The following is a 43,159-nucleotide window of genomic DNA, read 5'->3' as shown; positions in this document are numbered from 1 at the left end:
AGATTTTCGGTAACTCAATTGCTTAAGTGAACAGCATTACGCATCGCTGCGGGCTTTTTGTTTGGTGCCCGACATTCGCCGGGCGTGCAGTGCATCGATCATCGGCAGCCATCAGCCATCAGCCATCAGCCATCAGCCATCAGCCAGCAATCAACAAACGATCGACCAATCAAGCGATCAACGACCAAGCGATCAAGCGATCAACCAAGCAACCAAGCGATCAACCAACAGACTCACTCAACCGCATGCAGAACGACTCGATCGCCCAACGCCCCACTCAACCGCCCGGGTTGAACGATAACGTGCGCCGCGTGGTCACCGGGGCAGCCACCGGTTCGAAGCGCCAGCGCTTGACCGCATTGAGCGCTTCGCGGTCGAACACGCGCGGCGGGGTGGCGCGCAGCACGCGCGAGGCGGTGATCGAGCCGTCGGTGCCGACGGTGATCTCCACCAGCACTTCGCCGGAGGTGCCGGCGCGCAGCGCTTCCGGCGGGTAACGCGGTGCCGGGGTGCTGATCGGGCGCAGCGACTGCGCGGCCGGTGCAGCTGCGGCAGTCGCCGGGGCCGGGCGCGGGGCGGCCGGAGTTGGAGCCGGCGTCGGGGTCTCGGCCTGACGGCGCGCGGCGGCCTGGCGTTCGGCCTCTGCGCTCTGCTGGCGGGCGGCTTCCTGTTGCGCGGCGATCTGCTGCGCAGCGGCCGCCTCGCGGGTCTGCTGCTCGGCCAGACGCTTCTGCTCGGCGGCCTGCTTGGCCTTGTCTTCGACCAGCTTCTTGGCCTGCTCGGCATCCTGCTCGGAGCGGCTGGCGGCGGTCTTCATGCCGGTCTCCAGGCCGCTCTTCAGGCGCGGCAGTGCCGGTGCCTTGGGGTCGACCTTTTCGATCAACGCGATCAGGCGCTGCGCTTCGGGGAATTCTTCGCGGCTGATGCCCTGTTCGGCGGCGATCAGCGTGTACGGCAGCAGATCGGTCAGCGCGCTGTTGACGGTGGCGTCCTGCGGCTGCTTTTCACGCAAGGCCAGGTAGTACTCCACCGCGTTGTCGCCGGCCGGTGCGTACATGCGATTGTCCTGCAAGGCCTTGGTGGCCGATGCGCGCAACTGGTCGGCGGCCATCGATTGCACCTGCGGCGACACTGCCGTAGCCGGCGTCGGCGCGGCGGCCGGTGCCGCAGGCGTGGCGCCGGTGGCAGGCGCGGTGGTGGCGGCCTTGTCGTCCTGCTTGGAGCAGGCGGCCAGGCCGACCAACAAAATGACCGGCGCGATCCGGCGTGCCATACGGCCCTGTGTCAGATCCAACATGCGTCCCCCTTACCCCGATTGCGAAAGATGCTGCGGCGAGGCCGGCCATTGTTCCCGCAATGGACGGCAAAGCGGCAATCTAGCATTGCTGGGGCGGTCTAAGCCAAGGGGGGCGCCTGCCGGGCGCGAAATTCATCGCACTCCGGTGACCAGTGCGGCGTCGGCCGGCAGCCGCGTGGCCGGCTCGGGCAGCGGCGGCGCAGGGCAGTAGCGGCGCAGGAAGTCCGCATGCGCAGGCAGCCGCGCCAATGCGGCATCGACCCGTGTGCGGATGGTTTCCAGGAAATGACGAAGCTCGGCATCGCCCATCAGATCGGCCACCGGGTGGTGCTGCTTCGGCGTGATGCCCTGGCCCAGCATCACCTGCACCCAGGAATTTTCTGCAAACAGCTCGTTGGCCTGGTGGAACACCCGCCCGCTCTGGCGGAACAACTCCACCCGGTGCCGCAGCGTGTCGGGGATGTCCATCGCCGCGCAATCGCGCCAGAACGGCGTGTCGCGGCGGTCGGTGGCGTGGTAGTGCAGGATCACGAAATCGCGGATATGGGTGATTTCGGCGGCGGCCTGGCGGTTGTATTCGGCGATGTCGACATCGTTGATGACCTGCGGAAAGGTCTGCATCAGCCGGATGATGCCGCGCTGGATCAGATGGATGTTGGTCGATTCCAACGGCTCCAGAAAGCCGCTGGCCAGGCCCAGCGCCACGCAGTTCTTTTCCCATACCCGATGCCGCTGATTGGGCGTGAAGCGCAGTGCGCGCGGCTGGGTCAGTGCGCGGCCGCTGAGATTGCGCTGCAGCACCTGTGCGGCGCTGTTCTGGTCCATGTAGCGGCTGGAGTACACGATGCCGTTGCCGACCCGGTGCTGCAGCGGTATGCGCCACATCCAGCCCGCCTGATCGGCGCGCGAGCGGGTGTAGGGCACCGGCGCGCCGACCGATTCGGTCTGCACCGCCAGTGCGCTGTCGGCGAACAGCCACTGCGACCAATCGTCGGTGCCCACGCCCAGCGTCTTGCCGATCAGCAGGCCGGCAAAGCCGGTGCAATCCAGGAACAGATCGCCTTCCACCCGCGTGCCGTTGTCCAGCGTCAGCGCGGTGAGATAGCCACTGTGCGCGTGGGTCTCCACGTTGCCGATGCGGCCTTCGATACGCTGCACGCCGAAGCCTTCGCTGAAGCGGCGCAGGAAGCGCGCGTACAGGCCGGCATCCAGGTGGTAGGCGTAATTCATGCCGCCATTGGGCAGATGCGCAAAGCGGCCTTCCTGCGCGGCGCGCAGTTCCAGGCAGTAGTCGCCGAAGTCGCGCGCCAGGCCACGCTGCCGGCCCTTCAACCAGAAATGCTGGAAGCCCGCGCTCCAGTGATCGGTGCCGGTGTGGCCGAAGGAATGGATGTAGTGCCGGTCCACATCGCGCCAGTGTTCGAAGCCGATGCCCAGCTTGATGGTGGCCTGCGTGGCGGCCATGAACGCGGCTTCGTCGATTTCCAGCAGGCGGTGGAAGGTGACCAGGCTGGGGATGGTGGCTTCGCCCACGCCCACGGTGCCGATCTCGTCCGATTCCACCAGTACGATCTGCAGGTGCCGGCCCAGCACTTTGGATAACGCGGCGGCGGCCATCCAGCCGGCGGTGCCGCCACCGGCGATGACGACGCGGCGTACCGGGCGCTGTTGTGGGTCGGAAGGGGCGGTGTCGGTCATGGCGTCAGATCCTCAGCGATTCAGGCGTTGCAGCAACCGCGCGCGCAGGCTGCGGGCACGGGCCTCGTCCATCGGCGCCAGGACGCCGCGTGCAGACTCCGGCATGTGTGCGGCGGTGTCCGCATCGGCATCGAACACGTAATGGTCGAACACGTCCTGCCAGATCGCGCGCTGTTCTGCTGGCAGGTCGCGGAGGGTGAGCAGCGCCAGCATCAGCGCGTTCATCGGCGAATCCATGTAGGCCGGGCTCTGCCGCCACCAGAAATTCACCAGCACGTTGAACGGCGTCAGCGCTTCGACGTGATGCCACCACATGCTCGGAATGAACAACGCATCGCCCGGTTCCAGCTCGGCCACCAGCGCGTGTTCCAGCGCCTGCGCATAGCGTGGAAAGCACTGCAGGTCCGGCGCGGCGATATCCACCAGGCTGACCGGCTGACCGGCCGGGGTGAGATCGAGCGGGCCGATATACAGATTGGCCAGTTGCTGCGGCGGAAACAGGGTAAAGCGGCGGCGCCCGGCGACCACGCAGGCCAGGTTGTCGGGCAGGTCCTGGTGGGCGGCGATGCGGGTGCGGTTGCCGATCCAGATGCTGGCCAGCGGCTCGCGCTGCGGCAGCGCGATCGGGTTATGCGCGCGCAGGCCGGGCAGGTAGGTGTCCAGCGTGGTGGAGCCGACGTAGATCGCCGGTGGCTGCGGGTTGTGCAGATCGCGCAGCAAGGTCTCCAGCACCACGCCCAGCGGCACGCGCTCGGGGCGGAAATTGAAGCCGCTCATGTCCGCGTTGTAGAAGAAGCGCCCGCCGATGTCCGGCGGGCCGACCTGTGCCACCACCGCTTCGCCGCGATCGAAACCGCGCAGGTAGGCGGCCGCCGCCTGCGCCGAGGTGGCGCCGGCCTGCGCCAGTGGCCAGTCGCGCACCAGCCCGCGCAACACCAACGGCGTGGTGGAGCGCAGCACGGCCGGGTCCAGCTGCTGCGGGTCCAGCCCGTGCCGTTCTTCAATGGCGCGCGGCTCAGCCAGCATGACGGCGCTGCATGCGGTCGAGCAGATGGCGGAACTGCGCGATCGAGGCCACCGCCATGTACAACGGTTCCAGATCGCCATGCCGGTGCAGATCGAGCAGGGCCGCATCGTCGAGTGCGCGCAGGCGTTCCTCGTGCACCGCGTAGAGCCCGGTCAGACGGCATTCCAGGCCGTTCTGCAGCGTGGCCTCGAACACGAACGCTTCGAGCAAGTCGTAGCCAAGCAAGCGTGCGACGAACGCCTGGCTCGCGGCCAGGCCATCGTGCAAGGCGCGCAGCACCTGGCTGATGTGGTCGAGAAATTCGGTGGTACCGCCGTGTTCGCGAAACAGCAGCTCGCCTTCGCTGCGGCTGATACGCGGGCTGTCCAGGTCCACGTGCACCATCGGCCCGTCCGCCTGCTCGCCGATCAAAAACGGTTGGCGCTGGATCGCCAGCGGCACGTACGGCGCATCCCAGCGCGCGCCGTCCAGGAACAGGTTCTCGCCCAGGCGTAATCCCAGCAATGCCAGCGGCTGAAAACTGCGCTCGCCGCTGCGATGGAACACGATCGGGTATTGCGCCTGCAGTTGGCGAAATTCCTGCGGAAAGGTCGCGGCCGACATCACGTCGTCGCCGTAGGCGGCGCCGTGCGCGGTGATCACGCGCAGGTCGCGGTGATCGAGGTTGTTCAACAACACGGCATTGGTCATGGTGGGGAAGACACATCACGCGGGGCGCGTGGCCCATGCTTGGACAGTTGCTTCGGCATGGCAAGTCCCGGATGCGACACATCCGGGAAACGCCACGAGAGCGCCGTGCGAAACCCTCCCGGCAGACTCGCTGCCGGGAGCGCTTAAAAGAACATCACTGCATGACCACAGCGCTCACATCACCAGAACTTGTAACGCACGCCCAGCATGTAGCGCGGGCCGGTCTGGGTGGCGTAGATGATCTGGTTCGGGTGACGGCCGTGCTGGCGCTGCACCTCGTCGGTGAGGTTGATCGCCTCCAGGCTCAGCGACAGGTTCTCGGTCCACTGGTAGCCGATGCTCAGGTCCAGCTGACCATAGGCTTCGGTGTAGACCGGGTTGGGCTGGCCGCTACCGTCGAAGCGTGCGGCCAGGAACTCGTCGCGCCAGTTGTAGGCCGCACGCACCTGCCACTTGTCCCTGTCGTAGAAGCCGACCACGTTGGCCGAGTCGCTCAGCCCTTCCAGCGCGAACTGCTCGCCGATCACGTAGTTGTCGTAGGTCAGGCCGGAGTCGACCTTGGTGTAGTTGGCCGACACGCCAAAGCCGCTGTCGCCGAACATGTGCTGCAGGTTGAATTCCCAACCGTCCAGCGAGGCCGAGCGCTGGTTGGCTGGCGCGGTGATGGCGAAATTGGCCACCGGATCGCCCGGCTGCCCACTGATCACGCCGGTGGCGTTGCCGTTGGAATCGTCCTGCCCGCGCACCACACCGGGCGCACCGCCGCGGTTGCGGAAGATGTAGTTGCGGATGCAAGTCAGGTCGGCCGAAGCGCAGCCGTTGCCCAGCGCTTCGTTCCAGTACGCACCACCCACCGGCGTGTTCAATCCCAGCGAGGCATCGTTGCGCGTGGTCACACCGATGTAGTTGTCGATGTTCTTGCGGAAGAAGCCCACCGAGGCGTAGCTGGCATCGCTGTAGTACCACTCCAGCGAGAAATCGATGTTGTGCGAGAGCAGCGGCTTGAGGCCGGGATTGCCTTCCTGGCCGGTGCCGCCTTCCAGGCGCGCGATCTGGTTGAGTGTCTGCCCGCCCTGGATATCGCCCCAGCCGGGCCGGCCGATGGTTTCGCCGTAGCTGCCGCGCAGCACCAGATCCTCGGTGAGCTTGAAGCTCAGGTCCAGGCTGGGCAGCCAGTATTCGTACTTGCCGCTGCCGCTGGCGAATGCCGAGTCGGCCAGGCGGATCGGCAACTCGTTGTTGGCGACCCAGTCGATACCCACCGCCACCGGCACCAGTGCCTGCGCCTCCACCTTGGTTTCTTCGTAACGCACACCGGCGGCCAGGCTGATCGGCACGCGCAGATCGTCCCAGCTGTTGTTCCACTGCAGGTAGGCGTTCTTGGATTTTTCGGTGACGCGGCGGTCGGTGGTGAACACCGGCGAGGTGCGGTACAGCGCATCGTCGCCGGCCACCTGCGCGGCCGCCTGGCGGGCACGTTCGAAGTCGAACAGGAACAGCTGGTTGAATTGCGCCGGGTTGCCGCTGCCGTCGATCGCATCGAAGTACTGTGCAAACGAACTGGGGATCCACAGATCATCCGGATAATCGGCCGCGGTGCCGGCACCACCCCAGGTGTCGCGCTGCACGTTGGAGAACGCCGAGCGGTTCTTGACCTCGGTGCTGCCGATGCCGAACTTCAACTGCGAATAATTTTCGAAGGTGAAGTCGCCGTTGACCTGGGCCTGGTCGATCTCCGACTTCATGTAGCTATTACGGAACGCCGAGCCGGTAACCAAGGTGCGCGACGGATCCAGCCCGGTCAGGCCGAAGCCCAGCTGCTGCTGCAGCACCGGGAAATCCTTGCTGAAATCCACCACCGAGGTGCCGCGGTAGAAGCCGGACACGCCCAGCGAATTGCTGGAACCGAACGGGCTGTCCGCACCGGCTTCGGCGGTGGAGCGGTGGATGTCGAAGTTGAGCTTGAACTGGTCGTTCACCGCCCAATCCACGTTGAAGCCCAGCGACTTGTTCTGGTTGCGGGTGGCCGCGTTGGAGCCGGCGGTGGCCAGATCGCTGGTGGCCGGATTGACGATTTCCGAATAGCTCACCGGCCCGGCGACCGGGCCATTGGTCCAGGCGCTGGCCGACGGCCAATAGTTGAACCACACCGACATCTCGTTGCGCTGCTGCTGGATCTTGTTTTCCGAGTACGTGTAATCCAGCGTGGTGGTGACGTTGTCCAGCGGCTTGTACTGCAGCGTCAACTGGCCGTTGGTGCGCTGGCGCTCCACGCCAACCACGCGGTAGTTGAGGTTCTGCGGCACCGAATAGATGTCATTCGGGCCGGGGCGGTTGACGATGTTCTCCGAGCCCGGCGCGCCCGGCTGCGGGATGGTGCCGTAGGCGGTGGAATCGCCGCGGAACGAACGCCAGCCGTTGGGCACGCCGACCTGGCTATAGCCGAAGTCGCGTTCCTGGTAGCTGCCGCTCAGCGATACGCCGAAGCGTCCATCGGCCGAGGTGTTGCTGAAGATGCCGGAGATTTCCGGTGTCAGCGCATCGCCCTGCAGGCGTCCGGGCAGATTCTCGTTGGAGCTGTCGTGCACGCCCTTGAGGCCGACGTTGGCATGCAGGCCCGGGTTGTCCAGCGGCCGGCTGGTCTTGATGTTGATGGTCGCACCGATGCCGCCGGTGGGCGTGCTGGCGCGGCTGGTCTTGAACACCTCGATGCCGGAGATCGACTCCGACGCCAGGTTGGCGAAGTCGAACGCGCGCGAGTTGGAGGCGTTGGATTCCTCGATGCTGGCGCCCGGCATCTGCCGGCCGTTCAACAGCACCAGGTTGAAGTCCGGGCCGACGCCGCGCACGGTGACGCGCGAGCCTTCGCCCAGCGAACGGTCGATCGACACGCCGCTGATACGTTGCAGCGATTCGGCCAGATTGGTATCGGGGAACTTGCCGATGTCCTCGGCCACGATGCCGTCGACGATGCCTTGCGCATCGCGCTTGACGTTCATCGACGAGGTCAGGCTGCCGCGGATACCGGTGACCTGCACCGCATCGAGCGTGGCCGGATCGGCCTGGCTTGCGCCCGGAACGGTGGACGCGGACTGCGGCGGCGGTGCGGTCTGCGCGGCCAGCGGCGTCGACAAGGCAAACAGCAGGGCAGACGTCAGACGCCGCGTGCGCGGCAGGGTGCGTGGCTCTCTCACAATGATTCTTCCCCAAGTGAAGATAAGCCGGCCCCAGGCGGGACAGGCGAAGGTCGATGAAACAGTCGTGCATTTGTGAGCGCAGCCTTAACCAAGTCAACTTGCACTGCAGCATCGGCCGCGAGCAATCGCGTCACACATCGTTCCAGTCAGCACCACGGCGAGCGCACGCGCAGGTCGCGGGCTTGGTCGTACCATCGATCGTCGAGGCGCGCGGCTGCGTGCCACCCCCCTGCCGAACTGGAGCGCACGATGATCGACCTGTACTACTGGCCCACCCCCAATGGCCACAAGGTCACCTTGTTCCTGGAAGAAGCCGGGCTGGACTACACGCTCAAGCCGGTCAACATCGGCAAGGGCGAGCAGTTCGAGCCGGCCTTCCTGCAGATTTCGCCCAACAACAAGATGCCGGCGATCGTCGACCACGCACCGGCTGACGGCGGTCCCGCGCAGAGCGTGTTCGAATCCGGCGCCATCCTGCTGTACCTGGCCGAGAAGACCAGCCGCTTCCTGCCGCGCGATGCGCGTGGCCGCATCGCCGCGCTGGAATGGTTGTTCTGGCAGATGGGCGGGCTGGGGCCGATGAGTGGCCAGATGGGCCACTTCAACGTCTACGCGCCGGAAAAGATTCCCTACGCGATCGAACGCTACAACGCCGAGGTGCGTCGCCTGCATGGCGTGCTCGACAAGCGCCTGGCCGAGCAGGCGTTCCTGGCCGGCCCGGAATACGGCATTGCCGACATGGCCAGCTATCCGTGGATCGAGGTCTATGCCGACATCCGCCCCGATTACGCCGAGTTCCCGCATCTGAAGCGCTGGCACGACGCCATCGCCGCGCGCCCGGCCACGCAACGTGCGTATGCGCTCAAGGAGCAAGTCAACCCCAACGCCGGCAAGCCGCTGAGCGAGGAAGAGCGCAAGCATCTGTTCGGCAAGCGCTGAGGGCGCAGTAGCAACAGCGCGGCACGCACAGCAGTTCCACACGGCGTCCGAGCCCCTCTCCCCCGGGAGAGGGGCTGGGGTGAGGGTATGCAAGTGGAGCCAGACCCACCGCCCCCCGTAACCTGCGCACCACGAAACGCGCATGCACCATCCGCAGCCCGCCAACTGCGACCATCAGCCCAAACGCACCTCTGCTCGCTAGAAACTGAGCGACAACAACCCAAGCACCATGCTGCAGCACACGCTCACAACCGCGCGCAGCCCTTCATCGCGCACGCGCAGCATCGCCGCGCTTCTCAAACACCCCACGCGCCCGCATCCTGTGTGCTATCTCAAGACAGGATCTTCGATGCGCGCCCTGTTCGCCGCCCTTGCCCTCATGCTCAGCACGATCACCACTGCCCACGCCGAAAAACTCACCCTCGATGCCATTACCGGACCGTTGCCGTTGTCCGGCCCGACGCTGATGAAACCCAAGGTCGCCCCCGACGGCTCGCGCGTGAGCTTCCTGCGCGGCAGGGACAGCGACCGCAATCAACTGGATCTGTGGGAGTACAACATCGCCAGCGGCCAGACCCGGCTGCTGGTCGATTCCAAGCTCGTATTGCCCGGCACCGAAACGCTCAGCGATGTCGAAAAGGCCCGCCGCGAGCGCCAACGCATCGCCGCCTTCGCCGGCATCGTCGATTACCAGTGGGCGCCGGACGCACATGCACTGCTGTTCCCGCTCGGTGGCGAGCTGTATCTGTACGATCTGCGCAAGACCGGCGCGGCGGCAGTACGCAAGCTCACCCACGGCGAAGGCTTCGCCACCGACGCCAAGCTCTCGCCCAGGGGCGGCTTCGTCAGCTTCGTGCGCGAGCGCAACCTGTGGGTGATCGATCTGGCCAGCGGCAAGCAGCTGCAGCTCACCAGCGACGGCAGCGAGACCATCGGCAACGGTGTGGCCGAGTTCGTCGCCGACGAGGAAATGGATCGCCACACCGGCTACTGGTGGGCGCCGGACGACTCGGCGATTGCCTTCGCGCGTATCGACGAATCCGGCGTGCCGGTGCAAAAGCGCCCGGAGGTCTATGCCGACCATACCGAGGTCATCAGCCAGCGCTATCCGCAGGCCGGTCAGCCCAACGTGGCCGTGCGGCTGGGTGTGATCGCGCCACGTGCCAACGCCGCTCCGCGCTGGATCGAGTTGGGCAAGAACCCCGATATCTATCTCGCACGGGTGGATTGGCGCGATGCGCAGCGGCTGACCTTCCAGCGCCAGTCGCGCGACCAGAAAACCCTCGAGTTGATCGAAACCACGCTGGCCAGCGGCAAGCAACGCGTGCTGATCACCGAGACCTCGCCGACCTGGGTGCCGCTTCACAACGAGCTGCGTTTTCTCGAGGACGGTCGCTTCATCTGGACCTCCGAGCGCAGCGGCTACGAACATCTGTATGTGGCATCCGAAGACGGCCGCACGCTCACGCCGCTGACCTCCGGCGCCTGGGTGGTCGATGCACTGCTCGCCGTCGATGAGCAAGCCGGCACGGTGTATTTTTCCGCCAGCAAGGAATCGCCGACCCAGGCCCACATCTACGCCGTGCCGCTGGCCGGCGGTGCGATCGAAAAACGTTCGACACCCCACGGCACGCACGCCGCCAGTTTCGCCAACAACGCCAGCGTGTATGTCGACAGCTGGTCCAACACCACCACGCCGCCGCAGATCGAGCTGTTCCGTGCCAATGGCGAAAAAATCGCCACATTGTTGAAGAACGATCTGGCCGATCCGCAGCACCCGTATGCCAGATACCGTGACGCGCAGCGCCCGGTGGAATTCGGCACGCTCACCGCTGCCGACGGCACCACGCCGCTGCAGTATCGCCTGATTAAACCGGACAACTTCGACCCGGCCAAGCGCTATCCGGTGATGGTGTACGTGTATGGCGGCCCCGCCGCGCAGACCGTGCTTGATGCCTGGCCAAGCCGTGGCGATGCGTTGTTTGATCAGTACCTTGCCCAGCGTGGCTATGTGGTGTTCTCGCTGGACAACCGCGGCACCCCGCGACGCGGCCGCGACTTCGGTGGCGCGCTGTACGGCAGGCAGGGCACTGTCGAGGTGGACGACCAGCTGCAAGGCGTGGCCTGGCTCAAGGCGCAGCGCTGGATCGATCCCACCCGTATCGGCGTGCAGGGCTGGTCCAACGGCGGCTACATGACGCTGATGCTGCTGGCCAAACACAGCAACGCCTACGCCTGCGGCGTAGCCGGCGCACCGGTCACCGACTGGGGCCTGTACGACACCCACTACACCGAGCGGTACATGGACCTGCCGGCCGGCAACGCTGCCGGCTACCTCGACGCACGCATCGCCACCCATCTGGACGGCCTGCGCGCCAAGCTGCTGCTGATCCACGGCATGGCCGACGACAACGTGCTGTTCACCAACTCCACCGCGCTGATGAGCGCGTTGCAGGCGCGCGGCACTGCCTTCGAATTGATGACCTATCCCGGCGCCAAGCACGGCTTGTCCGGCAGCACTGCCTTGCATCGTTACAAGACCGCGGAGGCATTTATCCAGCGCTGCCTGATGCCCTGAGCGGCCGGCAATCGGGTGCCGGGGAGACGGGACTGCAGTGGTAAACGGCCGCCGATGCCTGGCATCGGCGACATTCACAAGGCCGGTCGGGCAGCAGATGCCCATCGCAGCGTGGACCTGCACAGGGCGCGCGGTGAGGGAAGCCGGCGGCAGGTGGACGCCGGTCGCAGGCACGGGCGATGGCGCTAGCAAATGCTGATATTCGCCAGTAGATCGGCCAATTCAATCAACCTGGTAGCCGACCCGCAAACGCCGCCGCACTCCTGCCGACCATGACCTAAGACGCATTGCCGCAACCGCTGCGGATGGGTAGGGTCGCGCTACTCAACTTGCGGATCCGCCCCATGAAACCACTTGTTCTCGCCATTGCACTGGCGCTCGGTGCTTCGCTGCCATTGCAGGCACAGACCGGTAAGGCCGCGCAGGCCCAACCTGCCACGCCGGCCTGGGTGCAGACCAGCAACGGCTACGCACAGATCCTGCTGAACGCGCAGGCGCCGTTCCAGCCCGAATACGCCAGCTTCTTCGGCGTGCCCGGCTACGATGACCAGGTCATCGACCTGGGGCCAAACAATGCCGCGCGCTACCGCGATGCGATGAACAAGGCGCGTGCCGCATTGCAGGCCAAGCTGGCCACCGAGCGCGACGTCAATGTGCGCCAGGACCTGCAGATCATGATCGCTGCGGCCGAGCAGAACATCGAAGGCAGCGAACTCAACGAGCGCTACCTGCTGCCGTGGAACGATGCCCCGCAGCTGGTCTTCAGCGGCCTCAATGGATTGTTGTCCGACCAGACCGTGCCCGAGCGCCGCGCCAAGGCGCTGGATCGCCTCAAGCGTTACGTCGGCCTGGTGCCGGGCAGCACGCCGACCACCACGCTGGCCCGCCAGCGCTACGAAGAACAGCTTGGCAACACCACCTTGCTGCAGCCCACCCAGCGCGAAGTGGAGCAGGCGCTGGCGAACGTGGACACCTACGTCGCCGGCATCGGCGAGTTGTTCGCCAAGTACAAGATCGTCGGCGGTGACGAAGCGCTCAAGGCGATGTCCACCCAGTTGAAGGATTACGCCAACTGGACCCGCACCACGGTGTTGCCGAAGGCGCGCAAGGACACCCGCCTGCCCGAACCGCTGTATGCCTTCCAGCTCAAGCAGGTCGGCATCGATATCGCCCCGCAGCAGCTGATCCAGCGCGCGCAGCTGGAATTCATGGAAACCCGCTCGGCGATGCGTCAGCTCGCGCCGCTGGTGGCCAAGGCCAAGGGCGTGCAGGGCAGCGATTACGTGCAGGTGATCCGCGCGCTCAAGGGCAACAAGATCGCCGACGACCAGCTGGAAACCCACTACCGCGGCGTGATCGACCAGATCGACCCGATCATCCGTCAGCAGCGCATCGTCGATGTGCCCAATCGCCCGATGCAGATGCGCCTGGGCAGTGCCGCCGAAAGTGCTGCGCAACCGGCACCGCACTTCCTGCCGGCCCCGCTGATCGGCAATACCGGCCAGCAGGGTCAGTTCGTGCTGCCGCTGGGCAACCCGACCGCCGACGGCGCCAAGAAGGAACAGTACGACGACTTCAACTTCGGCTCGGCCGCCTGGACGCTCAGCGCGCATGAGGGTCGCCCCGGCCACGAGCTGCAGTTCACCGCCATGGTCGAACGCGGCGTGTCGCTGGCGCGCAGCCTGTTCGCGTTCAATTCGGTCAACGTCGAAGGCTGGGCGCTGTATGCCGAAGCCGAAATGGTCCCGTACGAACCGCTCGACGGCCAGCTGATCGCCCTGCAGTTCCGCCTGTTGCGCGCCGCCCGCGCCATGCTCGACCCGATGCTCAACCTCGGCCTGATCGACCGCGAACGCGCACGCCAGGTGCTCGAAGACGACGTCGGCCTGTCGCCGGCGATGACCCGCCAGGAACTGGACCGCTACACCGTCCGCGCCCCCGGCCAGGCCGGCAGCTACTTCTACGGCTACACCCGCATCCTCGAACTGCGCATGCGCACCGAGCTCGTCCTGGGCAAGAAGTTCGACCGCCTGGCGTTCAACAACTTCCTGCTCGACCAGGGCCTGCTGCCGCCGGATCAGCTGGCCAAGGCGGTGGAAACCCAGTTCATCCCGGCGCAGCTACGTAATCACAGCCAGTCAAATTGATTGACTCTGACAGCTGTATGAGGCTGGATCTGCGGCGCGGTCCCGAATGACGCGCCGATGGATCGACTCCATGTCTTCAGACTGCAGCTACATCGAACGGATGCAATGCGTTTCAAACGGCAGAAGTGATCGGCGCCTGCCGAAACTAGCCGGTCCGGTTCTTTGAGGCTGGGGACCGCAGGCAGCGATGCATCGTCTGATGCGCATGTGCCGCTTCACGACGCTTATCCAGTGCATCTGCACTCAATGGTCATGAGGAACGTTTTCAGGCGGCCTCTTGCCATTCCAACTACCTCGCTTCATCGCTTTGGGGCAGATCCTTTTGTACTGGTAATACGCATCGATTCCAGTCTGGGTCCATGGTCCGCAATACGGGCCTTTGCAGCAGACGGAAAGACTGGGTTGAACACAGTAGCCTAGCATCGGTGCTGTTGTCCCACTAATTGGATCTATCGCTATCCAATTCTTGTCGGCACCTTTGCATCCCTGTGTACAGAATACGAATGGGTCATTGTCGCGGCACACAAGCTTTTCATAAACGCTTTGCGCCTGAATCTCGGCCTGGCCTGCAAAAAACAATACCAATATCCATATCAAGTTCTTCATCGCTAGTCCTTATGTCCAGGGAGGTCAATAGATGCAATTCATCAATGATTGGCGATTTGATCATTCGCTAAGAGCACCCAATTCCTATTTGTTTGTGAGATGCGCAGGCGCTACCTGCGAACTCATCTGCCTGGGCAAGATAACGCATCCTATCTCGGGTTTCACCTTGTGGACATGCGTCCAAGCCATGAACGTCCGGACGCATGCGGGTCGGCAATCAAAGGTCGATAACGCTTTCGAAGGCAGCCATATTAGCTAACTGACTGGCCGCAAGTACGTAGCGACTGCTGTCAGCAGGAGAGGAGCAATCAGCAAGCGGTCCTAGTCTTGCGCCCCCGCCGGCACCCAGATCGCCATGCCGGCCGCACGCTTCTGTGTGGTCGGGATGCCGATGCCCAGGCCACCGCCGACCCGACCGCCGTAGCTGCCGCCGCCGACCGACAGGCCGCCGCCAGAGCGTTCGGAGCCCACGCCGACGATGACCACGCCGTTGGCGCCGAGCTTGGCGGCTTCGTGCTTGAGCCGTTGCACGGCTGCATCGGTCTGGCCCTGGGTGCCGAAACCGGCAGCGCTGGTGGATTCGAGCTGGGCGATCTCCACCGAGCCGACCGGCGCATTGGAGTACACCTGCACCTGCGCAGGGTCGATCGGCGCGCGCGCCTGGCCCAGCATCACCTTGGAATTGCTGGCGCAACCGGCCAGCAAGGCAACGGTGGCTGCCGCGATGGCGGCATTCCTGATCAGCGATTGCATGTACATGGTGGAACCCCCTGTGGGTAATGGCAACGATGATCCGGCGCCCGGACTGAATCGCTCCGGACTTTGCCGCACCCTAGCCATGCCCACGTGAGGCTACCGCCAAGCCGCCATTGGTCAGGGTGACCACCTGCCCACAGCGCCTTGGCGGGCGTGGCGCTAAGCTCGGAGCTTCTTTGAATGGCGAGGTGGCACGTGGGATTGATCAGCCTGCTGTGGGGCATTGTGGCGCTGCTGTGGATGGTGCTGGCCTTCATCCCGTTGCTGGGCTGGGGCAACTGGTTCCTGATCCCGTTTGCGGCGGTGGGCGCGCTGATCGCGGCGATCGCGCTGCTGTTCACCTCGGCCGGCAATCGCGGACGTGCCAAGACCGGTCTGCTGCTCAACGGCCTGGTGATCGTGGTCGGGGTGATCCGCCTGAGCCTGGGCGGCGGCGTGATCTAGCACGCGGCGTCGCCTTCCAGGCAGGTCACGCGAGCTCGAGGGGCTGTGCACCAACTGGCGATGGAGAAGATCGACGCGCGGCACCGCCGCCAGCCGTGCGCGTTCCCTGTGGGGTGAGCTGACCGCGTGGTCCAAGCGGATCACGCTTGCATCTGCATTGATCACAGCGTGATCCGGCCCGTTGCACCGCTGCGACACAGCGTCGCAGCGCGTTCGGCGGCGGGTCGCGGGCGTAAACTTGCGGGCTGCTGACAGGAGCCCACGATGGCCCATCCCCATTACCGTCCCCGCCGCATGCGCCACGATGCGTTTTCGCGCCGTTTGATGCGCGAAAACACGCTGACCACCGATGACCTGATCTGGCCGGTGTTCGTGCATGAGTTGTCCGGCCGCGCGCCGATCGCGTCCATGCCCGGCGTCGAGCGCCTGTCGCTGGACGAATTGCTGCGCGAAGCCGAAGCGGCCCTGGAGCTGGGCATTCCGGTGATCGACCTGTTCCCGGTGATCGACCCGGCCGGCAAGAGCCTGGACGCGGCCGAGGCCTGGAATCCGGACGGCCTGGCGCAGCGTGCGGTGCGCGCACTGAAAGCGCGGTTTCCCGAACTCGGCATCATGACCGACGTGGCGCTGGACCCGTACACCACGCACGGCCAGGACGGCATCATCAATGCCAAAGGCTATGTGCTCAACGAGATCACCGTCGAGGCGTTGGTCAGGCAGTCGCTGTCGCATGCCGAAGCCGGTGTGGACATCATCTCGCCGTCGGACATGATGGATGGCCGCATCGGTGCGATCCGCCGCGCGCTGGATGCGCAGGACCATCTCAATGTGCGCATCATGGCCTATTCGGCCAAGTACGCCTCGGCGTTCTACGGCCCGTTCCGCGATGCGGTCGGCAGCGCCGGCAATCTGGGCAAGGCCGACAAGGCCACCTATCAGATGGACCCGGCCAACAGCGACGAGGCGATGCGCGAGATCGCGCTGGACCTGGAAGAGGGCGCGGACATGGTGATGGTCAAGCCGGGCATGCCGTATCTGGATGTGGTGCGGCGGGTGAAGCAGGAATTCCGCGTGCCGACCTTCGCCTATCAGGTCAGCGGCGAGTACGCGATGCTCAAGGCCGCCGCCGCCAATGGCTGGTTGGACGAACGCAAGTGCGTGCTGGAAGCGCTGATGGCGTTCAAGCGCGCCGGCGCCGACGGCGTGTTGACCTACTTCGCACCGCAGGTGGCGCGTTGGTTGCGAGAAGGCTGAGTGCGCTGAGGCAGTGCTGTCGCGCCTTCCAGGCCGCAATTGGCGCTTGCAGGCTTGGCGCGATTCGAACATCGCAATGATCCCGCAGGCCGCGTCCTCTCGCGGCCTGCGCTGCGTGCAGCGCGCGCCATCCTTCCGGATGGGCAGGGAAGGTGTGGCGCAGGCAGCTTGGTCAATCTGCTTCCCGCGGACCAGTGGGTACCGGCGTTGCTGCAATAATCGAGTGACACAGCAGTGGCTGTCTGACGGCATTGCGTCAACGGCGCGAGCCTCCAAGACCCCACGCAAACTGCGATAACGATTCTCATCTACAATGGCGAGCCCACTGTTTGAGGCTGCGCGCGCGTGCTCAAGACCGTCCTGTTCCAATTGCACTGGCTGCTCGGCATCACGGCCGGGCTGGTGCTGTCGGTGATGGGGCTGACCGGCGCGTTGATGTCCTTCGAAAACGAGATCGTGCGGCTGGCCAATCCGGCCATCGCTCAGCTGGCACAGCGGCATGAGTCAGGCGAGCGGCCAATGCCGGTGGATGTGCTGCTGCGCCGGCTGGACCTGGATCAGCAACAGGCGGTCACCCGCATGCTGATCGATCCGACCGGCAAGCGTCCGTCAACCGCACGCCTGGCCGGCAAGGGCGGCGGCCGGGTGTATTTCGATCCGTATACCGGCGACAAGGTCGCCGCTCCGCGGCTGAGCGGCGCGTTTGCCTTTATCGAGGACCTGCATCGCCATCTGACCGCCGGCAAGCGCGGCCAGGCGGTGACCGGGGCGAGCACCCTGATCCTGCTGTTTTTCTGCGCTTCCGGCCTGTATCTGCGTTGGCCGCGACGCTGGTGGAGTCTGCGCACTTGGTGGGCAGTGGAATGGCGGCGGCAGGGGCGCAGTTTTCTGTGGAGCCTGCACGCGGTGTTCGGCACCTGGTGTCTGCTGGTGTACCTGCTGGTGGCGCTGACCGGGCTGACCTGGTCCTACAACTGGTACCGCGACGGCATGGTGGCCTTGCTCGGCACCGAGCCGGCGATGCGTGGCGACGGGCGCGATCACCGCCCGGCCACGGTGGATTTTGCAGCCGTGCAACGCACCCTGGATGCCATCCCGGCCACGCACAGCGCGGCACTGGACCTGCGTATTCCGCCGCGTGCGGGGCAACCGCTGAGCGTGCGGTTCCTGCCCGAGCATCCCGATCACGATCGCGCCTACGACAATCTGGAGATCGAGCCAGGCAGCGGTGCGTTGCTGCGTCGCCAGGACTATGCACTGCTGCCGCGCGGCCAGCAGTTGCTGGTGAGCATGTTTCCGCTGCATTCGGGCAGCTTCTTCGGGCTGCCGGGCCGCATCGTGGTGATGCTGGCCAGTGTCGGCATGTCGGTGTTCTTCGTGACCGGCTGGATGTTGTACCTGGATCGCCGCCGCAAGAAGCGCGCGCTGCGCGCTGCGCGCGATGTCCTGCACGGTGCACCGGCGGCCTCGCAGGCCGAGCCGTGGTTGATCGGGTTCGCCAGCCAGAGCGGGTTTGCCGAACGGCTGGCCTGGCAGGCGGCCGGGCATCTGCAGGCGGCCGGTCTGCCGGTGCAGGTGCGCTCGCTGGCACAGCTCACCGCGCAGCATCTGCAGGGCACCCGGCATGCCTTGTTCGTGGTCAGCACCTTTGGCGATGGCGAGCCGCCCGATACCGCACGCAGCTTCGAGCGCGAACTGTTGCGTCAGCGCATGACGCTGCCACAGCTGACCTATGCCGTGCTGGCCCTGGGCGACCGCCAGTACGCGCAGTTCTGCGGGTTTTCCCGACGCATCGAACAGTGGCTGCAGGCGCAGGGCGCGCAGCCGTTGTTTCCGGCAGTGGAAATGGACAACACCGATCCGCAGGCCCTGGCGCAATGGCATGCGCAATTGGCCCAGATTGCCGGTGCGCCGGTGGCCGTCGTGCCGCTGGCCCGCCCGACGCTGCTGCACTGGACGTTGGCAGCGCGCACGCATCTCAACCCGGGCAGCGAGGGAGCACCGATCTGGCAGATCGATCTGCTGCCACCGCCCGGCACGCAATGGCAGGCGGGCGACATCCTCGAAGTGCAGCCGGCGCACGCCTACACGCATGTCCGCGCGTGCCTGGCCGCCTGGGGACTGCCGCCCGACGCGCTGGTGCATGTCGATGCGCAATTGCTGCCGCTGCAGCAGGCCGTCGCCGAGCGCGTGCTGCCGGAGCCACCCACGCGCCCGCCCACGCCGCATCCGGATCCGCAGACCTGGCTGGACGCCTGCGCCTGGCTGCCGACCCGCGATTACTCGCTGGCCAGCGTGCCGGCCGATGGCGTTGCGACCGCGGTGGTGCGCCTGACCACAGACGCCGACGGTAGCCCCGGCCTGGGCTCGGGCTGGCTGATCTGCCACGCACCCGTCGGTGGGCAGATACGCGCACGGTTGCGCACCAATCCCGGCTTCCATCGCATCGAACAGGCGCCGATGGTGTTGATTGGCAACGGCACCGGTATCGCCGGTTTGCGCAGTCTGCTGCGCGAGGCCGAGCTGGCCGGCGTGCACGGGCATTGGCTGCTGTTCGGCGAACGGCAGGCCGCGCACGATGGTCTGTTTGCCGACGAACTTCAGGCCTGGCACGCGCGTGGCCATCTGCAGCAGCTGGACCGGGTGTTCTCGCGCGACCAGGCGCACAAGCGCTACGTGCAGCATCACTTGCGCGAGACCGGCGACACCTTGCGCCACTGGATCGATCGCGGTGCGGTGATCCATGTCTGCGGTAGCCTGGACAGCATGGCGCGTGAGGTCGATGCCACGCTGCGCGAATTGCTGGGCGACACGCGGCTGGAGTCGCTGACCGCAGCGGGACGTTATCGGCGCGATGTGTATTGAGCGCGGTCATGGCCACTGCATGGCTGCGTTGGAGCGCTAACAAAAAATCTAGCGCGCAGTCGTCAGGCGGGATTTGGAAGTTTCGGAAGAACCAAAGTAAACGACTTGGACATGCTGTTTCCGAGCATCGACCGCGCCTGCCTTGCGGTGAGCAAAGTGGTATTTGTTGGCTGCATTTTGCTGGATGCAGTTGAGAGCCTGGTTGGTCGAGGGCGCGATGCCCTCACCACCTCCGGGACACGCCGTGAATCCGTCCATGGAGGCTCCTTGGCGGCATCCATGCCGCCAAGGGTCCCGGAACCGGTAAGGACATCACGCCTGCCAAGTTGGTCGTGCGCTGATGGAACTGCAAAAAAGCGAGATGACTTAAGCGAGACGACTTAACGCAGTGGCCTGGCTGCTTGTATCCATGTGTGGATGACTATTAGCGATAGGGGGCAAACCCAATTCACCTGCTGCCCGCCTTCGACGGAAAGTTTTGGAAATCAGACCACGTCTGCCAGATCACAAGGATCATGCAACCACCGCTGCATCTGACCGCAGGCTGCCGCTCCCGCTTCTGACCATGCACACCGACCATCCCGACTGGTCCTTGCCCGCTCACCGTCGCGGGACCTTACGCGGTATGGATGCCGCGTAAGAGCCTACAAGGACGTACTTGCGGCGTGTCCTGCGATGGTGGGCGGGCAAGGGCCCTGCGACCAAGCCTCAGATCAGCAGCCATGCAGTCAGACCTCGTGCAGCCAAACAGCAGATCAGCAACCCTGCAGCGAGGACCCAGATCATCCGCTCTGCAGCAGCTTGGCGTGAAGTAGTATTCCCAGCAGCCCCTTGGCAAGGGTCTGCGCACCCACCCATCCTCAACGGCAGCTCGTATCCCCCTCCACCGCCGGCGCCTTCATCCGGTAGATGTCCAGCTGCCCCGCACGCGGTGCGCGCGCACTGCCGGTCACCAGCAACTCGCCTGGCTTGGCCGCATCCACCACCGCACCGAAGGTGCGTTCCTGCGGCCCGTTGAACGACAGCGGCACTGCCTGGCCCACGGTGTAATGGCCGTTGTTGCAGGTCGCCAGCAATAACTGGCTGGGACCATCCTGCCGGCCGCGTGCCCATACCAGCCCCCGTCCATCGCCAAGCCAGGCCGCATCCAGCTCGTCGGCAGCGCTGTTGATATCGCTCAATGGCACCGGCGCGATGAAGGCCTGCCCATCCCAGCGCGCCACGAACATGTCCATGCCGCCTGCGCCACCGTGGCCATTACTGGCGAACAGCAGGCGGGTGCCGTCCAGCGACAGTGTCGGGGAGCGCTCGTCGCCGCGGCTGTTGATCGCCGCGCCCAGCGATTGCACCGCACCGATCCGGCCCTGCGCATCCACCGGTGCGCGATACAGGTCGGCGCCGCCCGCACCGCCAGGGCGGCTGGAGGCAAACAGCAGCCAGCGGCCATCGGCACTGAACAGCGGGGAGGTCTCGTCCTGCGCGGTGTTGATCGGCAGCACTTCTGCGTTCTGCCAGCGCCCGCCATTCAACCGGGCCTGCCACAGATCCCAGCCCCCGGTGCCGCCGGCGCGGTCGCTGGCCCAGACGATGCGTTGCCCGTCCGGACTCAGCGTGGCGCGCGCTTCGTTGGCCGGCGTGGAGACCACGCCCATGCCTTCGATGCCGAATTCGGCAAGCCCCGACGCGGCCGGGACGCAGAGTAAACTTGCCGCCAGCGCGAGCAGTGTCCATCGAAGTTGCATGCGGTGTTCCTGCCTCAAGTCGCGCACAGTCTAGTCAACCAGAGAGCGTTTCATGCCCGTATCCCGTTATGCCGTGTTCGGTCACCCCGTCGCCCATTCGCTGTCGCCGGCCATCCATGCCGACTTCGGGAAGCAGACCGGCATCGCGCTGGACTACACCGCCATCGACGCACCGCCGGAGGCGTTCACTGCCGCGCTGGAGCGCTTCGCCGACGAAGGCGGCAAGGGCGCAAACGTGACCCTGCCGCTGAAGGAAGCCGCCTGTGCGTTGTCGGCCAGCCTGAGCGATCGCGCGCGTCTGGCCGGTGCGGTCAACACGCTGGTGCGCAACGACGGCCAGTGGCAGGGTGATAACACCGATGGCGCCGGTCTGGTGCGCGACCTCACCGACCGCCACGGGCTGGATCTGCGCGGTCGCCGCGTGCTGCTGCTCGGCGCCGGTGGTGCCGCGCGCGGCGTGGCGCCGGCGCTGCTGGAAGCGGGCATCACCGAGATGGTGGTGGTGAACCGCTCGCCCGAGCGCGCCGATGCCTTGTGCGATGCGCTCGGCGAGCCGGGGCGGGTGGTCTCGCGCTACATCGAAGACCTGCGCGATCTGGGCGACTTCGAGCTGATCGTCAATGCCACTGCGGCTGGACGCGATCGCGACGCCGGCGCGTTCGCCATGCCGCTGGGCCTGGTCAACAGCCTCACCGCGGCGGTCGATCTCAATTATGCCGCCACCGCCATCGCCTTCCTGGCCTGGGCACGTGCGGCGCAATGCCGCTACGCCGTCGATGGCCTGGGCATGCTGGTGGAGCAGGCCGCCGAGAGTTTCGCGCTGTGGCACGGCGTGCGCCCGGACACCGACCCGGTCTACGCCGCACTGCGCGCGCGCGAGGCCCTCCTGGTCAGTGCCGACTGAGGTGGGCAGCGTCACCGCCACCGATATCCTGCTGACCCTGGTCACCAGCCTGCTGTCGCGCGTGCCGATGCTGATCGCGTTGCTGCTCGGGCTGGTTCTGCTGTGGCGTGCCTCGCAAAGCCCTTTGCGGCGTGCCGGGCTGGCTGCGCTCTGGCTGCTGCTGGGCTGCTTGTTTGCCGAGGTTGCCTTCCAGGCGATTCCGATGCTGTTGCTGCAGCAAGGCAATGTGCGTCAGATCAGCATGGTGACCAGCATCGCCCACTTCGTGCTGATGGCGATGCAAGGCGTGGGCATCGGCGTGCTGGTGTGGACGCTGGCAGGCAGCCTGCAACGCGTGCCGCCCGCCGCCGGCCCGCGCCCATGATTCCGCTCAAAGCCATCGCGCTGGTGGTGGTGGGGCTGGTCAGTGCCGGGCAGGGCGGGTGGACGCTGCTGCATCCGCAGGCGCTGGCTGCGGTCAATCGCGGCGGCCTGCTGTATGAACGCTTCGGGCCCACTGGCGTGGGCGCCGGCATGTTGCTGATGGGCGTCGCAATGGTGGTCATCGGACTGGTCTGGGCGCGCCATGCATGGCCGTCGCGGACACAAGGCCGCTGACACAACGTGGAGCGACGCTTCCTGCTCGTTGCAGGCAGCGCAGGGTGATTGGGCCGGCATCCATTGCGCGACCCTCCGGGTCAGAACTTGCGGCCAGCGCCCGCCGGCGATGAGCGGATCCGACGCATGCAGTGGCCGTGCAGCGTGCGCACCCGGGACCAGGCTGGCGGTGGCGCCGCCCCGCGCCAGCAAACACGTTCAGCCGAGTGCCACGCCGGTCGCAGGCGCTGCGCCGGTCCGTGCGAAAATAGCGCGATGAATGAAGTCGCCCCACCGGCCGCGCCGTCGGCGCCGGTTCCCACCCAGCGTGTTCTGACCGACCCGATCAAGGCCGGCATCCGCGAGGCCTACGCCAAGCTGCAGGCCAACACGCCCGGCTTCGCCACACGGCGGGCGCAGAGCCAGATGATCGGCCTGGTCTCGCGCGCGCTGGCCACCTCCGGCGGCATCGGCATTGCCGAGGCGCCCACCGGTGTCGGCAAGAGCCTGGGCTATCTCACCGCCGGCGTGCCGATCGCCCTGGCCACCAAGAAGAAGCTGGTGATCAGCACCGGCACCGTGGCGCTGCAATCGCAGCTGGTGGAGCGCGACATCCCGGCCTTCCTCAAGGCCACCGGGCTGGAGGCCACGGTCGCGCTGGCCAAGGGCCGCACCCGCTACCTGTGCACGCGCAACGCCGCCGAGCTGCAGGGCGAAACCAGCCAGGAAGGCATGTTCGACGACGAGCAGGTGCTCTACGACCGCCCGCTCAGCCCGGCCGACGCGGATCTGGCCAAGCGCCTGGCCACGGCCTACGCCGAGCGCAGCTGGAACGGCGATCTGGACGATGCGCCCGAGCAGGTCTCGGTGCCGCTGCGGCTGCGCATCACCACGCCGGCCTCCGGCTGTGCCGGTCGCCGCTGCAGCTACGCCGCGCAATGCCCGGTGCTGAAGGCGCGCACCGACGTGCGCGAAGCGCAGATCGTGGTCACCAACCATGCATTGCTGCTGTCGTCGCTGTCGCTGGGCGATGCCGAGAATGGCCAGCCCTTGATCGCCCCGCCCGCCGACATGCTGCTGGTGCTCGACGAAGGCCATCACATCGCCGGCGTGGCGATCGACCAGGGCGCGGCCAACCTGCCATTGGACGAGATGGCCAAGCGCACCGGCCGGTTGCAGATCCTCATCGCCGCCGCCTACCGCGCGGTGGACAAGGACAAGATTGGCAACCTGCTACCCAACGAGGCCATCGAGGTGGCCGCGCGCGTGTCCAAGCTGCTCAAGGCCTTCCACGCCGAGGTCGAACGCGTGTGGAAGCCCGAGCCCGGCGAGCGCGATCCCTTGTGGCGTGCGGCCAACGGCAAGCTGCCGCCGCAATGGGGCCCGGCCATCGAAGAACTCGGCGAAGAAACCCGCGCGTTGTTCAACTGGGTGCATGCCGCGCACAGCGCGATCGCCAAGGGCAAGCAGGATGACTCGGCGCGCGAACGCCTGCAGCGCAGCCTCGGCCTGGCCCTGGAGATGGCCGAGCAGCAACACAATCTGTGGAGCGGCTGGCGGCGCGAAGACAAGGAAGGCCAGCCGCCGATGGCGCGCTGGATCACCCTCTCGCGCGACGGCGATCTGATCTGCCATTGCTCGCCGGTGTCGGCTGCGCAGGTGCTGCGCACGATGATCTGGAACGAAGTGGATTCGGTGGTGATGACCTCGGCCACACTCACCGGCGGCGGCGATTTCCAATCGTTCGCCATCGACAACGGCCTGCCCGATCACGCCGAGATGGCCTCGCTGGCCTCACCGTTCGACCTGCTCAATCAGGCCGAATTGATCGTGCCCAATTTCCCGGTCACCCCAGACGATCGCGAAGGCCACCCGAAGGAAGTTGCGCGTTACCTGGTGCGCGAACTCGACTGGACCGCCAAGGGCAGTATCGTGCTGTTCACCTCGCGCTGGAAGATGGAAAAGGTCGCCGACCTGATGCCGCTGGCGCAACGCAACCGCGTGCTGGTGCAGGGCGAGGGCAACAAGTCGCAACTGATCACCGAACACCTGCGCCGTATCGCCGCTAGCGAGGGCTCGGTGCTGTTCGGTTTGAACTCCTTCGGCGAAGGCCTGGATCTGCCCGGCGATGCCTGCACCACGGTGGTCATCACCCAGGTGCCGTTCGCGGTGCCGACCGACCCGCAGACCTCGACCCTGAGCGAATGGCTGGAAAGTCGCGGCCATAACGCCTTCAACCTGATCGCCATCCCGCACGCGCTGCGCACGCTCACGCAGTTCGCGGGCCGCTTGATCCGCAGTTCCAGCGACCACGGCCGCGTGATCATCCTCGACTCGCGCCTGCTGACACGTCGCTACGGCAAACGCATCATCGACGCGTTGCCGCCGTTCAAGCGGGTGATTGGTTAGCGGCGCCAGTCCCGTCGAGAGGATGAAATGCCCGTCTCGCAGAGTGCCGCTGTCACGCGTTTGCGGTGCATGACCGTGCCCGTCGCTGCGCGTGTGGTGTCGATGGCAGCGGTATCTTTCCCTGCCGTGCTTTATCGACGCGATGTCGTGACCTTTTCAGATCCGGGAGGATTGCGGATGAAGACAGTGATGCTCGGTGTACTGCTATGGCAGGTGACGACTGCGGGATGGGCGATTGCCGGAGCCGATCGCACTCTGCAGCAAGGTCGTCCAGGCATGAACGCCTCTTACCGCGAACAGCTGCTGGCACTGGCCGATGCCGATCAGAAGATCCGTGAGCAGATTCGTGGTGCTTTCACGGCGTAACAGCTGCAGGCCAATCAAGGCGCAGCGAAAGACATGGCAATGCGTCTGGTTGCGTCGCAACGGGAAAACCAGGCTGCGCTGTCTGCATTGATCGAGAAATTCGGCTTCCCCGATGTCGCGTCGGTTGGCGAAGACGGGGCGCATGCTGGTTTCCTGGTCGCGCAGCACTCCACTGACCGCACGTTTCGCGATGGCTTCCTGAAGAGCATCGAGGTTGCAGTGGCGCGCGGGTCTTACAGCACCGCGGACATGGCATTGTTCGTGGATCGCAACCTGATCATGTCGGGCAAGCCGCAGCGCTACGGTACCCAGCGCAAGGCGGACGGCAGCCTGTTCGAGCTGGAGGATCCTGCGCAGCTGGCACGCAGACGGGCAGACGTCGGTTTGCCTGACGAACAGGGCGGTTCTGGTGGTCTTTGAACCGTGAGCGATCCAGGTGCGAGGCGATGACTACTGTTTAACGCATGGGTCGCGCGTGCATACCTGGATCAAGAAAACGTTGCGATGTATGGGTGCCTTGGTTTCCACCAGGCAATGACACCCGGCCCTGCGCGTGTTTTTCACCGCATGCTGTTGCTGGTTCGTGAGCCTGTCGATCTGCTGCACTGCAGTATTCTTGCGGTCGCCAACGCGCTGCATGCGTCGCTGTGAATCAGCTTGGCCACCGCATCCGCGGCATAAGCGGCGTGATCTTCAACGTGCTACCGCCTTGTAACGCGATGCATATCACGCTCTGCAGTCGTCATCATGTTAGCCTATCGCAGCGATCATAACTAACGACTTCTCACGCGTCGGTCCGCTGGCCATGATTCAGCTCCCTCAAACGAGCTGACGCCATGCGCCCTGGATCCCTCATGGTGCTAGCCCTGCTAGCCCCGACGCTGATCGCCCCGCCGGTCTTCGCCCAATCCGTTCTGACCCGCGACAACGGCGCCAAGGTCGGTGATAACCAGAATTCGCAGACCGCCGGAGCCAATGGCCCGACCCTGCTGCAGGACGTACAGCTGATCCAGAAGCTGCAGCGCTTCGATCGCGAGCGCATCCCCGAGCGCGTGGTGCATGCACGCGGCACCGGCGTCAAAGGCGAGTTCACCGCCACCGCCGATCTGTCCAGCCTGACCAAGGCCAAGGTGTTCAGCGCCGGCGAAAAGACCCCGGTCTTCGTGCGCTTTTCCTCGGTGGTGCACGGCAACCACTCGCCGGAAACCTTGCGCGACCCGCACGGCTTCGCCACCAAGTTCTACACCAGCGAAGGCAACTGGGATCTGGTCGGCAACAACTTCCCGACCTTCTTCATCCGCGATGCGATCAAGTTCCCCGACATGGTCCACGCGTTCAAGCCGGATCCGCGCACCAACCTGGACGACGATTCGCGCCGTTTCGATTTCTTCTCGCACGTGCCCGAAGGCACCCGCACGCTGACCCTGCTGTACTCCAACGAAGGTACGCCGGCCGGCTATCGCTTCATGGATGGCAACGGCGTGCACGCCTACAAGCTGGTCAATGCCCAGGGCGAAGTGCATTACGTCAAGTTCCACTGGAAGACGCTGCAGGGCATCAAGAACCTCGATCCCAAGCAGGTCGCTGCCGTCCAGGCCAAGGACTACAGCCACCTGACCAACGATCTGGTCGGTGCGATCAAGAAGGGCGACTTCCCGAAATGGGACCTGTACGTGCAGGTGCTCAAGCCGGAAGACCTGGCCAAGTTCGATTTCGATCCGCTGGATGCCACCAAGATCTGGCCGGACGTGCCGGAGCAGAAGGTCGGCCAGATGGTGTTGAACAAGAACGTCGACAACTTCTTCCAGGAAACCGAGCAGGTCGCGATGGCGCCGGCCAACCTGGTGCCGGGCATCGAGCCGTCGGAAGATCGTCTGCTGCAGGGCCGCATCTTTTCCTACGCCGACACCCAGCTGTATCGCATCGGTGCCAATGGCCTGAACCTGCCGGTCAACCGTCCGCGTGTGGCCGTCAACAACGGCAACCAGGATGGCGAAGGCAATAACGGCCACACCACCAGCGGCGTGAACTACGAGCCGAGCCGGCTGGAGCCGCGTCCGCAGGATACCGCTGCGCGTTACAGCGCATTGCCGCTGTCGGGCACTACCCAGCAGGCCAAGATCACCCGCGAGCAGAACTTCAAGCAGGCCGGTGAGCTGTATCGGTCCTACAGCAAGAAGGATCGCGCCGATCTGGTGCAGAGTTTCGGCGAGTCGCTGGCCACCACCGACACCGAGAGCAAGCACCTCCTGCTGTCGTTCCTGTACAAGGCCGACCCCGAGTACGGCACTGGCGTGACACGTGTCGCCAAGGGCGACCTGGCCCGGGTCAAGCAGCTGGCCTCCAGCCTGCAGGACTGATCCACCCACGGCATCGCGGCTGTGCCGCGGTGCCGTTTCGCTATCGGGAGAGCCATATGCGCACCCTGTTGTTTCTGATGCTTGGCACCCTGTCTGCGGCTGCCAATGCTGCCTCGCCCGCGCCGATGTCCACCAGCGCCACCACTGCCGCCGCAGACCCGGCGCAGATCAAGCTGCAGTTGCGCGAGTACTTCTTCGACGCGGCACGCGAAGGGCGGCAGGACATGCTGGCCGAGTTCATCCGCTCGCACTACGACCTCAATACCCGTGACGAGAAGGGCTACACGGCGCTGATCCTGGCGGCCTACCACGGCCAGCGCCCGGCAGTGGAGCAGTTGCTCAGCGCCGGCGCCGACCCCTGTGCGCAGGACAAGCGCGGCAACACTGCTCTGATGGGCGCGATCTTCAAGGGCGAGCTGGGTATCGCCAAGCGGCTGATGCAGGCCGACTGCGCGCCGGATCAGCGCAACAACGCTGGCCAGACCGCCGCGATGTACGCAGCGCTGTTCCAGCGCACCGACGTGCTCAAGGATCTGGCCGCCAAGGGCGCGGACCTCAGCCTCAAGGACGGGCAGGGCAACGATGTGACCAAGCTGCAACGCGGCGAGTTTGCGACGTCCCCGGCGCGCTGAGCGCGCCACTCATGCGTGGCGCGCCTGGCATGCGTGACGCCAGGCGTCAGCAAGCTCGCACAGGCGCCATGCGGCCGATGCAGGTGCCAGTCCGGCCATCGATGCAGGCGAGAGCCATCGGTGATGCTTGCTGCAGCGTGCCGCACCGTTATCCACCGGCCAGCCGTCTGTAGGCCCCATCCGGGCGGGTTGCACGCCTCGCGCTCGGCCATCTTCGACGCGCTGTACGTGGTTGCGACGTCAGCTCCGTCACAGTGACCGTTGGTTAGTCGCTGATCGCCATCGCCTGAGTCCTGCACCTCGATACCCGGGGTCTCGGCGGCCTCGCTTGCAGCGCCCCATCGCGCGCGCTGACGCCACTGGTGCGTACTGGCGACTATGACCACCGACGTGGTTCGAAGGTCAGCCATCGTGCACCGAGCGCAGTGAATCGTCGCTCCCGGATCGGCTAGTGGCTCGCCGACCTGCTCAACTTGCCTCCACGACCCGCAGAAAAGTGCAGCCATCGCCCCCGCCGGTTTTCTGCCGCAGGCGCGTTGGATCTCTGGCGGTTGTGGTGATTTTTGCGCTACTGCGTCAGGAGTCTCCTGACGTGCAAACCTTTGTGCGCCAAGGGTTTGACATAAGTCTGAGCGCGCGCTGACTTGCTTGAAATTTGTTTGGAAAAACCGCAAAAAACAGTTCAAGAAAGCGCTGCGAACGCCGATGCTTCCGCTATCGCACACTGGAACCCCCGGACCATGAAGCTCGATCCCTCCATCCCTTTCCTGATGTCGCTGCTGGCCATGGTGCTGTGCACCGCCACTGCCGTGGTCGCCCTGGTGTTCGGTCAGGTGCACGTGCTGGCCACGTCGTGGAGCTTCTACACCGTGCTGGGTACCGCCCTGATCACCCTGGTCGCCTCGTACCATGCCCTCGGCAAGCCGCTGAGCGCCGAAGAGCGTGTGGGCTTCCGCAACCCGTAACTGCAGATCCTGTCCAGGCGCGGTGCACGACGCCAGCACTGGACGACATAAGCTCCGCTCGTCATTGACGATGCACCGCGTTCGCTCGACATGGGCGAACGCCCAGGCACTGCGCATCCTGCGGCGATGCCGCCCGATAACGCGCGCACCTGGCGAGCGAGGGCAACGACAGCAGCGCCACCGCGATGTTGTTCACCTCTTCCGATGGCAGAGATAGCCGCAAGTTGGCCGCCGAAGCGCGCCATCAGCGGGTTCCATCAACGCGCGCCATGCCGAAATTCGCCAGCCTGCACGGGTCGACCACCTGGCGCAGTGAATCGGCCATCGACCAGCGGGCTCCGGCAGGTCGGCCTCGCAGGCCGTCATGCCGCGCTGCGGCAGATTCATCGACACCCGTGTAAGCTGTTGATCCTGCTCCGCATTCCGATGGCTGCCCGCTGCGGCCACATGTCGATGACCGCTTCCGCCGATCGCTACGCCGCCTCCCTGCGCCTGTCCGTCGCCCCGATGATGGATTGGACCGACCGCCATTGCCGGGTCTTCCATCGCCTGCTGGCACCCTCGGCACGTCTGTACACCGAGATGGTGCACGCCAATGCGGTGATCCATGGCGATCGCACGCGGCTGATCGGGTTCGATCCGGTCGAACACCCGCTGGCGCTGCAACTGGGCGGTAGCGAGCCGGCACTGCTTGCGCAGGCGGCGGCGATCGCGCAGGAGTGGGGCTACGACGAGATCAACCTCAATTGCGGCTGCCCGTCCGATCGCGTGCAGGCCGGGCGCTTCGGTGCCTGCCTGATGCGCGAGCCGGCGCTGGTGGCCGACTGTGTTGCCGCCATGTGTGCGGCGACCACGCTGCCGATCACGGTCAAATGCCGCCTCGGCGTGGACGACGATGACGACTATGCCGTGTTCGCCAGCTTCGTCGATCAGGTGGTCGCAGCCGGTGCCGCCATGGTGGTGGTGCATGCCCGCAACGCGTGGCTCAAGGGCCTGTCGCCCAAGGAAAACCGCGAAGTGCCGCCGCTGCGTTACGACTGGGCGTATCGCCTCAAGCAGGAGCGCCCCGCGCTGCCGGTGGTGCTCAATGGCGGCATTGCGGCGGTGGAGACCGCGATGGAGCATCTGCACCAGACCGACGGCGTCATGCTCGGCCGCGCTGCCTACCACGACCCCTACGTACTGCATCGCCTGGATGCGGCCCTGACTCAGCGTACGGAACAGCCACGCGACCACTTGCTGCGTGCCTTGCGGCCCTACGTCGAGTCCCAACTGGAGCAAGGCCTGGCGCTGAAGCACATGACCCGTCACGTATTGGGGCTGTTCCATGGCCAGCCGGGCGGACGCGCGTTCCGGCAGGTACTGAGCGAGGGCGCACACCGGCCCGGCGCCGGCTGGGAGCTGGTCGAGCAGGCCTTGCAGCGGACCGACACCCAGGGCTGGCGCGTGGTGGCCTGAACTGGCCTGCGGTTTGCATTACCTGAACAGGCATCTCCGGCGTCTGCATCGGACGAGGTGTTTAACTGTCGAGCGCGACTGCGGGATCCCTGAATCAGTGACCTTCCAGGCGCCTCATGGGTTCATTTCACTGAACAGCGTTAACACAAAGCTAAAAAGTTCAGATGGGATTCACCCCGAAAAATCAAGAATTTGGCTCTATTCTCGGGCTCGACCATGCTGTCACCGGTGGCCGGTTTCACGAATTTTGAATGTTCCTGAACAACCCGCTAGGATTCATTGTGACCCAGCCGTCCTGCCGCGCTCGCTATATCGTCCTGGTTGCCCTTGGGCTAGCCATGGCAGCGCCGTCGGCGTGGGGTCAGGGATATCCGATGTCGCATGCGGGACGCGATCCGTTACCGCCCTCCGCGCGCGGCAACGGGCGCACGCTCTCGGACACCATCCGGCAGGTGCAGCGGTCCACCGGTGGACAGATCCTCAGCGCCGAACGCGTGCCGTTCGACGGTGGCAATCTCAACCGTGTCAAGTACATGAAGGACGGCCGCGTGCATACCGTGTATGAGTCGGAGCAGATGCAGGCCGCGCCGCCGCGCAGCCAGGCGCCGCCGGATGCGCCACCACGCGACGATAACCACTAGACGTAGATAGTTCTGCGTTCAGTCTTATAAATTCCCCGGCCATTGGCCGACAACGTAACTAGGGAGAGTGCATGCGTATCCTTTTGGTCGAAGACGAAGCTCCGCTGCGCGAGACCCTTGCCGCGCGCCTGAAGCGTGAGGGCTTTGCTGTCGACGCTGCACAAGACGGCGAAGAAGGCCTGTACATGGGCCGCGAAGTCCCGTTCGATGTCGGCATCATCGACCTCGGCCTGCCAAAGATGTCGGGCATGGAGCTGATCAAGGCGCTGCGCGACGAAGGCAAGAAGTTTCCGGTGCTGATCCTGACCGCGCGTTCGAGCTGGCAGGACAAGGTCGAAGGCCTCAAGCAGGGCGCCGACGATTACCTGGTCAAGCCGTTCCATGTCGAAGAACTGCTGGCGCGCGTCAATGCGCTGCTGCGGCGCGCGGCGGGCTGGAGCAAGCCGACGCTGGAATGCGGCCCGGTCGCGCTGGATCTGGCCGCGCAGACGGTCAGCGTCAATGGCGCCAACGTGGACCTGACCAGTTACGAGTACAAGGTGCTCGAGTACCTGATGATGCATGCCGGCGAACTGGTCTCCAAGGCCGATCTGACCGAGCACATCTACCAGCAGGATTTCGATCGCGATTCGAACGTGCTGGAAGTGTTCATCGGCCGCCTGCGCAAGAAGCTCGATCCCGATGGTGAGCTCAAGCCGATCGAGACCGTACGCGGTCGCGGCTACCGTTTCGCCATTCCGCGTACCGAAGGCTGAGTCCGCGCATCGGCAAACAGGAAGATCAGGTGCCGGGCCGCTCCAAGTGGTATAGACGCTGGCGGCCGCGCTCGCTGCAGGCCCGCCAGCTGCTGGCCGCCAGCCTCAGTCTGGTGGCCTTCCTGGCGCTGGCGGGTTACGCGCTGGATGTGGCGTTCGCCGACACCGCCGAAAAGAATCTGCGCGAGCGGCTGAAGAACTACGCCTCTGCGTATGCCGCCAATATCGATTTCGTCCGCGACGGCTCGTTGTACATCGGCGGCCAGCCGCCGGACCCGCGTTTCGATGTGCCCGGCGGCGGGCTATACGTGGAAGTCGTGCGCCCGGACGAAAGCTGGACCTCGATGTCGGCCGAAGGCCCGAACATTCCGCACGGGCGCATGCTCGAGCCGCGCCAGGAAGAATTCATCGGCCCGCTGGAGATGACCCAGATCGACGGCAGCGTGGGCCAGTTGTACCGCTACGGCCTGGGCGTGAGTTACGTCGAGCGCGAACACGGCGGCGAGATTCCGTACACCATCTACGTGATGGAAGATGCGCGCTCGATGGGCGCGCAGCTGCGCGTGTTCCGTGGCGCAGTGTGGTTTTACCTCGGCAGTGCCGGTGTGGTGCTGCTGGTGCTGCAGGCCTTCATCCTGCAGTGGAGCCTGCGCCCGCTGCGGCGGGTCATCAACGAGTTGACCAAGGTGCAGCGCGGCGAGATCCAGCGCATGAGCGAGCAGCATCCGCGCGAACTGGAGCCACTGACCGAAAGCATCAACGCCTTCATCGAGAGCGAGCGCGACAATCTGGACCGCCAGCGCAATACGCTGGCCGATCTCGCGCACAGCCTCAAGACGCCGATCGCGGTGTTGCGCACCCAGCTCGATAGCGGCCAGTCCGAGCGCGACCTGCACGAGGAAATGGATGTGCAGTTGCGCCGCATGAACGATCTGGTGTCCTACCAGCTCGCTCGCGCGGCCTCCAGTGGACACAAGCTGTTCGCCGCACCGCTGCCGATCGAGTCGACCGCCGAAGAGATCGTACGCGGGCTGGAGAAGGTCTATTCGGTCAAGGGCGTGTTATGCGAATTCGATATTTCGCCCGATGCGCGCTTTCATGGCGAGCCGGGCGATCTGCAGGAATTGCTGGGCAACCTGCTGGAAAACGGCTTCAAGTGGGCGCGCAGCCGCGTGCTGCTGACCGCACAGCCCGGGCCCACCACTGGTAGCCGTCGCGCCGGATTGATCCTGTCGGTGGAAGACGACGGCCCCGGCATCGCGCCGGAAGACGTAGCCAAGATCCTGCAGCGTGGCGTACGTGGCGACGAGCGCGTGCAAGGCCACGGCATCGGCATGTCGATCGTGCAGGATCTGATCAAGGCTTACCGCGGCGAGCTGCAGGTGGTGCGCTCGCAGGAACTGGGCGGCGCCCGCTTCGACGTGACCCTGCCACCGGGACTGTGACCGGCATGGGGGGGTGCGGAATGAACCCGTGGTCAACGCTGCGGCGCGCTCCGACAACCGTTTAACGCCCCGCGCGTTGGCTTGACCATACTGGGCCGGTTGCAGGCCGTTGCGATGGAGAGCTGCATGTTCGAGCGCAATGCACAGACGCGCTGGCTGAGCGCACGTCCAGCGGGCGCGCCCCGCCATCACCGGTGGCAGCTGGCATGGCTGTTGGCGGGCTGCGCTTTGGCCATGCCGTGCAGTGCTGCCAATCCAGCACTGACGCCGGCGCAGACGCGCTGGCTGCAGCGTGCGACCTACGGCGTGGATGCCGACAGCGCAGCGCAACTGCAGCGGCTCGGCCCCAAGCGCTACGGCAGGTCGCTGTTGCAGGCCAGCGACGATGCGGCGTTGCCAGCGCCGATCCGTGCACAACTGCAGCACTTCGATGCGCTGCACACGCCGTTGCTGACTTTGCTGACGCAGTACGAGGCCGACAAGATCCGCCTGCAAGACATGCCCGATGGTGAGGAAAAGACCGCCTTGCGCAAGGCATGGCAGGCGCGTGGTGGGCAGATGCTGACCCAGGCGCGTCAGGCGCAGCTGTTGCGTGCGGTGTATGCGCCGGAGCAGACGCGCGAGCAGCTGGTGTGGTTCTGGCTCAATCATTTCAGCGTGTACGCCGACAAGGGGCGGGTGAAATGGATGGCGGCCGATTACATGGAAAACGCGATCCGCCCGCATGCCACCGGCAAGTTCGCCGACCTGGTGATGGCGACGCTGGAAAGCCCGGCGATGCTGGAATATCTGGACAACGCCAAGAACGCCAAGGGCAAGGTCAACGAAAATTACGCGCGCGAACTGATGGAACTGCACACGCTGGGCGTGCATGGCGGTTACAGCCAGCAGGATGTGCAGCAACTGGCGCTGATACTTACCGGCGCCGGCCTGGTGCCGGTCAAGGCCGAGGGCGCTCCGCCCTTGCCGACTGCCGTGCCGGGGCAACCGCAGGTGGTGCGCAAGGGGCTGTTCGAATTCAATCCCGCACGTCATCAACCCGGTGACAAGACCTTGCTGGGCCAGCGCATCGCCGCGGGTGGTCTGGATGAGATCGAGCGGGCGGTGCAGCTGTTGGTGCGGCAGCCGGCATGCGCGCATTTCATTTCGCAGCGCTTGGCCGAGTACTTTGTCAGCGACAAGCCGCCGGCCGCGCTGGTCGAGCGCATGGCGAACACGTTTCAACGCAGCGATGGCGACATCGCCAAGGTGATGCAGGCCATGCTGGACGCGCCGGAATTTGCGCAGGCGCAACCGCGCAAGTTCAAGGATCCGAATCGGTTTGTGGTTTCGGCCATGCGGCTGGCGTACGAGGGCCAGCCGGTGGTCAATGCCGCGCCGATGGCGAGCTGGCTGCAGCAACTCGGCGAGCCGCTGTTCGGGCGCATCACCCCCGATGGCTGGTCGCTGCAATCGCAGGCGTGGACCAGCTCCGGGCAACTGGCGCGACGCTTCGAGGTGGCACGTTCGCTGGGCAGCGGGCCCAAGCAATTGTTCCGCTTCGATGGCGATAACGACACGCCACTGCCGGCGCTGACGCAGATCGACACGCGCCCATCGTATCGCTGGGTGGCACCGTCGCTTTCCAGCGGCACGCGCGATGCCCTGGGGCAGGCGCGTTCGCCTGCGGAATGGAATGGATTCCTGCTGTCATCGCCGGACTTCAACTATCGCTGATTCGAGGCTCGCCGATTCGACGGTTGCCGATTCAAACCTGCTGTTTCAACGTTCGACCAGCGATCACCGCCACAGGAGCGCGCCATGCAACGACGTCAATTTCTGCTTGCCTCTGCAGCGGCGGCAAGTCTGCCCTGGAGCGGTCGCCTGTTTGCTGCGCCACGCGACAGCGCGCGCATGCTGGTGGTATTTCTGCGCGGCGGCTACGACAGCAATAATCTGCTGGTACCGCATGCCAGCGATTTTTATTATCAGGCGCGTCCGACCCTGGCGATCGCGCGGCCGGATGCGGCCAACCCGAACAGTGCCGTTGCGCTGGATACGCAATGGGGTCTCAACCCGGTGATGCGCGATGCGCTGCTGCCGCTATGGCAACGCCGGCAGCTGGCGTTCGTGCCGTTTGCCGGTACCGACGATCTGTCGCGCAGTCACTTCGAAACCCAGGACGATATCGAATCCGGTCAGGCCGGCCGGCAGCGCCGCGATTATCGTTCCGGCTTCATGGCGCGCCTGTCGGGTGTGCTCAGCGGAGTGCCGGCGATTGCCTTCACCGATTCCTTACCGCTGACCTTCCAAGGCGGCGGGGATTTGCCCAATGTGTCGTTGCGGGGCATCGGCAAGGGCGGTCTGGATGCGCGTCAGGCACAGATCCTGTCGCAAATGTACGACGCAACCCCGCTGGCGGCCGCTGCGCGCGAGGGACTGGCACTGCGTCAGCAGGTCACCGCGCAGCTGCGCGAAGAGATGGAGCAGGCCGGTCGCGGCGCCGCCAGCGCGCGCACCTTCGCCGACGAAACCCGGCGCATGGCAAGCCTGATGCGCGAGCGATATCGGCTGGGTTTTGTCGATGTCGGCGGTTGGGACACGCACGCCAATCAGGGCAGTGTCGAAGGTGGGCTGGCGAACAATCTGCGCAATCTGGGCGAAGGGCTGGCGGCGTACGCCGACGCCCTCGGACCGGCATGGAAGGACACCGTGGTGGTGGTGCTGTCCGAGTTTGGCCGCACCTTCCGCGAGAACGGCAGCAAGGGCACCGATCACGGGCACGGCACCACCTATTGGGTGCTGGGTGGCAGCGTGCGCGGCGGCCGGATCGCCGGCGAGCAGGTAGAAGTTGCGCAGGCGCAGCTGCTGCAGAACCGCGATTATCCGGTGCTCACCAATTACCGCAGCCTGTTCGGCGGTGTACTGAGCCGGTTGTGGGGATTGTCGCCTGCGCAGCTGGAACGGGTGTTCCCCGGTGCCAGGCCGCGCGATCTTGGGTTGGTGTGAATGCCTGGCAATGCGCGAGCGATGTCGATCCGTCCCGCGTGTGGCCGCGTGCGGCATCGCGCATTGGTGTGCTCAGTCGGTTGAACGCCTGCGATTGATGCGCGCGACAGCGTTGCACGACGACAGCCCCGACGCATGCAGACATGTCACCCCACCATCAGCGCTGCGCTGACGCCGCAAACGGCGATGGTCCATAAAAACGCGTCAGCTGTGCAGCGACATCCGGCATGACGCGCGCCAGCAGCTGTGGCGCGGAGAAGTGGTATTCGCTTACGACCGCGAAGAATTCTTCCGGCGCCTCGGCGGCATACGGGTCGATCTCGGTGTCTTCGCCCGCATCGACGCGTTGGCAGAGCGTATCGAAGGCGCGCTGGAAATCGCGTGCCCAGGCACGCTGCGCAGCGCGCGGCAGCGGCGGGGTGCCGTCGAGCGCGCCATCGAGTGCATCGAGCTTGTGCGCCATCTCATGCACGATCACGTTGAAGCCGGCCTGCGGGTCGTCCAGGTCGGCCTGTACGTCGGCCCAGCTGACGATCAGCGGGCCTTGTTCCCAGGCCTCGCCAATCAGGGTGTCGTCCCAGGCATGCATCACCCCTGCCGCATCCACATGCGTGCGTTGCACGCGGAATGCGTCCGGGTAGACGATCAGCTGCGACCAGCCACGCCAGCCGGCCGCGCCGATGTTCAGCAGCGGCAGGCAACACATGGCAGCCAGCAGAACGTGATCGTGCGGTTGCAGCTGCAGCCCATCGAGCGGGGAAATGGTTTTTTGCCGCAGGAACTGCGCGGTCAGTGCACGCAGACGGTGCTGGCGGGGCAGATCGAGCGCAGCGACCCAGGCGCAGCGGCGGCTGACCGGCAGCCATAAGGCATCAGGAATATCGGCCGGCGGCCGGCGCAGCCGGCGCAACAACCACTGGATCAGCGGAACATGCCCGGCAGGAAGCTATGCCAGCGCGGCATCGTGCGCATGCGGGGGAACAGTCCGTCGCCGTCACTGCCACCGCCGCCGGTGGCCGGCGCGGGCTTGTGCGCGGGAGCACGTGCCGGGGTTGCCGGCTCGCCGTTGGGGGTTCTGCCGCGTGCCGCCGAGTTGCTGCTGACGCAGCTCTCATGATCGCCATCGGCCAGCTGGTCCGATGCCAGCGCGGCAAGCGGAGCCAACAACAGGAGCAGGCAAACCGTGATTCGGCGCATCGTCCACATCCAGGGCAAGCGGCGTGAGTCGCCGATCATAACGTGCTTTTCACTCCCTCACGCAAGCCAGGCTGGGCGGGTGCGGACGCTTGGCGCATACTTTCGCGGATCGATTTGGGGACTTGCCGTGGATGACCGCGCCTTGCTGGCCAAACTTGCGAGCGGCCGGCTATCCGGCGATGCGTTGGCGCGCGATGCCGGGCTGACCCGTGCGGCGGTGTGGAAGCGGATCCAGAATCTGCGCGCGGCCGGGGTCGAGATCGAAGGGCGGGCCGGGGACGGCTACCGCCTGGCGGCGCCGCTGGACCTGCTGGACGACGTGCGCATTCGTGCGGCGATGGCGGCCGATGCGCTGACAGGCCTGGCTGCGCTGGAGGTCGCCTGGACGCTGGAATCCACCAATACCAGCTTGCTGGCGCGCCCGGCGCCGGCGCAGGGCGTGGCGGTGCTGCTGGCCGAGCGGCAGACCGGCGGGCGCGGCCGGCGTGGGCGTCAATGGACCTCGCCACTGGGTGCGCACATCTATCTGTCGGCCTCGCGCCGTTTCAGCGGCGGATTGGGCCAGCTGGCCGGGCTCAGCCTGGCCGTGGGTGTGGCGGTGGCCGAGGCCCTGCGTGATTGCGGCTTTGCCGATGTCGGGTTGAAGTGGCCCAACGATCTGCTGGCGCGCGAGCGCAAGCTGGGCGGCCTGCTGATCGAAGGCGGCGGCGAAATGGCCGGCAACGCGCGCGCGGTGATCGGGCTGGGTTTGAACGTGCATATGCCGGCGGCAGCGGCCGCTGCGATCGACCAGCCGTGGGTGGATCTGGATACGCTGGCCGGCCGCGCGGTGTCGCGCGATACCGTGGTGGCTGCAGTGTTGTCGGCGCTGCTGCCGGCGCTGGAGCTGTTCGAGGTGCAGGGGCTGGCCCCGTTCCTGGGCCGCTATGCGGCCCTGGACGTCCTGAGCGGCCGCGCGGTGCAGGTCGAGGAGGCCGGCACCCGGCATCACGGCATTGCGCTTGGCCTGGCGGCCGACGGCGCATTGCGGGTGCAACTGGGCGAGACGGTGCGGCTGTTCCACTCCGGAGAAGTGAGCGTGAGACCTGCATGAGCGAGTGGTTGTTCGACCTGGGAAATTCGCGGTTCAAGTACGCACCGCTGCAGGGCGACCGCGCCGGCGATGTGCAGGCCTGGCCGCACGGTGCCGAGGCGATGGATGCGGCCGCGTTGTCGGCCTTGCCCACCGGGCGCATCGCGCACGTGGCCAGCGTGGCTGCGCCGGCGTTGACGCAGCGCATGCTCGGCTGCCTGCGCGAGCGTTTCGAACAGGTGCGCATCGTGCGGACTGCGGCCGAATGCGCCGGCATCCGCATCGCCTACGCAGACCCGGGCCGCTTTGGGGTCGATCGCTTCCTGGCGCTGCTGGGCGCATGCGGCGACGCACCGGTGCTGGTGGCTGGCGTGGGTACCGCGTTGACCATCGATGTACTCGGCGCCGATGGGAGGCACCACGGCGGCCGCATCGCCGCCTCGCCGACCACCATGCGCGAGGCGCTGCATGCGCGCGCGGTGCAGTTGCCGGCCAGTGGCGGGACCTATGTCGAGCTGGCCGACGACACCGACGACGCGCTGACCTCCGGCTGCGATGGCGCGGCGGTGGCGCTGATCGAGCGTAGCCTGCAGCACGCGCAACGCAGTCTGGGCGTGCCGGTGCGGCTGCTGGTGCACGGGGGCGGCGCGCCGCCGCTGCTGCCGTTGTTGCCCGATGCCAGCTTCCGCGCTGCGCTGGTGCTGGATGGGCTGGCGACCTGGGCGAGGTCTGCGTCGGCGCCTTGAACGGCGAGCCATGCGATCGTGCGGCCACGCGGCGGGTGCCGCCGGCAGACGGAATCGATCGGCAGCGCTCGTACACTGCGCCCACTGCCTGGCGTGGGCAGCAAGCCGACCAGCGCTCGCCGGTTGTGACTGCCCGCGCTTAGAATCCATCGCATGTATGTCCGCGCACTCATCGTCGTCCTGATCGTCCTCAATGCCGGTGTGGCCCTGTGGTGGGCGTTGCAGCCGGCACCGGCAGCAGTGGCGGCACCGCCGCAGCCGGCCGGTGTGGCGCGCCTGGAAGTGCTGCCGAGCACTGCGGCAGCATCGCCAGCAGCGCCAGGCGAGGCGAGCGAGGCAGGCATGGGCCCGGCAGCTGCTGGCGCCGCACCATCGGATGCACCTGCACCTGCACCTGCACCTGCACCTGCACCGACACCGACACCGGCATCGACTGAGACACCGGCATCGACTGAGACACCGACGGCACCCACGGCGGCGTCTTCTTCGACTGCTGCGGCCGCCGCGAAGGTGGTCGCAACGTCGCAGACATCGGCACAGGTTCCACCACCAGCCAAGGTCGCTCCAACACCGAACGAGGTTGCGGCAGCGGCGATCAAACCATCGCCAGCGGTACCTACTCCCGCCGCTGCGCCGGAGCGCTGCGCCAGCCTGGGGCCGTATGCGGCGCGCGCCGATGCCGATGCCGCGCTGGCACGCCTGCGTGGCCAGGCCGCGCGTACCCGCGTGCGCGAGGACAAGGACGCCGGGGTCAGTACGTTCCGGGTGATGCTGCCCAATGTCGGCGATCGTGCGGCGGCGCAGGCCTTGGTCAAGCGCATCGCCGCCGCCGGCATGGGCGACTATTACGTGATTGCCCAGGGCGAGGACAACAGCATCGCGCTGGGGCAGTACCAGAGTCGCGAGCGTGCCGAGCGCCGTCAGGCCAGCCTGGTCGGTGCGGGGTTTCCGGCGCAGTTGCTGCCCAGCGGCACCGGGCAATCGCGCTGGTGGATCGATGTGCGCAGCACGGCCGCGATCGGCACATTGCAAGGCACCGCCGGTGCGGCGCGTCAGCGGTCGCTAGATTGCGCCGCGCTGCGCTAGAATGCGCACCGGCGCGCAACGCGCCTGCCTTTGCCGGCATAGCTCAGTTGGTAGAGCAACCGCCTTGTAAGCGGTAGGTCCCCAGTTCGAATCCGGGTGCCGGCACCACGAAGGTTCTTGGTTCAACCTGTAGACGCACGGGGCGCATGCAATTGACTGCGCTGTGGGTCATCGTCTCCAGGCCGCGTCTTGCTCGGTTTGATCGGCCGAAAACAGCTATCTGCCCGCAGCCGGCGAATCACAGCGCGCCAGTCGCTGTTGCCTGCGCGCAGGCAACAGCGACTCAGGCCGGGCGACCGGCCGATAGCAGTTCCAGCGTGGCCTGGTCGGCATCGGTGGCGTCGACGCGCAGGCGTTCGGCCAGTGCGGCGACGACGATGGCATGGGCCTGGCGGAGCACGCTGTCCGCATCGGCGCTGGCGTCCACGACGTGCTTCCCCGGTAACTGCAGCTGGGCAAAGATGCTGCGGCAGCGTTCCAGGTTGTCCTGGGTTTCGAAGTGATTGGGTGCATCGCCGCGGGCGCGGATACGCGCCAGGCCGGTGGGTGGGGGCAGGTCGAGCAGCAGCAACACGTCCGGGCGCGGCGCGAAGGCGTTGCGCTCCAGCAGATCGTCCAGCGGCAGGCCGGCGGCGCCCTGGTAGGCGACCATCGAGGGGAAATAGCGGTCCAGGATCACGATGTCGCCGCGTGCCAGCGCCGGTGCGATCAGGGTGTCCACGTGTTCGTGGCGGTCGCGGATCAGCAGCTCGGCTTCTTCGTCGGCGCTGAGGCGGCCGGTGGCGGCGGACTGGCGCAGCTGGGTGCCCCAGGGGCCATTGGTCGGCTCCTTGCTCAGCACGACGCGCGCGCCGGCCGCTTCCAGTGTTGTGGCCAGGCTGCGGGCGAGGGTGGTCTTGCCGGCGCCGTCGATGCCTTCGATCGCGATCAGCAGACCGCCGGGCTTCAGTTCGATTGTCATCGCGCTACTTTATCCGATCGTGGTGCTGGATCAGCACCACGATCGGCGTGGAAGTCGCCCTGCAGCGGCCGATCCTGGCGCATCGCATCTCCGCTGCGCGTCACCGATGGCACCGCCGCTGCCGCGCGTCGGTGCCTGTGCGAGATGGCTTGACGACCGTTCTATCCAACGCAGTGCCGGGCGCGCACAACAATCGCATCACGATCGCCGGGTGCAGGCGCGACTGGCTGCGCTATTGCTTATGCCGTATGACCGGTATGTCCTGCGCGATGTCGGGAACGTCCCGATGCCCTGGCTTTTGATCGCGCGCCATACTGAACAAGTCAGGCAAAGCGCTCGAATGTATGACGTTCGCGTCGCGTGTCTGGCATCAAGGAAGATGGACGCGTCGCCGCCACCCTAGAGGCGGCATCCCCCGCGTGACGCCCGATCAGGCACCGTCGTGACCGGATTCCTTGTTTTGCTCGTTCGCCGACCACGTCGGCATGCGCCACGCGCACGGCCGCTCAGCTGGTCGCCGAGGTATAGCGATAGGACAGCAGCGACTTCACCAGGAACGTGATCTGGGTGGCCGAGCGCGCGTCCACGCGCATGACCGGGATGCGGAAGCCTTCGGCTACCAGCGCATCGCGGAACGGCGGCAGCAAAAAGTCCTGCATTTCGTCGGTCATGGTGATGCCCACCGCCAGGCTTGCCGCAGGTGCGATCTGCGAAAACTCGCGCAGCAAGGCCACGGTGGCATCGCGCATCTGCGGATCGCGCGCGCTGACCAGCACGATCACGCCCAACGCGCCGTCGCACACCAGCGGCCACATGAAATCCAGGTATTTCTGCCCGGGCACGCCGTAGACGTGCAGCAACTCGCCGTCTTCCAGCTCGATTGAGCTGTAGTCCAGTGCGACCGTGGTGTAGGTCTTGTCGCCGTAGGCATCCTGGCTGAGCGGCATCTCGGTGCTGACCGGCTCCACGTCGGAGATGGCACGCACGGCGGTGGTCTTGCCGGCGCCCATGCCGCCAACGAACACCAGTTTGTTGGCCGGAAGACTCATGACTGCGCCTGAAAGAGAGAGAGGCCAAAGCGACGTGCGACCCAGGAGAAAAACCGGGAGTTGCTGCTGTCCGGACGGGGCTGCGTTGCAGGCACGGGAATCTCCGCAGTCTGGGCAAGGCCACTGGCGAGTGCAGCGGCGAACAGGCATTCCACCGTTTGCAGCGGCAGCTTGCAAGCATTGGCCAGCGCCTGCGGGCGCCACGGGCGCGCATGCAGGTGGGCAATGGCAAGCAGCTGCGCCGGCGAACTGGTCTCGGCGCTCAGCTCCGGCCATTGCCGCAACCGCAGCGCATGGCCGGGTTCGACC

At 65.8% G+C, this 43,159-nt stretch carries 35 protein-coding genes, 1 tRNA gene and 1 pseudogene (1 of these 37 running past the window's edge); 24 read left to right on the top strand and 13 right to left on the bottom strand.

The genetic code is table 11. The features are described from left to right. Nucleotides 1-277 precede the first annotated feature (277 nt). The 5 genes from XARJCFBP2528_RS20890 to XARJCFBP2528_RS20870 form a co-directional block, all read right to left on the bottom strand. Nucleotides 278-1,297, bottom strand: a complete 1,020-nt coding sequence (locus XARJCFBP2528_RS20890; RefSeq protein WP_016904635.1) for an energy transducer TonB — start codon at nucleotides 1,295-1,297, stop codon at nucleotides 278-280. 132 nt (nucleotides 1,298-1,429) lie between these two features. Next, complete coding sequence (locus tag XARJCFBP2528_RS20885; protein WP_016904636.1) at nucleotides 1,430-2,995, bottom strand: tryptophan halogenase family protein; 1,566 nt, start codon at nucleotides 2,993-2,995, stop codon at nucleotides 1,430-1,432. A 12-nt stretch (nucleotides 2,996-3,007) separates the two neighbouring features. Continuing rightward, nucleotides 3,008-4,021, bottom strand: coding sequence for a cupin-like domain-containing protein (locus XARJCFBP2528_RS20880; protein ID WP_016904637.1), 1,014 nt, complete (start codon nucleotides 4,019-4,021; stop codon nucleotides 3,008-3,010). Next, entirely contained in the window at nucleotides 4,011-4,712 is a 702-nt protein-coding gene (locus XARJCFBP2528_RS20875; RefSeq protein ID WP_016904638.1) for a SapC family protein, read from the bottom strand. Before XARJCFBP2528_RS20875 ends, XARJCFBP2528_RS20880 begins: the two co-directional genes overlap by 11 nt. A gap of 179 nt (nucleotides 4,713-4,891) precedes the next feature. Next, entirely contained in the window at nucleotides 4,892-7,906 is a 3,015-nt protein-coding gene (locus XARJCFBP2528_RS20870) for a TonB-dependent receptor (protein WP_047125047.1), read from the bottom strand. 252 nt (nucleotides 7,907-8,158) lie between these two features. Between XARJCFBP2528_RS20870 and XARJCFBP2528_RS20865 the strand changes: the two genes are divergently transcribed. The 3 genes from XARJCFBP2528_RS20865 to XARJCFBP2528_RS20855 all read left to right on the top strand — a co-directional run bounded on the left by XARJCFBP2528_RS20865 (nucleotide 8,159) and on the right by XARJCFBP2528_RS20855 (nucleotide 13,573). Continuing rightward, the gene (locus XARJCFBP2528_RS20865; protein WP_016902799.1) at nucleotides 8,159-8,848 is read left to right on the top strand and encodes a glutathione binding-like protein; all 690 of its coding nucleotides are present in this window, start codon (nucleotides 8,159-8,161) and stop codon (nucleotides 8,846-8,848) included. Nucleotides 8,849-9,197: 349 nt separating this feature from the next. Further along, nucleotides 9,198-11,426, top strand: a complete 2,229-nt coding sequence (locus XARJCFBP2528_RS20860; RefSeq protein ID WP_016902798.1) for a S9 family peptidase — start codon at nucleotides 9,198-9,200, stop codon at nucleotides 11,424-11,426. 344 nt (nucleotides 11,427-11,770) lie between these two features. Next, complete coding sequence (locus XARJCFBP2528_RS20855; RefSeq protein WP_026064394.1) at nucleotides 11,771-13,573, top strand: DUF885 domain-containing protein; 1,803 nt, start codon at nucleotides 11,771-11,773, stop codon at nucleotides 13,571-13,573. 927 nt (nucleotides 13,574-14,500) lie between these two features. Here XARJCFBP2528_RS20855 and XARJCFBP2528_RS20850 read toward each other — a convergent pair. Next, entirely contained in the window at nucleotides 14,501-14,938 is a 438-nt protein-coding gene (locus tag XARJCFBP2528_RS20850) for a hypothetical protein (RefSeq protein WP_016902796.1), read from the bottom strand. A gap of 198 nt (nucleotides 14,939-15,136) precedes the next feature. Between XARJCFBP2528_RS20850 and XARJCFBP2528_RS20845 the strand changes: the two genes are divergently transcribed. From XARJCFBP2528_RS20845 to XARJCFBP2528_RS20835, 3 genes are all read left to right on the top strand, one after another. Then, nucleotides 15,137-15,379, top strand: coding sequence for a hypothetical protein (locus XARJCFBP2528_RS20845; protein WP_005989387.1), 243 nt, complete (start codon nucleotides 15,137-15,139; stop codon nucleotides 15,377-15,379). A 264-nt stretch (nucleotides 15,380-15,643) separates the two neighbouring features. Next, nucleotides 15,644-16,633: a porphobilinogen synthase gene (hemB, locus tag XARJCFBP2528_RS20840; protein WP_026064393.1), complete on the top strand. Its 990-nt coding sequence runs from the start codon at nucleotides 15,644-15,646 to the stop codon at nucleotides 16,631-16,633. A 345-nt stretch (nucleotides 16,634-16,978) separates the two neighbouring features. Beyond that, nucleotides 16,979-19,498, top strand: coding sequence for a PepSY domain-containing protein (locus XARJCFBP2528_RS20835; RefSeq protein WP_016902794.1), 2,520 nt, complete (start codon nucleotides 16,979-16,981; stop codon nucleotides 19,496-19,498). A gap of 48 nt (nucleotides 19,499-19,546) precedes the next feature. Here XARJCFBP2528_RS20835 and XARJCFBP2528_RS23640 read toward each other — a convergent pair whose 3' ends face one another. Together XARJCFBP2528_RS23640 and XARJCFBP2528_RS20830 are read right to left on the bottom strand one after the other, a co-directional pair. Next, the gene (locus XARJCFBP2528_RS23640; RefSeq protein ID WP_155410739.1) at nucleotides 19,547-19,756 is read right to left on the bottom strand and encodes a hypothetical protein; all 210 of its coding nucleotides are present in this window, start codon (nucleotides 19,754-19,756) and stop codon (nucleotides 19,547-19,549) included. A 602-nt stretch (nucleotides 19,757-20,358) separates the two neighbouring features. Beyond that, the gene (locus tag XARJCFBP2528_RS20830) at nucleotides 20,359-21,240 is read right to left on the bottom strand and encodes a TolB family protein (RefSeq protein ID WP_026064392.1); all 882 of its coding nucleotides are present in this window, start codon (nucleotides 21,238-21,240) and stop codon (nucleotides 20,359-20,361) included. 52 nt (nucleotides 21,241-21,292) lie between these two features. Between XARJCFBP2528_RS20830 and aroE the strand changes: the two genes are divergently transcribed. From aroE to XARJCFBP2528_RS20755, 14 genes and pseudogenes are all read left to right on the top strand, one after another. Continuing rightward, nucleotides 21,293-22,144: a shikimate dehydrogenase gene (gene aroE / locus XARJCFBP2528_RS20825; protein ID WP_026064391.1), complete on the top strand. Its 852-nt coding sequence runs from the start codon at nucleotides 21,293-21,295 to the stop codon at nucleotides 22,142-22,144. Beyond that, nucleotides 22,134-22,508, top strand: a complete 375-nt coding sequence (locus XARJCFBP2528_RS20820; RefSeq protein ID WP_016902791.1) for a hypothetical protein — start codon at nucleotides 22,134-22,136, stop codon at nucleotides 22,506-22,508. Before aroE ends, XARJCFBP2528_RS20820 begins: the two co-directional genes overlap by 11 nt. After that, the gene (locus tag XARJCFBP2528_RS20815) at nucleotides 22,505-22,741 is read left to right on the top strand and encodes a hypothetical protein (protein ID WP_016902790.1); all 237 of its coding nucleotides are present in this window, start codon (nucleotides 22,505-22,507) and stop codon (nucleotides 22,739-22,741) included. The genes XARJCFBP2528_RS20820 and XARJCFBP2528_RS20815 overlap by 4 nt, the downstream gene beginning before the upstream one ends. Nucleotides 22,742-22,996: 255 nt before the next feature. Beyond that, nucleotides 22,997-25,129, top strand: coding sequence for an ATP-dependent DNA helicase DinG (gene dinG, locus XARJCFBP2528_RS20810; protein ID WP_016902789.1), 2,133 nt, complete (start codon nucleotides 22,997-22,999; stop codon nucleotides 25,127-25,129). Nucleotides 25,130-25,306: 177 nt separating this feature from the next. After that, nucleotides 25,307-25,915, top strand: a pseudogene (locus XARJCFBP2528_RS20805) (DUF6624 domain-containing protein). Nucleotides 25,916-26,349: 434 nt separating this feature from the next. Next, nucleotides 26,350-27,855, top strand: a complete 1,506-nt coding sequence (gene katB, locus XARJCFBP2528_RS20800) for a catalase KatB (protein ID WP_016902786.1) — start codon at nucleotides 26,350-26,352, stop codon at nucleotides 27,853-27,855. A 56-nt stretch (nucleotides 27,856-27,911) separates the two neighbouring features. Continuing rightward, nucleotides 27,912-28,487, top strand: a complete 576-nt coding sequence (locus XARJCFBP2528_RS20795) for an ankyrin repeat domain-containing protein (protein ID WP_016902785.1) — start codon at nucleotides 27,912-27,914, stop codon at nucleotides 28,485-28,487. A gap of 740 nt (nucleotides 28,488-29,227) precedes the next feature. Next, nucleotides 29,228-29,452, top strand: a complete 225-nt coding sequence (locus XARJCFBP2528_RS20790; protein ID WP_016902784.1) for a hypothetical protein — start codon at nucleotides 29,228-29,230, stop codon at nucleotides 29,450-29,452. A gap of 453 nt (nucleotides 29,453-29,905) precedes the next feature. Beyond that, nucleotides 29,906-30,910, top strand: a complete 1,005-nt coding sequence (dusA, locus tag XARJCFBP2528_RS20780) for a tRNA dihydrouridine(20/20a) synthase DusA (RefSeq protein WP_026064390.1) — start codon at nucleotides 29,906-29,908, stop codon at nucleotides 30,908-30,910. A gap of 338 nt (nucleotides 30,911-31,248) precedes the next feature. Continuing rightward, the gene (locus tag XARJCFBP2528_RS20775; RefSeq protein ID WP_039512651.1) at nucleotides 31,249-31,551 is read left to right on the top strand and encodes a hypothetical protein; all 303 of its coding nucleotides are present in this window, start codon (nucleotides 31,249-31,251) and stop codon (nucleotides 31,549-31,551) included. 71 nt (nucleotides 31,552-31,622) lie between these two features. Continuing rightward, nucleotides 31,623-32,306 carry a response regulator transcription factor gene (locus XARJCFBP2528_RS20770; protein WP_002808458.1) on the top strand — a complete coding sequence of 228 codons (684 nt, stop codon included), beginning with the start codon at nucleotides 31,623-31,625 and terminating at the stop codon, nucleotides 32,304-32,306. 74 nt (nucleotides 32,307-32,380) lie between these two features. Then, entirely contained in the window at nucleotides 32,381-33,751 is a 1,371-nt protein-coding gene (locus XARJCFBP2528_RS20765) for an ATP-binding protein (protein ID WP_024939071.1), read from the top strand. A 234-nt stretch (nucleotides 33,752-33,985) separates the two neighbouring features. Beyond that, nucleotides 33,986-35,467: a DUF1800 domain-containing protein gene (locus tag XARJCFBP2528_RS20760; protein WP_374057767.1), complete on the top strand. Its 1,482-nt coding sequence runs from the start codon at nucleotides 33,986-33,988 to the stop codon at nucleotides 35,465-35,467. Between the two features lie 84 nt (nucleotides 35,468-35,551). Next, the gene (locus XARJCFBP2528_RS20755) at nucleotides 35,552-36,739 is read left to right on the top strand and encodes a DUF1501 domain-containing protein (protein WP_026064388.1); all 1,188 of its coding nucleotides are present in this window, start codon (nucleotides 35,552-35,554) and stop codon (nucleotides 36,737-36,739) included. 157 nt (nucleotides 36,740-36,896) lie between these two features. Here the strand turns inward: XARJCFBP2528_RS20755 and XARJCFBP2528_RS20750 are convergent, their stop codons facing one another. Further along, nucleotides 36,897-37,652, bottom strand: a complete 756-nt coding sequence (locus tag XARJCFBP2528_RS20750; RefSeq protein WP_016902778.1) for a M90 family metallopeptidase — start codon at nucleotides 37,650-37,652, stop codon at nucleotides 36,897-36,899. 8 nt (nucleotides 37,653-37,660) lie between these two features. Continuing rightward, entirely contained in the window at nucleotides 37,661-37,975 is a 315-nt protein-coding gene (locus XARJCFBP2528_RS20745; RefSeq protein WP_016902777.1) for a hypothetical protein, read from the bottom strand. 40 nt (nucleotides 37,976-38,015) lie between these two features. Here XARJCFBP2528_RS20745 and birA point away from each other — a divergent pair, with 40 nt between their 5' ends. The 4 genes from birA to XARJCFBP2528_RS20725 all read left to right on the top strand — a co-directional run bounded on the left by birA (nucleotide 38,016) and on the right by XARJCFBP2528_RS20725 (nucleotide 40,948). Further along, nucleotides 38,016-39,029: a bifunctional biotin--[acetyl-CoA-carboxylase] ligase/biotin operon repressor BirA gene (birA, locus tag XARJCFBP2528_RS20740; RefSeq protein ID WP_308409838.1), complete on the top strand. Its 1,014-nt coding sequence runs from the start codon at nucleotides 38,016-38,018 to the stop codon at nucleotides 39,027-39,029. Next, on the top strand, nucleotides 39,026-39,754 hold the full coding sequence (locus XARJCFBP2528_RS20735; RefSeq protein ID WP_016902775.1) for a type III pantothenate kinase: 729 nt from the start codon (nucleotides 39,026-39,028) through the stop codon (nucleotides 39,752-39,754). Before birA ends, XARJCFBP2528_RS20735 begins: the two co-directional genes overlap by 4 nt. Nucleotides 39,755-39,907: 153 nt before the next feature. Beyond that, on the top strand, nucleotides 39,908-40,840 hold the full coding sequence (locus XARJCFBP2528_RS20730; protein WP_047125045.1) for an SPOR domain-containing protein: 933 nt from the start codon (nucleotides 39,908-39,910) through the stop codon (nucleotides 40,838-40,840). A gap of 32 nt (nucleotides 40,841-40,872) precedes the next feature. Then, a tRNA-Thr gene (locus XARJCFBP2528_RS20725) sits at nucleotides 40,873-40,948 on the top strand. Between the two features lie 175 nt (nucleotides 40,949-41,123). On the opposite strand, the gene tmk is transcribed toward XARJCFBP2528_RS20725, so the two are convergent. The 3 genes from tmk to XARJCFBP2528_RS20710 all read right to left on the bottom strand — a co-directional run. Continuing rightward, on the bottom strand, nucleotides 41,124-41,801 hold the full coding sequence (gene tmk / locus XARJCFBP2528_RS20720; protein WP_016904521.1) for a dTMP kinase: 678 nt from the start codon (nucleotides 41,799-41,801) through the stop codon (nucleotides 41,124-41,126). A 506-nt stretch (nucleotides 41,802-42,307) separates the two neighbouring features. Beyond that, entirely contained in the window at nucleotides 42,308-42,850 is a 543-nt protein-coding gene (locus XARJCFBP2528_RS20715; protein WP_016904520.1) for a GTP-binding protein, read from the bottom strand. After that, a protein-coding gene (locus XARJCFBP2528_RS20710; protein WP_026064824.1) for a hypothetical protein crosses the window boundary here: on the bottom strand, nucleotides 42,847-43,159 show its final stretch. Its footprint extends 605 nt past the window's final position; 313 of the gene's 918 nt are visible here — the last part of the coding sequence; its start codon lies off the right edge, out of view — the gene reads right to left on this strand; it ends in the stop codon at nucleotides 42,847-42,849. The genes XARJCFBP2528_RS20715 and XARJCFBP2528_RS20710 overlap by 4 nt, the downstream gene beginning before the upstream one ends.

The sequence above is a fragment of the Xanthomonas arboricola pv. juglandis genome (assembly GCF_001013475.1).
GTDB lineage: Bacteria > Pseudomonadota > Gammaproteobacteria > Xanthomonadales > Xanthomonadaceae > Xanthomonas > Xanthomonas arboricola.
This window is presented reverse-complemented; position numbering and strand designations above follow the sequence as displayed.

Coding starts and splice junctions, on each gene's coding strand:
- XARJCFBP2528_RS20890 (WP_016904635.1), bottom strand. CDS start 1,297: ATGTTGGATCTGACACAGGGCCGTATGGCACGCCGGATCGCGCCGGTC.
- XARJCFBP2528_RS20885 (WP_016904636.1), bottom strand. CDS start 2,995: ATGACCGACACCGCCCCTTCCGACCCACAACAGCGCCCGGTACGCCGC.
- XARJCFBP2528_RS20880 (WP_016904637.1), bottom strand. CDS start 4,021: ATGCTGGCTGAGCCGCGCGCCATTGAAGAACGGCACGGGCTGGACCCG.
- XARJCFBP2528_RS20875 (WP_016904638.1), bottom strand. CDS start 4,712: ATGACCAATGCCGTGTTGTTGAACAACCTCGATCACCGCGACCTGCGC.
- XARJCFBP2528_RS20865 (WP_016902799.1), top strand. CDS start 8,159: ATGATCGACCTGTACTACTGGCCCACCCCCAATGGCCACAAGGTCACC.
- XARJCFBP2528_RS20860 (WP_016902798.1), top strand. CDS start 9,198: ATGCGCGCCCTGTTCGCCGCCCTTGCCCTCATGCTCAGCACGATCACC.
- XARJCFBP2528_RS20855 (WP_026064394.1), top strand. CDS start 11,771: ATGAAACCACTTGTTCTCGCCATTGCACTGGCGCTCGGTGCTTCGCTG.
- XARJCFBP2528_RS20850 (WP_016902796.1), bottom strand. CDS start 14,938: ATGTACATGCAATCGCTGATCAGGAATGCCGCCATCGCGGCAGCCACC.
- hemB (WP_026064393.1), top strand. CDS start 15,644: ATGGCCCATCCCCATTACCGTCCCCGCCGCATGCGCCACGATGCGTTT.
- XARJCFBP2528_RS23640 (WP_155410739.1), bottom strand. CDS start 19,756: ATGGACGGATTCACGGCGTGTCCCGGAGGTGGTGAGGGCATCGCGCCC.
- XARJCFBP2528_RS20830 (WP_026064392.1), bottom strand. CDS start 21,240: ATGCAACTTCGATGGACACTGCTCGCGCTGGCGGCAAGTTTACTCTGC.
- aroE (WP_026064391.1), top strand. CDS start 21,293: ATGCCCGTATCCCGTTATGCCGTGTTCGGTCACCCCGTCGCCCATTCG.
- XARJCFBP2528_RS20815 (WP_016902790.1), top strand. CDS start 22,505: ATGATTCCGCTCAAAGCCATCGCGCTGGTGGTGGTGGGGCTGGTCAGT.
- dinG (WP_016902789.1), top strand. CDS start 22,997: ATGAATGAAGTCGCCCCACCGGCCGCGCCGTCGGCGCCGGTTCCCACC.
- katB (WP_016902786.1), top strand. CDS start 26,350: ATGGTGCTAGCCCTGCTAGCCCCGACGCTGATCGCCCCGCCGGTCTTC.
- XARJCFBP2528_RS20795 (WP_016902785.1), top strand. CDS start 27,912: ATGCGCACCCTGTTGTTTCTGATGCTTGGCACCCTGTCTGCGGCTGCC.
- XARJCFBP2528_RS20790 (WP_016902784.1), top strand. CDS start 29,228: ATGAAGCTCGATCCCTCCATCCCTTTCCTGATGTCGCTGCTGGCCATG.
- dusA (WP_026064390.1), top strand. CDS start 29,906: ATGACCGCTTCCGCCGATCGCTACGCCGCCTCCCTGCGCCTGTCCGTC.
- XARJCFBP2528_RS20775 (WP_039512651.1), top strand. CDS start 31,249: ATGGCAGCGCCGTCGGCGTGGGGTCAGGGATATCCGATGTCGCATGCG.
- XARJCFBP2528_RS20770 (WP_002808458.1), top strand. CDS start 31,623: ATGCGTATCCTTTTGGTCGAAGACGAAGCTCCGCTGCGCGAGACCCTT.
- XARJCFBP2528_RS20760 (WP_374057767.1), top strand. CDS start 33,986: ATGCCGTGCAGTGCTGCCAATCCAGCACTGACGCCGGCGCAGACGCGC.
- XARJCFBP2528_RS20755 (WP_026064388.1), top strand. CDS start 35,552: ATGCAACGACGTCAATTTCTGCTTGCCTCTGCAGCGGCGGCAAGTCTG.
- XARJCFBP2528_RS20745 (WP_016902777.1), bottom strand. CDS start 37,975: ATGATCGGCGACTCACGCCGCTTGCCCTGGATGTGGACGATGCGCCGA.
- XARJCFBP2528_RS20735 (WP_016902775.1), top strand. CDS start 39,026: ATGAGCGAGTGGTTGTTCGACCTGGGAAATTCGCGGTTCAAGTACGCA.
- XARJCFBP2528_RS20730 (WP_047125045.1), top strand. CDS start 39,908: ATGTATGTCCGCGCACTCATCGTCGTCCTGATCGTCCTCAATGCCGGT.
- tmk (WP_016904521.1), bottom strand. CDS start 41,801: ATGACAATCGAACTGAAGCCCGGCGGTCTGCTGATCGCGATCGAAGGC.
- XARJCFBP2528_RS20715 (WP_016904520.1), bottom strand. CDS start 42,850: ATGAGTCTTCCGGCCAACAAACTGGTGTTCGTTGGCGGCATGGGCGCC.